Annotated in this window: 47 protein-coding genes and 1 pseudogene (2 of these 48 cut by a window edge); 27 read left to right on the top strand and 21 right to left on the bottom strand. The window is 42.8% G+C overall.

The genetic code is table 11. The annotated features are described in order from the left end of the window. The 5 genes from AOC03_RS04780 to AOC03_RS04760 form a co-directional block, all read left to right on the top strand. A protein-coding gene (locus tag AOC03_RS04780) for a hypothetical protein (protein WP_062533838.1) crosses the window boundary here: on the top strand, window positions 1–125 show its 3' end. Its footprint begins 1,483 nt before the window's first position; 125 of the gene's 1,608 nt are visible here — the last part of the coding sequence; its start codon lies beyond the left edge, outside the window; the stop codon is at window positions 123–125. A gap of 37 nt (window positions 126–162) precedes the next feature. Next, window positions 163–567, top strand: coding sequence for a hypothetical protein (locus AOC03_RS04775; protein ID WP_062533837.1), 405 nt, complete (start codon window positions 163–165; stop codon window positions 565–567). A 390-nt stretch (window positions 568–957) separates the two neighbouring features. Continuing rightward, complete coding sequence (locus AOC03_RS04770; protein ID WP_157049289.1) at window positions 958–1,347, top strand: hypothetical protein; 390 nt, start codon at window positions 958–960, stop codon at window positions 1,345–1,347. 355 nt (window positions 1,348–1,702) lie between these two features. Further along, complete coding sequence (locus AOC03_RS04765) at window positions 1,703–2,125, top strand: YbaN family protein (RefSeq protein WP_062533835.1); 423 nt, start codon at window positions 1,703–1,705, stop codon at window positions 2,123–2,125. Window positions 2,126–2,434: 309 nt separating this feature from the next. Next, entirely contained in the window at window positions 2,435–2,644 is a 210-nt protein-coding gene (locus tag AOC03_RS04760; protein WP_062533834.1) for a cold-shock protein, read from the top strand. A 252-nt stretch (window positions 2,645–2,896) separates the two neighbouring features. Here the strand turns inward: AOC03_RS04760 and AOC03_RS04755 are convergent, their stop codons facing one another. Continuing rightward, window positions 2,897–3,979 carry a YeiH family protein gene (locus AOC03_RS04755; RefSeq protein WP_062533833.1) on the bottom strand — a complete coding sequence of 361 codons (1,083 nt, stop codon included), beginning with the start codon at window positions 3,977–3,979 and terminating at the stop codon, window positions 2,897–2,899. 234 nt (window positions 3,980–4,213) lie between these two features. Here AOC03_RS04755 and AOC03_RS04750 point away from each other — a divergent pair, with 234 nt between their 5' ends. Then, window positions 4,214–5,149 carry a LysR substrate-binding domain-containing protein gene (locus AOC03_RS04750; RefSeq protein ID WP_062533832.1) on the top strand — a complete coding sequence of 312 codons (936 nt, stop codon included), beginning with the start codon at window positions 4,214–4,216 and terminating at the stop codon, window positions 5,147–5,149. A gap of 101 nt (window positions 5,150–5,250) precedes the next feature. Here the strand turns inward: AOC03_RS04750 and AOC03_RS04745 are convergent, their stop codons facing one another. Beyond that, a complete protein-coding gene (locus AOC03_RS04745) occupies window positions 5,251–5,718 on the bottom strand; it encodes a universal stress protein (RefSeq protein WP_062536490.1) in 468 nt (155 codons plus the stop codon). Window positions 5,719–6,087: 369 nt separating this feature from the next. Between AOC03_RS04745 and AOC03_RS04740 the strand changes: the two genes are divergently transcribed. Then, window positions 6,088–9,153 carry an insulinase family protein gene (locus AOC03_RS04740; protein ID WP_062533831.1) on the top strand — a complete coding sequence of 1,022 codons (3,066 nt, stop codon included), beginning with the start codon at window positions 6,088–6,090 and terminating at the stop codon, window positions 9,151–9,153. Window positions 9,154–9,263: 110 nt separating this feature from the next. On the opposite strand, the gene AOC03_RS04735 is transcribed toward AOC03_RS04740, so the two are convergent. After that, entirely contained in the window at window positions 9,264–10,583 is a 1,320-nt protein-coding gene (locus AOC03_RS04735) for a serine hydrolase domain-containing protein (protein WP_062533830.1), read from the bottom strand. A 157-nt stretch (window positions 10,584–10,740) separates the two neighbouring features. Further along, entirely contained in the window at window positions 10,741–11,304 is a 564-nt protein-coding gene (locus AOC03_RS04730; RefSeq protein ID WP_062533829.1) for an NUDIX hydrolase, read from the bottom strand. 409 nt (window positions 11,305–11,713) lie between these two features. Between AOC03_RS04730 and AOC03_RS04725 the strand changes: the two genes are divergently transcribed. After that, complete coding sequence (locus AOC03_RS04725) at window positions 11,714–12,466, top strand: NUDIX hydrolase (protein WP_062533828.1); 753 nt, start codon at window positions 11,714–11,716, stop codon at window positions 12,464–12,466. A 49-nt stretch (window positions 12,467–12,515) separates the two neighbouring features. Here AOC03_RS04725 and AOC03_RS04720 read toward each other — a convergent pair whose 3' ends face one another. The 3 genes from AOC03_RS04720 to nhaA all read right to left on the bottom strand — a co-directional run bounded on the left by AOC03_RS04720 (window position 12,516) and on the right by nhaA (window position 15,882). Next, window positions 12,516–13,928, bottom strand: a complete 1,413-nt coding sequence (locus AOC03_RS04720) for an oxygenase MpaB family protein (protein ID WP_084785770.1) — start codon at window positions 13,926–13,928, stop codon at window positions 12,516–12,518. Window positions 13,929–14,023: 95 nt separating this feature from the next. Next, window positions 14,024–14,608: a DUF2799 domain-containing protein gene (locus AOC03_RS04715; RefSeq protein ID WP_062533827.1), complete on the bottom strand. Its 585-nt coding sequence runs from the start codon at window positions 14,606–14,608 to the stop codon at window positions 14,024–14,026. Window positions 14,609–14,682: 74 nt separating this feature from the next. Beyond that, entirely contained in the window at window positions 14,683–15,882 is a 1,200-nt protein-coding gene (gene nhaA, locus AOC03_RS04710) for a Na+/H+ antiporter NhaA (protein ID WP_062533826.1), read from the bottom strand. Between the two features lie 450 nt (window positions 15,883–16,332). Between nhaA and AOC03_RS04705 the strand changes: the two genes are divergently transcribed. Beyond that, window positions 16,333–17,088 (top strand): TSUP family transporter, encoded by a 756-nt coding sequence (locus AOC03_RS04705; protein ID WP_062533825.1) that lies wholly within the window; start codon window positions 16,333–16,335, stop codon window positions 17,086–17,088. Between the two features lie 185 nt (window positions 17,089–17,273). On the opposite strand, the gene AOC03_RS04700 is transcribed toward AOC03_RS04705, so the two are convergent. After that, complete coding sequence (locus AOC03_RS04700; RefSeq protein WP_062533824.1) at window positions 17,274–20,150, bottom strand: acyl-CoA dehydrogenase; 2,877 nt, start codon at window positions 20,148–20,150, stop codon at window positions 17,274–17,276. Window positions 20,151–20,396: 246 nt separating this feature from the next. Beyond that, entirely contained in the window at window positions 20,397–21,080 is a 684-nt protein-coding gene (gene radC, locus AOC03_RS04695) for a RadC family protein (RefSeq protein WP_062533823.1), read from the bottom strand. Between the two features lie 160 nt (window positions 21,081–21,240). Here radC and coaBC point away from each other — a divergent pair, with 160 nt between their 5' ends. Further along, entirely contained in the window at window positions 21,241–22,590 is a 1,350-nt protein-coding gene (coaBC, locus tag AOC03_RS04690) for a bifunctional phosphopantothenoylcysteine decarboxylase/phosphopantothenate--cysteine ligase CoaBC (protein ID WP_062533822.1), read from the top strand. A gap of 101 nt (window positions 22,591–22,691) precedes the next feature. After that, a complete protein-coding gene (locus AOC03_RS04685; protein ID WP_062533821.1) occupies window positions 22,692–23,468 on the top strand; it encodes a sulfite exporter TauE/SafE family protein in 777 nt (258 codons plus the stop codon). 28 nt (window positions 23,469–23,496) lie between these two features. On the opposite strand, the gene AOC03_RS04680 is transcribed toward AOC03_RS04685, so the two are convergent. From AOC03_RS04680 to AOC03_RS04670, 3 genes are all read right to left on the bottom strand, one after another. Beyond that, window positions 23,497–24,423: a histone deacetylase gene (locus tag AOC03_RS04680; protein WP_062533820.1), complete on the bottom strand. Its 927-nt coding sequence runs from the start codon at window positions 24,421–24,423 to the stop codon at window positions 23,497–23,499. A 72-nt stretch (window positions 24,424–24,495) separates the two neighbouring features. Then, window positions 24,496–25,485 (bottom strand): hypothetical protein, encoded by a 990-nt coding sequence (locus AOC03_RS04675; protein ID WP_062533819.1) that lies wholly within the window; start codon window positions 25,483–25,485, stop codon window positions 24,496–24,498. A gap of 94 nt (window positions 25,486–25,579) precedes the next feature. Further along, complete coding sequence (locus tag AOC03_RS04670) at window positions 25,580–26,725, bottom strand: hypothetical protein (RefSeq protein WP_084785769.1); 1,146 nt, start codon at window positions 26,723–26,725, stop codon at window positions 25,580–25,582. Window positions 26,726–26,901: 176 nt separating this feature from the next. Between AOC03_RS04670 and ccmA the strand changes: the two genes are divergently transcribed. The 5 genes from ccmA (at window position 26,902) to ccmE (ending at window position 30,252) form a co-directional block, all read left to right on the top strand. Continuing rightward, window positions 26,902–27,522, top strand: coding sequence for a heme ABC exporter ATP-binding protein CcmA (ccmA, locus tag AOC03_RS04665; protein ID WP_157049339.1), 621 nt, complete (start codon window positions 26,902–26,904; stop codon window positions 27,520–27,522). Between the two features lie 10 nt (window positions 27,523–27,532). Beyond that, window positions 27,533–28,258: a heme exporter protein CcmB gene (locus AOC03_RS04660; protein ID WP_227514288.1), complete on the top strand. Its 726-nt coding sequence runs from the start codon at window positions 27,533–27,535 to the stop codon at window positions 28,256–28,258. Window positions 28,259–28,500: 242 nt separating this feature from the next. Further along, window positions 28,501–29,289 (top strand): heme ABC transporter permease CcmC, encoded by a 789-nt coding sequence (gene ccmC, locus AOC03_RS04655; RefSeq protein WP_062533816.1) that lies wholly within the window; start codon window positions 28,501–28,503, stop codon window positions 29,287–29,289. 26 nt (window positions 29,290–29,315) lie between these two features. Then, window positions 29,316–29,528 carry a heme exporter protein CcmD gene (ccmD, locus tag AOC03_RS04650; RefSeq protein ID WP_062533815.1) on the top strand — a complete coding sequence of 71 codons (213 nt, stop codon included), beginning with the start codon at window positions 29,316–29,318 and terminating at the stop codon, window positions 29,526–29,528. A gap of 229 nt (window positions 29,529–29,757) precedes the next feature. Continuing rightward, on the top strand, window positions 29,758–30,252 hold the full coding sequence (ccmE, locus tag AOC03_RS04645; protein WP_062533814.1) for a cytochrome c maturation protein CcmE: 495 nt from the start codon (window positions 29,758–29,760) through the stop codon (window positions 30,250–30,252). 125 nt (window positions 30,253–30,377) lie between these two features. On the opposite strand, the gene AOC03_RS04640 is transcribed toward ccmE, so the two are convergent. Next, entirely contained in the window at window positions 30,378–31,226 is an 849-nt protein-coding gene (locus tag AOC03_RS04640) for an aldo/keto reductase (protein ID WP_062533813.1), read from the bottom strand. A gap of 429 nt (window positions 31,227–31,655) precedes the next feature. Here AOC03_RS04640 and AOC03_RS04635 point away from each other — a divergent pair, with 429 nt between their 5' ends. Further along, complete coding sequence (locus AOC03_RS04635) at window positions 31,656–32,888, top strand: MFS transporter (protein WP_237182069.1); 1,233 nt, start codon at window positions 31,656–31,658, stop codon at window positions 32,886–32,888. Between the two features lie 70 nt (window positions 32,889–32,958). Then, complete coding sequence (gene codA / locus AOC03_RS04630) at window positions 32,959–34,215, top strand: cytosine deaminase (protein WP_062533812.1); 1,257 nt, start codon at window positions 32,959–32,961, stop codon at window positions 34,213–34,215. 150 nt (window positions 34,216–34,365) lie between these two features. Here codA and AOC03_RS04625 read toward each other — a convergent pair whose 3' ends face one another. The 6 genes from AOC03_RS04625 to AOC03_RS04600 all read right to left on the bottom strand — a co-directional run bounded on the left by AOC03_RS04625 (window position 34,366) and on the right by AOC03_RS04600 (window position 41,652). Beyond that, complete coding sequence (locus tag AOC03_RS04625; RefSeq protein WP_062533811.1) at window positions 34,366–35,340, bottom strand: MetQ/NlpA family ABC transporter substrate-binding protein; 975 nt, start codon at window positions 35,338–35,340, stop codon at window positions 34,366–34,368. Between the two features lie 171 nt (window positions 35,341–35,511). Next, complete coding sequence (locus AOC03_RS04620) at window positions 35,512–36,198, bottom strand: methionine ABC transporter permease (RefSeq protein ID WP_062533810.1); 687 nt, start codon at window positions 36,196–36,198, stop codon at window positions 35,512–35,514. Between the two features lie 18 nt (window positions 36,199–36,216). Beyond that, window positions 36,217–36,987 (bottom strand): methionine ABC transporter ATP-binding protein, encoded by a 771-nt coding sequence (locus AOC03_RS04615; RefSeq protein ID WP_062533809.1) that lies wholly within the window; start codon window positions 36,985–36,987, stop codon window positions 36,217–36,219. Window positions 36,988–37,294: 307 nt separating this feature from the next. Continuing rightward, window positions 37,295–39,403 carry a sensor histidine kinase gene (locus tag AOC03_RS04610; RefSeq protein WP_062533808.1) on the bottom strand — a complete coding sequence of 703 codons (2,109 nt, stop codon included), beginning with the start codon at window positions 39,401–39,403 and terminating at the stop codon, window positions 37,295–37,297. 154 nt (window positions 39,404–39,557) lie between these two features. Continuing rightward, complete coding sequence (locus AOC03_RS04605; RefSeq protein WP_062533807.1) at window positions 39,558–40,280, bottom strand: response regulator transcription factor; 723 nt, start codon at window positions 40,278–40,280, stop codon at window positions 39,558–39,560. A 283-nt stretch (window positions 40,281–40,563) separates the two neighbouring features. Next, window positions 40,564–41,652 (bottom strand): HlyD family efflux transporter periplasmic adaptor subunit, encoded by a 1,089-nt coding sequence (locus tag AOC03_RS04600; protein WP_062536483.1) that lies wholly within the window; start codon window positions 41,650–41,652, stop codon window positions 40,564–40,566. Between the two features lie 617 nt (window positions 41,653–42,269). Between AOC03_RS04600 and pilG the strand changes: the two genes are divergently transcribed. From pilG to AOC03_RS04555, 9 genes and pseudogenes are all read left to right on the top strand, one after another. Then, the gene (pilG, locus tag AOC03_RS04595) at window positions 42,270–42,650 is read left to right on the top strand and encodes a twitching motility response regulator PilG (protein ID WP_062533806.1); all 381 of its coding nucleotides are present in this window, start codon (window positions 42,270–42,272) and stop codon (window positions 42,648–42,650) included. A 205-nt stretch (window positions 42,651–42,855) separates the two neighbouring features. Further along, window positions 42,856–43,218 carry a response regulator gene (locus tag AOC03_RS04590; protein ID WP_062533805.1) on the top strand — a complete coding sequence of 121 codons (363 nt, stop codon included), beginning with the start codon at window positions 42,856–42,858 and terminating at the stop codon, window positions 43,216–43,218. A 3-nt stretch (window positions 43,219–43,221) separates the two neighbouring features. Further along, window positions 43,222–43,752, top strand: coding sequence for a chemotaxis protein CheW (locus tag AOC03_RS04585; RefSeq protein WP_062533804.1), 531 nt, complete (start codon window positions 43,222–43,224; stop codon window positions 43,750–43,752). A gap of 368 nt (window positions 43,753–44,120) precedes the next feature. After that, window positions 44,121–45,392 (top strand): annotated as a pseudogene (locus AOC03_RS04580) (methyl-accepting chemotaxis protein); the annotation flags it as partial. 285 nt (window positions 45,393–45,677) lie between these two features. Continuing rightward, window positions 45,678–46,592, top strand: a complete 915-nt coding sequence (locus AOC03_RS04575; protein ID WP_157049286.1) for a CheR family methyltransferase — start codon at window positions 45,678–45,680, stop codon at window positions 46,590–46,592. A 242-nt stretch (window positions 46,593–46,834) separates the two neighbouring features. Further along, the gene (locus tag AOC03_RS04570; protein WP_062533801.1) at window positions 46,835–54,169 is read left to right on the top strand and encodes an Hpt domain-containing protein; all 7,335 of its coding nucleotides are present in this window, start codon (window positions 46,835–46,837) and stop codon (window positions 54,167–54,169) included. Then, a complete protein-coding gene (locus tag AOC03_RS04565; RefSeq protein ID WP_227514287.1) occupies window positions 54,159–55,142 on the top strand; it encodes a chemotaxis protein CheB in 984 nt (327 codons plus the stop codon). The genes AOC03_RS04570 and AOC03_RS04565 overlap by 11 nt, the downstream gene beginning before the upstream one ends. Before the next feature lie 32 nt (window positions 55,143–55,174). Beyond that, window positions 55,175–55,768, top strand: a complete 594-nt coding sequence (locus AOC03_RS04560; RefSeq protein WP_062533800.1) for a hypothetical protein — start codon at window positions 55,175–55,177, stop codon at window positions 55,766–55,768. A gap of 152 nt (window positions 55,769–55,920) precedes the next feature. Beyond that, the gene (locus AOC03_RS04555; protein WP_062533799.1) at window positions 55,921–56,448 is read left to right on the top strand and encodes a cytochrome b; all 528 of its coding nucleotides are present in this window, start codon (window positions 55,921–55,923) and stop codon (window positions 56,446–56,448) included. 154 nt (window positions 56,449–56,602) lie between these two features. Here the strand turns inward: AOC03_RS04555 and minE are convergent, their stop codons facing one another. Together minE and minD are read right to left on the bottom strand one after the other, a co-directional pair. After that, a complete protein-coding gene (gene minE, locus AOC03_RS04550; RefSeq protein WP_062533798.1) occupies window positions 56,603–56,893 on the bottom strand; it encodes a cell division topological specificity factor MinE in 291 nt (96 codons plus the stop codon). Window positions 56,894–56,895: 2 nt separating this feature from the next. Beyond that, window positions 56,896–57,671, bottom strand: partial view of a septum site-determining protein MinD gene (gene minD, locus AOC03_RS04545; protein WP_062533797.1) — the 3' portion only. The gene runs 37 nt beyond the window's last position; 776 of the gene's 813 nt are visible here — the last part of the coding sequence; its start codon lies off the right edge, out of view — the gene reads right to left on this strand; the stop codon is at window positions 56,896–56,898.

The raw sequence follows: 57,671 nt of genomic DNA, 5'->3' as shown, positions 1-57,671 counted from the left end.
TGCCTTTTAGTAGATTTCTGGAATCTAAGAGTGGGTTTGAGTTTATAAGCTTACTTTTTTATATTTGGTTTGCAATATTAATCTGGCAAATAGTTGTAGCCGTTAAGAGACATACTCAACGTTAGATGTAGGTATTAACTACTCCAAACAAGGACGTTCACCATGAAAACATCAACCGCCAAAGCCCTGACTTTAAGTGCATTGTTGTTAAGCCTGAGCGCTTGCGTTCTCGTCTCACCACCGACCAATGAAGACACCATGACAGATGCCGATCTCATTCGAGCTGCTGAGCAAAAAGAATCAGCACCAACCGAAGGCGCGCAGCAATGGGTGATTGGTTATCATCATGGTATCGCAGTGGTCAAATCATTCCAGTGCTCAGACCTTTGCCCGCAAAATACTTTGCGCGTGATTTATTATGACGTACCGACTAATGCGACTTGTGAGAGTATTGGCGGTGTGAGCAAATCTATATTAGTGCCAATCGCCATTACCGTGATGCCAAAAGAATACTGCTTTCCAAAGGCAATCGCAGATTACTGGGAAAGCTATCCTGCCAAATCATAGTGAATAACGACCTACATTTACCACACGGCTAAACAAACTAAGTGCCATTATCAAAACGGACAGCAATCATAGATATGAACATCGCTACAATAAAGCCGCTTATTAGCGCACTTTTTTACAAACAAAAGTCATAGGACTGCTAAGATAAACATCTAAGCATTCATTGTTATAGGTTTAAACACTATATAAATAGAAAAATAAACAGAAAATATGATATCGAATCTTGTAGTACACAAGATATTTTTAAATCAAGATTCTCTAGGTTTAGGAATAAAGACTATGATAAAAATAAATATGTTTGTCATCTTTTGGATCGCCCTATCATTTTTTACCTTTCTTGTGACCATGAGTAATATAAAAAGTCATAGGTTAAGCCGTGCTAGCGCTTCTATGTCAAGAGCGCCAAACACGCTAAGTAACGATAAGCTCGATATTGAGTCTAGTTTTTATAAAGCCGATGCAACGTGGCACGATATTATATTTTTCCATGCGTCTGCGTCAGGTGTGGCTATCGTACTCTTGGTTTTAATTATCAAAGGTGAGGCGTTATTTCCTGGAACGGTTGTCTTTTTTGGCGCGCTGTCTTCCATCGCTATATTTACCATTAGCATGGTACTGCTGTTATTAGCCTTTTACTTCTATACCATCTCCATTTTGAAACTTGGCAACACCTTAGCCAGCATTCAGATTAATGGTAAAGAGATCAAAACCATGTACGCGATTATGAGCGTCTTTGGCTATTTCTTGGTATTTGCGATACTGGCATTGATATTGGTTTAAAGCTTATTTGTCGAGAATACTTTATCCAGTAAGTAAAAACCGCTTACAATTTAGATTGTAAGCGGTTTTTTTATTTCACTTCACTTAAAGCTAAGATTGTAGTTAACCAAAAATACAGCAGATGACACATTTTATTCGTTTCAGAGTTGATAATAATTACCACTCTAAAGAGAATAACCCTATAAAACCTGAATGTATCTATTTACTCAGTTTACTCAATCACTAACCAAACATACCCAGCGGTAGCAAAACCCTGCAAAATCAGTCTTGAATGGTGTTGTTAACTTCTTTATCTTTAATAACTTATATAGGTAGTCTGTACTGCCTAAACCTATTATTTGTTGATAACCTAGTCATGACTCCATCAAAAAAAACTTTTTATCATCGACCTAAGATCAATCAATCCAAAAATCCTACCGTACGTTGGCTGTTTCTCGTATTAGGCTGGCTATTCTTTGCATTAGGAATCATTGGTATCTTGCTGCCCGTGATGCCGACCGCACCTTTTATATTATTAGCGGCAGGATGTTGGGCGCGTAGCTCACGACGGTTTCACTTTTGGCTGATTAATCATAAATATTTTGGGAAGTTCGTTCGTGATTGGGAAGATCGTCATGCTGTGCCGCTATATGCCAAGTGGCTAGCCAGTATTATGCTGACGATATCGACGCTCATGTTATTTTATCGTCTGCCAGCGGATATGCTATGGCTAGCATGGATTGTTGCCGTAGTGGGTAGCGGGGTGATTGTTTATCTGTTTCGCTTACCGAACGCGTAACCACTGCTACCACCCAAATTTATTGTTTATGCTATAAACAGCCGTTAAGACGATAAATAACTACCAAAACGATTAAAAAATGCTCACTTAACGCTATATTTGTAACTAGTTACACGAAATATCAGATAAGACTTGCGATAGTGAGTGACCCCCCTTATACTGTATCCAAGCTTAAGAGCAGTTCTGCACCAAATCATTACCTCGTAGTATTAGTTATAATCCTTCGTTTTAATATTTATCGTTCAGTAGCTATTTGCAAGCGTTACCGGTCACTAGACCATTAATAAATTAGAAAATTAGGATTATGATATGTCAGATACTATGAAAGGTACAGTTAAGTGGTTTAACGAAGCTAAAGGCTTTGGTTTTATCGCTCCAGAAAGCGGCGCAGACGTTTTTGCTCATTACAGCGAAATCACTGGTTCAGGCTTCAAAACTTTAGCTGAAGGCCAAGAAGTTGAGTTCACTGTAACTCAAGGTCAAAAAGGTCCACAAGCTCATAACATCGTTGCTATCTAATTTGTCTTTATAGACAATTAGAGCAAGATGAATAAAAAGCGAACCTTCGGGTTCGTTTTTTTATGTCTGTTATTTAAGATTTCATTATTTAAGCTTTGAAAGTGAGAAACATAACTCATTTGAAAAGTTTAAGCTTTGAATATTCTGAATGACTTATAAATATATATAACTAATCATGACCCAATGCAAAACGCCTACAAGCAGTTGTAGGCGTTTTTTAGTTTAATTAGTGACGATAAAAAGTCGAAGGGTCTATATCAAGCTAATACCAATATTAATCAGCCCGCCACCGACGATTAACCATGCAAACATGATTGCACCTAAGATTAACGGTTTTACACCCGCTTGTTTAATCGCGCCTAAATGGGTGGTCAGACCTAAGGCAAACATCGCCATCGTCAGTAATATATCATCTACCATTACCATGGCTTGCTCAAAACCTGCGCTCATATTAAGCCAAGTATGCAGTACGACGATAAGAATAAAAATAAAAGCGAACCATGGGACTTTAACTTGTTGAACACGGTTCATAAAGGACGGTTTTTCGCCATTCTCGCTGCTGCCTTTGGTTAATGCAAAAGACAATACCAGTAAGAAGGGTGCAAGCATCATCACCCGAATCATTTTGGTGACGACCGCGGTATCACCAACTTCAGGACTCACGGTATTACCCGCAACCACAACTTGAGCCACTTCATGAATAGTAGAGCCAGTATAAACACCGTAATCTTGCGCGCTCAGCCACGGTTGTAACCAGCCAAGATGATATAAAAAGGGATAAAGTACCATAGCGATAGTACCGAATACGACCACTGTTGCTACAGCAATCGTGACTTTATGCGCTTCAGCTTTAACGATTGGCTCGGCAGCAATAACGGCTGCGGCACCGCAAATACTGGCACCTGAACCAATTAATATGGTCGTTTGCTTATCGACTTTCAGCCATTTTGTACCCAACCAATAAGTAATTAAAAAGGTTGAGGTTAAGACCAAGGCATCACTCATCACCGCAGGTAAGCCAACGCTCGCGACTTGCGTCAGGGTTAATTTAAAACCGTAGAACATAATCGCCAAACGCAGTATTTGACCTTTGGCAAAGCTAACCCCTTCATTTAAAGGCTCAGCAACTTTAGAATAAACGGTATTACCCAGTATCATACCGATTAAAATAGCTAACGTTAATGAGGACAAGCCCTTGATGTGCCCGTTTGACCATGTGTTCAAGCTGCTATTCAACCATAAGCAAAATAAACTACCGATCAGCACGACGATTAATCCGGCTAAATGACGACCGCGCGGAATATAACTGGCGACTGCTTGGGTAAAAGCTTTCATGACGGAATGTCCTATTAACACGTTTATGTAGTATGGATTGCTGATGCTAGATTTAAGCTAGAAAAAATAAGGGTGATGAGCTTTTACGCACAGCATTTCTCAATAATCCAAATAAGCATAAGCTTATGAATAGACATTATAAAGCAGGTTATTCTATAATAAAAACAGATTAATAATATATAACCTATCGATTTTTTAGGTTAAGGATTTGCTTTATAGGATGCAATAGTAATCATGAAAAAGGCAGTTCAGACATTACCGAAGATTACTTTTAGGCAACTGGCAGTATTTGTGAGCATTTACCAAACGGGCAGCACCAGTCGCGCCAGTGAAGAGTTACATTTATCCCAGTCAGCGGTGAGTAGTGCGTTAACAGAATTAGAAGCACGATTGCAGATGCCATTATTTGAGCGAGTCGGGCGTAGGCTCAACCAACATCCGAATGCGTATCCGGTTTATATCCAAGCGCAGGCAATCTTGGGGCAAGCTTTAACCCTTGAGCATTATCATAAACATCATGCAGAGCAAATTCATATTGGCGCGAGTACCACCATCGGCAATTATGTGTTGCCGCCATTACTTGCCAAACTATATGGCGCGCTTCCTGATGCCAACGTCGATATGTATATTGCCAATACGCAAGAGGTAGTGGCTGAGGTTGAGCAATTAAATATTGATATTGCTTTGGTAGAAGGTATGCCGCGCCCAACGGATACAAAAGTCATTGAGCAACGCGCATGGCGTACCGATACCTTGATGGTATTCGCAAAGCGTGATAGTAAGTGGTTAAATGGTTTGGCAGAATATGATGCCGATAAAGACTGCTATCGGCTGACTGTCGCGCAGTTGGCAACGTTGCCGCTATTGGTACGTGAGGCAGGTTCAGGGACACGGCAAATTATCGATGAGCAGCTATTGCAACAGATGCCTGATGCTGAAATCATTATGGCAATTCAACAATCGGAAGCGATTAAGCACATGGTGAGCGTTGATATTGGTTTGGGTTGTCTCTCGCAACATGTTATCCATGCCGAATTAACCACGGGACAGTTGGTTCAAGTCAAAGTAGACGGTATAGATTTGGCACGAACGTGGTGGTTAGTCTGGCATAAAGCGCGTCATCAAAGCCCAATTTGGCAGTCGTTTATTGATATTATTCAAGAAAATTAATGATTAAAAATTGCGTATAAAAAAGCGTATGATTAATTTGGATATCATGCGCTTTTTATAAGTTATATCATTATTTTTATATAGTCATAGTTATACCAGTGTTAACCGCGCTGAGTGACTGGCTTATCCAGTCTCACAACCAAGCTATCACACGGCACGTTTGGCAATATATTATCCGCCGTTGCACCGCTCAGCCATGCCGCAATGCCGTGGCGTTCATGACGACCGATAACGAGTAAATCGACGTTATGTTTGGCACAGTAATTAACAATGCCTTCACTATTAGATATCGCTGTGGTCACCTCAGAATTGACATTATACAGCTGATTGCGCTCTAAGAATTTCGCTAAGCGTCCGCGCGCTTCTTGGCAACGTTCATCATCAATCTCATCATATAGACTAGAGGCGGGCACCAGCTCATAGCCAAAGCCGACCATAGTATCTTTCACGATATGCAGTACCGATAGCCTAGACCCAGGGCGGTTAGCAACGATAAGTTTGGCTTTTTCCGCAACGATATCGGCATCGGACATTAAATCCGTAACCAATAAGATATGTTTGTAAGTCATGAGCATCCTCCTCCTATCAGATAGATTTTACTATAGCATTACTAACGGCTACTGTTAAGTAGCACTAGAGTTAATAGCGCCTTTATCCTTGATTAACTTTCAGGTATTACCTTGACTTCTGATCATAAAAACCCCATCTATCTTCGTTAGGCAAATTGTGAGACAACTTCTTTTTAACGCTTCTGCTGCATTGCTTGAACTTGTCATTACATATAAGACTACCCAAAATATCAAAACCCCAAAACTCCAAAATACAATGATGTGACAAATTCTATAAAAATGGATGTCAAAATCTGACAATCATTACTTTAATGTTCACTTTTTAACGATTATTTACGCTGCTATTAAAGGTAAATACTAAGGAAGACTATGACTGACACGCTATTTACGGCTGATTTAACCTTGCATCCGGCGTTTGCGCTCATTGAGCATCGCCATATTGAAGCACTATCGATGGATGTGTTAATCAGTCAGCATGTCCAAACTGGCGCTATGCATTATCACTTGGCACATGCCAGTGATGAAAATGCTTTTTTGGTGGGCTTTCGCACGCAGCCAATGGATTCAAAAGGTGAGGCGCATGTTTTAGAGCACGTGGCGCTATGTGGTTCTGCGAGATTTCCGGTACGAGATCCGTTTTTTTCGATGATTAAGCGTTCACTAAATACCTTTATGAATGCGATGACGGCGGCGGATTGGACAGCGTATCCGTATGCCACGCAAAATAAAAATGATTACTTTAATTTATTAGCGGTTTATTTGGATGCGTCATTCTTTCCTAATATTCATCCGCTTGATTTTGCGCAAGAAGGTATTCGCGTTGAATTAGACGACAATGATAAGCCACAATTTAAAGGTATTGTCTTTAATGAGATGAAAGGCGCGATGAGTGGCGAGATTGATCAGCTGTATCATGCGGTCGCCCATCATTTATTCCCAACGACGACTTATCATTATAATTCTGGCGGTGATCCTGCTGATATTCCTGACTTGACCCATAATGAATTGGTTGAGTTTCACCATAGCCATTATCATCCGTCTAATAGCGTGATTATGAGCTTTGGTAATATTCCAGTCGCTGAAACTCAAGCCAAAATACATGACGATGCGCTCATTCAGTTTGAAACGGGTAAAAAACATGTGTCACGTCCTGAGCAACGTTTATTAGCACCGATTAGTGTGACGGATACGTATACGGCTGATGAAGAAGGTTCTGACCAAACCCATCACGTGGTGGCATGGTTATTACCAACGATTACCGATCCAAAACAACGCTTGGCATTACGTTTACTAGAAGGGGTATTGGTTGAGCACGCAGGTTCGCCATTGCGTGCTTATTTGGACAGTCATCCGCTAGGCAAAGCGCCAAGTCCACTATTAGGTCTTGATGATAGCCATTATGAAATGGTGTTTTATACCGGTCTGCGCGGCTCCAATCCTGAACATGCCGAAGCGGTTGAGCAAGGGATTATGGACTTGCTAGCTACCGTTGCCAGTACACCGATAGATGAAGAAACGATTGAAACGATTTTGCATCAAATCGAGATTGATCAGCGTCATATCGGTGGCGACAGTATGCCGTATGGTCTTAATTTAATGTTAGAAGGCTTTAGTACAGCGATTCATGACGGCAATCCGATTGATGTTTGGGAAGTGGATGAGCACTTATTATGGCTGCGTGAACAAGTGCAAGATGAACAATGGTTACCCAATTTAATTAAGCAGCATTTGCTTGATAATCAGCACCGTGTCCGCGTAACACTTACGCCAGATAGTAAAAAAACAGCCCGTTTAGCGGCAGCGGAACAAGCACGCCTCGATGCTATTGAGATGGATTTAACCACTGCTGATAAAGATATCTTAAAGCAACAAGCGCTAGATTTGGCTGCGCGTCAAGCTGCTCCTGATGATTTAAGCTTATTACCCAAAGTTGGTCTAGAAGACGTACCGACCGATATTAGCTTTAAACAAGGCACACAAAAACAAATCCAATTAAGCGGTCAAGACAGCACCTTATTTGAATATGAGGCGGGCACGAATGGCTTATATTATTATCAAATCATTGTACCGCTAACCGATGAGATAGGTAATACAGACACTAATGAATTGCCCGCTAATGACGTCATTAATCATCCATTATTGCCGATTTATTTAAGCTTATTATCAGAGCTTGGTACCGATTCGATGGATGCTTATGAGCTGCAAGCCAAGCAAGCGGCGCACTCATCAGGGGTAACGGCACGAGTGAGCCAGCGTACGAATATTGATAGCAGCCAATCTATTAGCAGCTATTTTGTGATGGCAACGCGCGCGCTGAACCGTAAGCCTGAAGCCATTGATTTGGTGAAAGAGGTGATGGAGCACAGTATCTTTACTGAGCATGATCGTATTAAAGAGATTTTGCAGCAGCGCCAATCAGGGTGGCAATCTAACCTTGCAGGCTCAGGACATGCTTATGCCATGCAAACGGCAAGTCGCGGTATGAGTCGTCAGTCACAGTTAGAATATGTGCGGAGTGGTCTGCCAGCACTCAATGCGCTCAAGGATTTCTTAACGCATGCGGCAACCGATGATGCGCTTTGGGATCAATTGGCAACCAGTCTCATGAGCTTGCATCAACGTATTATCAGCTTGCCAAAGCATGCACTGATTATTTGTGAAGCGGAACAAACTGAACGTTTGAGTGGTTTGATTGTCAATAGTTGGAAAGACAGTCGTGCTACAGAGCTTGCGACACAAGAGATTAATACTGCCGTTAATATTCCTAGTGAATTCGCTGATTTAACGATTAATCCTGCCTTGGATGGTGAACACAATACACCGGAAATTGCCAACAATGGCGAGACAGTCGATGTTGCAGACCTAGCATGGTTGGTGGCGACCAACGTTTATCATAATGCCAGTGCTTATACCGTTCCTGCGCCTGAGCATCCTGATACCGCTGCCTTGATGGTGTTAGCACCATATTTGCGTAATGGCTATCTGCATAGTGCCATTCGCGAGCGTGGCGGTGCGTATGGTGGCGGTGCGGGTTACGATGCCAATGCGTGCGCCTTTAAATTCTTTAGCTATCGCGATCCGCATTGTGCTGAAACCTTTGCGCATTTTGATGCCAGTGTTGAATGGTTATTGAATGAGCCACAAACCGCTGAGCAGTTAGAGGAAGCTATCTTAGGTATTATTTCAGGCATGGATAAACCGGGTTCACCAGCAGGTGAAGCGGTTAAAGCGTGCTTTGCCGACTTGCATCATCGCGGTATCGACTGGCAACGTAAAATGCGTGCGGAAATTTTAGCGGTTACGATTACTGACTTGCAGCGTGTCGCTAAGCAATATCTTCAAGGACAAAAACACGTACGAGCCGTACTCGCGCCTTACGATAAAGAAGAGGTGGTTAAAGCGTTAGGCTTTACCGTCTGTAAAGTAAAAAGCTAACTGTAAATATTAGCCCTATTGTTAAAAATAAAAATCACCACTTTAATGAGAGTGGCGGTTTTTATTTTATAGCGACTATGATTAATAATTAATGATGAACGTTTACACGCTTACTTCTTAATTAAATAATTTGCCAAAGCGCTATAAGCAGGTAATGAAGTTGGGTCGATTTTGCCGTTACTGGCTTCAGGATAAGAGGCAAAACGTACGATGACCATGTCAGCAGCTGGGTCAACATAAACCGTCTGACCATGAACACCGCGCGCAGCATAAATAGGCGTGGGGTTATTAAACAGCCACCACATACTCTTATAACTGCCATTTTTTAGTTGATCGTAACCAGATTTTGCGAATACTTTTTTATCGCCACCTGCCTCGATACTGTCGACTACCGCAGCAGGAAATAAGCGATGTCCATTGATTTCGCCCTTGTTTAACATCAAGCTACCAATACGTGCCATATCGTGTAAACCGGCGCTGACACCGCCGCCAGCAAACGGCGTACCTTTGGCATCAACGGTCATATAAGCACTTTGTTCGGCACCAATTTTTTGCCAAATGCGCTCTGATAATAGGTCATCAACAGCTTTGCCTGTGGTACGCGAGATAATCCAGCCGAGCGCATCACTATTAATCGTTCGGTAATTAAACTCCGCGCCATGCGTCCCTTTTTTCTTCACCGTTTGTAGGTATTCAAAGTAACCATTAGGACCGGTATAGTCTTTAGCTTTAGGTAAGGGACTTGCTGCTGCCGAATATTGCCAGATATCTGCATTAGGATCGGCATAATTTTCGCTATAATCCAGTGCGGTGGTCATATCCATGACTTGGCGCACAGTCGCATCACCAAAGCCGCTATTTTTTAGCTCAGGAATAATCGTGCCGACTAAGGCTTTATCGTTCAATTTGCCTTCGATAACTAAGGTTTCTGCCAATAGTCCAGTGAGCGATTTGGTCATCGACATCGCGGCGTGATTGCCTAGCTCATTGAGACAACCGTTTTGGCGCTCATAAACCACTTTACCATGATGCATGACCATAATACCGTCGGTATAGTTGGCATCAAGCGACTGCCGCCAAGTCATTTTTTGCGTGCTACCAGTTGGCGTAAACGTTATCGCATCGATATTTTTATCAAGGGCATAATTTAATGTAGACGGTGCGCCGATACCGCGGCTCACTTCACTGGTTGGCATCAGTTCACGGATATGGCAAACCGTCCAACGTAGTTTTGGAAAGCTGAAAAAATCGGACTCTGGCTGTGATATGAGCTTATCTTTTGGCGGTGGAAAGCCTTGCATCCATCCCATAACCTGTGGATCAGATGCTTGTGCCGTTAAAGGGGTATTCTCAGTATGACCGCTTATACTGGTAAACCCAAGCGCTAAAGTGAGCGGTAATAAGGCAAAAGAGCGTTGCAATGTCAGCATAATATCCTCGGCAATTGAATGAATGAACAGGTAATATTTAGACAATAAAAAACCGTTGATGAGATTTGAGCATAATTCTTATCAACGGCTTTTACTACTTGTTTTTGTAAGATAATCGCCTCAGTGCGACTGCCAATACTGCTTCAATCAGCAGCGTTTAAAAACGCTTAATGCTGTGGTCTTTATCGATATAGTCTTGATGAACAGGGAAGTCTGCATGGTTATCGAATTGTTTACGATCGGCAAAAAAGTTAGTCAAAGTGCGACGTACCGCTTCAAAAGCAATCTTATCCCAAGGAATATCTTCTTCGGCAAATAAAGCGCAGTCTAAACTTTCTGAGCCAATACCATACGCGCCATCTTTTAAATCATTAAGATAAATGATATAAATCTGCCCGATATGCGGCAAATCATAAATACAGTATAAATGCGGATTGGTTACGACGGCATCGGCTTCTTCAAAGCTCTCACGGGCTGCACCCTCAGCAATGGTTTCGCCATTTTCCATAAAGCCTGCAGGCACTGTCCACAAGCCATACTGCGGCTCAATGGCACGGCGGCATAATAGCACTCGACCTTTATGCACCACCAATGAGCCACAAATGATTTTTGGATTCTCATAATGAATATAATGACAGTTTGGGCATACCAAACGCGGTATATTATCAGTGGCGGGAATTTTGCGTTCAGCTTCGTGACCGCATTCGAGACAATAGCGCATATGAGCTGCCTTTTATTAGTGAAAGGAATTAGTGAAAGGATATATAAAATACTTTTGCGTGTTTTTCTTATGTTATAACTACTATAGCTATCGGTAATTTTAGTCAACAGTCGTCATAAGATAACATAAATTTATCCAGAGCTGAGCGGTGTTAACAGGAACGCATGATTTACCAGTGCGAGCATAACGTATGGAAGTCTTGAAAAGCATCAGTCTTAGCATCAATTAAATAGTTAATACCGCCTTGCTAATGCTTAGTGAATTATGCTTAATTACCAATACCAAAGATAATATATGCCTCTAGTAATATTGTTCATTTAATAATTGTTGTTTAAGGCTTAGGCATAGCGTAATCATATTGAGCGCTAATTAAATGTAGCATTCACTAATATAAAGGACAGATATAATAATGGCAGTCTCATGGCGTTCGTCACCTTTTGATGAATTGGCAGTTGCTTTGCCCGCTTATATTCGTCAGCCTATATTAAGGCAGCTGGCAGAACGGATGCAGGGTGAGCTTTTGGGCACGGCAATACCCTCGCTATTGCCGTTTGATGTGACCAATGCCAATGATACGATTGCTCAAAGTACGCTTATTTTAAATAAGCTCTATCAAACCCCGATTGCCGATGCCTCGATTTTGGTCGCTATTACTAATGAATCGCGCCCTAAATTGCTATTGACGCGCCGTGCTATCCACATGAATAGTCATGCCGGCGAGGTATCTTGTGCCGGTGGTAAATATGAAAATGGCGATGGTAATAACGTGGTGACGGCATTGCGTGAGGCGTGCGAAGAAATCGCGTTGCCACCAAATAAGGTACAACTCCTCGGTCAGTTGCCCATTCAAATGTCTAAAAGCGGCATGAGCGTGCGCCCCATTGTGGCATTGATTGCCCCAGATTTGATTTTAGTACCTGAGCTTAGTGAAATATCGCGTATTTTTTGGGCGGATTTTGAAACACTGATTACCCAACCGACCGTAGAATATAGCGTGCGCTATACCATGCAAGCGCAAACATCAACCTTGCTGACGCCTAGTTGGCAGATTGATGGTGAAATAGTTTGGGGGCTAACGGGACGCGTGTTAGCAAGTTTGCTGGAAACGGGTTTTGATCGTCAGCTTGAGTGGTATTACCGTATTCAAAATATGCAGCTATAAAATTAAACACATTGCACATTGCTTGTCGTTGATGATTGTTTATAAATGATTACTTATAATAATCGTCATTTTTCTTGAGCCACCAATTCATATTGTCTTGGCGCTTTGCCCGAAATTGCTCTAATTTCTCAGCAACCATTTGATTGTGCTGGCGAGCGGTATCGAGGGTAAATAATATCGGTACTGAGGACAAAACGCCAAAGCGAATTTTTGACTTGGGCAGCTCTAAGCCATCACCAATGTCATCGCCAACGATCGTGCGCGTCACGCTGGCATTGACCATCTCAACAAAGCGCCCACGGCGATTGTCTTCGCCCATCAACTGCCGCGGTAAGTCATGTAACGCTTTTGCCAATGGTCGTCCCATCTTAAAATCAAGCTGCTGAATGGATAAATAAGTATAGAGCCATTCCCAACAGGCGGTTTCATCTTTTGGTAAGCGCTGTAAATCAACGCCCATCCAATAGCTCGCAAGATTCCACAGATGCAAAATACCTTCGGCTTCCTCACTACTAATACGCGCGCCGAGCAGTCGCAGCCCGCGCATAATCAGTAACGAGAACTGCAAATGGGTAGCAATCATATCAGTTTGATTAATGGGCACGCCCCAATAGTCAGTATTCCAACTACCATCGGCATGATGATGTTGGGCGGCATCCGCTATCACGCCATTGGCGGCAGTTAGTTTACCTTTGAGTAAATTTTGGCGTACCAAGGTATGAATTTGACGCACCTGTATAGATTGCCGCCAACCCTCAGAGCCAATCGCTAATACTCCGCTAATAGGCGTACGCTGCGGGTGAGAGGCGGTGTCCAGTTGTGGATGCTCAGATACCGCGAGAATATAGGCATAAGTACGCATCAATCGCGGCAGCGCATCGTGCATCAACGCGCCCGTTTGAATCAGTGGTAAGGACAGCGCAGGAATACTATAACCTGCCATTAATGCCACGTTACGCAATAACCAAATCAACATGAGCGGATAGCGGCGATAAGCAATCGCGCCAATTTGCGCAAGTTGTGGGTCGAACCAATCGGGATGGCGACTAAATTGTGCCTGCATGGTGACAAATGCTGGATGGCTACTAATTTCAGTACTGATGTCTGTGTTGATATTATTATTGATATTAGTACCAAGAATAGCGCTTTGTAACGGCTTGGCAAAACGAATACCATCAGCTGCCAGTTTATCCGCTAGCGGGTCACCGATATCATAACCTGAGACTATTTCTTCCAATAAAGCAGGAGAAATCACAAAGTCTTTCGGCAATAGATAGCGCTTAATACGCTTTAAAACTTGTAAATCACTATGGTCATTAATAGCTGTAGTGCGCCCGTGTCGCTGATAATTTGCTATTTGGCGTTGAATATTAAACTCATTATTGCGCTTATCATGTTGCTGAGCATCATTTTTATAATCATCTTTATTTAAGCTATTAGCCGTATCGTTTTTGGTATCCATATCTATCACGCACTCTCACAGTTTGACACTATGGTTATTTTAGAACGCCTTTTTTGCAGCATTTTCTACAGAAATCGTAATAAAATCTATTCACTTTAAAAATGAGTTTTCTGGTTCTCTAAGGTTAATTTTGCTTCAGTAGTAGCAATTCGGTATCTGATTCTTTGTAGCTCGGGTGGTAAAGATAAGAGACGCGCGCGTGCTTCTTTTTCAGTGTTAAAATCTAGCATTTCGCCATCACGAAGTTTGATATATTCCGCTTGGTGTTTTTCTAATAGCAGCTTATCTTCAGTCAACTGTTTGTTTAAATTGTAATACCTTTGACCTTGTTGATTTGCCTGTTGCAGCGCATTTGCTAGTGCTGCGGGACAGACGCTATTTAGGTCACGACCGCGCTTGCCAATATTATAGGCGTTACTGGTGGTGCAGTATTGCTGTAGTCCCTGTTGGCGACCACGCTCCCACGTCTGATAATCAGGTGCTGTACCCACTTTTGCACACGCCTTTGCATGGGCTGCCAGTCGGTCGGAATAGTAGCCTGCTACGCCATCGTTATAGCCAATGGTTTGCCAATTACCAACGGTACATTCTTCTTTGGATAAGGTGGCACAGCCTGCTAGTAAAACAATACTGCCAAGGAGGGGCAAGCGCAATGCCAATACCTGCACAAATGACCTCATAGCCGTCTCCTATGACAACCTTTAAAAACGATTAACCGCATGACTGTCACCGTATGCCTGTTATCACATAACTATTAATGATGGATTAAATCTACCGACTTACCACTGACATTGTCTTTTAACGCCACTTTTAGCATGAGATAACCGGCAATACCAGACACGATTGAACCCATAATAATACCTAAACGCTCATCAAATAGCGGCGTATCGCCACCAAATGCCAAGCCACCGATGAATAAACTCATGGTAAAGCCCACACCGCATAATAATGCCGCACCGTAGATTTGCTTAAAATTCATACCTTTTGGCATCGTTGAGATACCGAGTTTAAAGATAACCCAGCACATAATCATCACGCCTAACTGTTTACCGATAAATAGTCCAGCAGCAATACCAAGTGGCACAGAATGGAACAGCTCAGCAACGCCAGCGCCTTTTAGCGAAATACCCGCATTGGCAAAGGCAAATAGCGGCAAAATGCCATAAGAAACCGTATTTTGTAAGTCGTGTTCCAGCTCTTCTAATGGTGAATGTTCAGGGTCAGTGCGGTCGAACATTGGGATAAATAGTGCTAATACGACACCTGCTAAGGTCGCATGAATACCAGACTTCAGCACAAAAATCCACATGATGACACCGATAAGAATATACGGCGTAATGCTGGTTACGTTGCGACGGTTGAGCAAATATAAAAATGGTAAGCATAAACCCGCAAGCGCCAGCGAGCCTAAAGATAAATCACTGGTATAAAATAAGGCAATAATTAAAATAGCGCCAATATCATCAAAAATAGCGATAGATACCAAGAATACTTTTAAGGAATTGGGAACGCGATTGCCCAATAAACTTAGGATACCTAAGGCAAAAGCAATATCGGTTGCGGTGGGAATTGCCCAACCTTTTAAATATTCGGGATTATTGTGGTTAAACGCCACATATACGATGGCGGGTGCAATCATGCCGCCTAATGCTGCACCTGCGGGCAAAATAATCTGCTTTAGATTGGATAGCTCGCCAATGAGCACTTCGCGCTTGAGCTCAAGTCCGACTAAAAAAAAGAAAACCGCCATAAGACCATCATTAATCCAATGATGAGCGTCTTTAGCAATGGCAAAGCCACCAATTTGGATAGCAACGGGGGCATGAATAAAGGATTCATACCACGTATTGAGAGGCGTATTGGCAATAATCATGGCAGCGATGGCAGCGAGCGCCAACACAATGCCGCCTGATGCCTCAAGATCAAAAAAGGCTTTAATTCTTCTTATTGCCATATCATCCTCATTGATTTAATAAATATTATCTAACTGGCGACTGCGCTCAGTTTTATGATGTTAATACTATAAACAATATCATTACTAAAGCACGTTATAGTCGTGTACTGATTGGCAGCAATGGGTCTTTGTTATCCATATATAGTGAACAATAGCGTTGTTTTTAGCTTGATATAACCGCGCAATTGATCGTTATCAGTGGCTATTCGTTGTTATTAGTCGTTAAGCGCACTCTCAAAATGTTTGATTCTGCTTATAAATCTAGCAGACTTTACGACGTTTTTGGCTTTTTTTATATAATTAACCTTATAATACGTCGCTTTTAACCTATTCCAACCATAACTCCAGTCACACTAATAAGCTTAGCCTCTTAGCAAGTACCAGTAATACGTTTAGCCTTATCTATTGATGCTAGACTTTTTATCATAAATTTTTTACAAGGTCAGTGTCATGGATGTATCGCTTTCTTTAGAAGTCATTTTAATGCTTACCGCTGTGGCTGCGCTCGCCGGATTTATCGATGCGATTGCCGGCGGCGGTGGCTTATTGACCATTCCCGCCATGTTGTTGGCTAACATTCCACCCGTATTAACGTTGGGAACGAATAAATTGCAAGCGGCATCGGGTGCATTAGCAGCGTCTATCACCATGATTCGTAATCGCGTGGTTCAGCCGAGACAAATCAAGACGGCTATTATTGCCGCTTTTATTGGGTCAATTATTGGCTCGATAGCGGTACAGTTATCGCCACCTGATTTCTTAGAAAAGTTGATTCCGTTCTTAATTGCAGCGATTGGTATTTATACGTTATTTGCGCCAAAATTGGGAGCATTAGAAACCAAACCGCGCATCAGTGAAGGCAAATGGCAAAAAGTGGTTGCACCAATCATAGGTTTTTATGATGGTTATATGGGACCAGGCACGGGAATGTTTTTTGCCCTTGGTAACGTGGCGTTGCGCGGTCGGCGGATTGTTGAATCCACAGGCGCGGCAAAGGTGCTTAATTTATCCACCAATATTGGCTCGTTGATATTTTTTATTTTGGGCGGCAATGTGCTTTGGAAAGTGGGACTAGCAATGATGGTTGGGCAGACGATAGGCGCTTATTTTGGCTCGCATATGGTCATGAAGGGCGGTAGCAAACTGATTCGTCCGATGATTGTACTGGTCTGTCTAGCGATGGTGACGAAATATGTGTTTGGCTAAATCATTAGCGCTATTTTTTGTATTAAGATTTTATAGTATTAATCAGGCAAGATATTTTTCGAAGAATAACGATAAACTAGCTATAAAAAAGCAAAACTGTTTAACGTGGACAGTTTTGCTTTTTTATACTTATTCACTGCTAACCGTTGAGCGGATAATTAACTTCTTATTATAAGTATACAGACTTATTTTTTATCATCATTATCACGACGCAGACCATCTTGCCATTTAGCCTCGCTATGGTTTTCACTCATACGATTATTAAGAATGGCTTCAGCGTCACGGGTACGATAATACAGCGCTTCTTCTTTGGTAGGTGCTTTATTAAAATCAGCCTGCGCCCTGCGTTCTTGAGTGGTGTTTTGCTCAGCTACCATTTTGACATCGCCATCTGACTCATAGCCGTGGTTAGGATTGTTATCACCCGTTTGTGGTTCGGATGGATGGTAATCGTGGTAGTGGTCAGCACTGTCTTTATCATTAGGCGACTGATGGTCTTTTATTGTAGATGTTTTGTCGATATAAGTGCCGTGTCTGATTTGCGCGTCTTTTTTCAATTGTGCATAGTTCGTCAGTTTATCGACCGCATTTTCTAAACTGTGCGGATTGGTGCGCTCGTGTACTTGCTCTAAATGCTCATCAAAGGTATCGGTTAACAACGAATCAAAACGCAGCGCATTATAATGAATCAGCACTTCCGCTTCTTCTTCACTAATATCACCGTTTTGACTGGCTTCCACCACAAAATCTTCAAAGGTTAAGCCCTCAAAGCTGCCTTTATGCTCCGCTTTTTTAAAGCGTTGCCATAATGGTTCAATGGCTAATAAGGTCTGATAGGCATTTTCCATACGACCGGTGGTATCATTTGGTTCAGTATTATAATAAACCATGGTTTTGAGATAATCGCGGAACGGATTGGCTTCAAAATCATCCATAAAGATATCACCAAGTTGGCACTTCAGCTCGTCGCTAGCCGGTTTAAAAATACGACCGCTTGGGAAAGTGACAAAGCTGACCACGCCTGCTGCCATGCGATTGGGGAAATTCTCAAAGAAAGAGATAAAGGCTTCTTGAATGGTAAATAAGCTGTGTTTTAATGCGACTTCTGCGTGCAACTGCTCAGCTTTTGATTTACCGCCATATTGATAAAATTGCAAAATAGCAGTGGCGATAAAGAGATGTCCATGAATATCGGCAAGACGACCCGATAGCATTTCTTTACGTTTCAAATCGCCAGCCAATAAGCCCAGAGCCATATCAGCCGTCAGCGCAAAGCTGGTACTCAGGCGGTTGATATGCTTGTAATACGGTCGGGTAAAGCTGTCGGCAAATAGGGGTGCATCATTACTACCGCCCATGTATCCGGAGACAAACGCCTTAGCACCGCGATTAAAGGTGTAGCCTAAATGTTTAAAGAATAAAACATCAAACGGCTTAATAGCGGCTTTTTTATCATCACTTTGCAGCAGTTGTAATTCATCAAATAAATACGGATGGCAGCGCATTGCCCCTTGACCGAAAATCATCAACGAACGCGTTAAAATGTTAGCGCCCTCAACCGTGATAGAAACTGGAATGGCATGATAAGGAATGGCTAAAAAGTTGCGTGGTCCCATTTGAATGGCACGACCACCGACCACATCCATACCGTCGTTAATGACGCCGCGCATAGTTTCTGTGGCGTAATATTTTGCCATTGCCGTCATGACCGAAGGTGTGCCACCTTGGTTTAGACCGCAGGTAACCAAATGACGAAAGGCTTCTAACATATACGTTTGGCTAGCGATACGGCTAGTAACGTCTTGGATGCCTTCAAATTTACCGACCGAGATTTTGAACTGTTCACGTACTTTGGCAAATGCGCCAACTGTTAGGTAGCTCATCTCGCTGGCTGACGTTGATAATGCCGGTAAGGAAATACCGCGACCAACGCCCAGACATTCCATCAGCATCCGCCAACCACGTCCGGCATTTTCTACGCCACCAATAATATAATCGAGCGGAATAAACACATCCTTACCATCGACCGTGCCATTCATAAAGGGGGAGCCGCTTGGATAGTGACGCGGACCCGTAATGACACCTTCATGGCTTGCCGGCACAAGGGCACAAGTAATACCATAATCGGTTTTATCAATATCACCCAATAGCCCTTCAGGGTCATACAATTTAAACGCCAATCCAACAACAGTCGCAATCGGTGCTAAAGTAATCCAGCGCTTGGAAAAATTCATGCGCAGACCCAAGGTATATTTGCCGTCATGCATACCGTAGCAAACTACGCCGGTATCAGGAATAGCACCCGCATCAGAACCTGCTTCCGGACCTGTTAGCCCAAAGCAAGGAATCTCTTCACCTTTTGCTAAGCCTGGTAGCCAACGTTGTTTTTGCGCGTCTGTGCCATAGTGCATCAGCAGCTCACCGGGTCCCAGTGAGTTTGGCACCATACAAGTAACCGCAGCGGTTGGCGAGCGTGAGGCAATTTTACTCATGATTCGGCTTTGCGCATAGGAGCTAAACTCTAAGCCGCCATATTCTTTGGGAATAATCAGACCCAAAAAACCATTATCTTTAATAAATTGCCACGCTTCTGGCGACAGCTCTTTATCTTCATGTTGGATTTGCCACTCATTCAGCATCTCACACAGATACTCAACTTCATTATCAATAAAGTGTTGCTCTTCATCTGACAGTTCAGGATACGGATAATTGGCAAAGGTTTTCCAGTTTGGATTACCCATGAACAGCTCTTTTTCCCACCAGCTAGTACCGGCATCGAGCGCCTCGCGTTCAGTGTCACTCATACTTGGCATTGCCTTACCGAGTGCTTTATAAACTGGCTTGGTAATCAGCATACGACGGATGGGTGCAATCATTAATATCAAGCACAGTAGAGCAGTAGGCGCACCCAAAACCAGTGACCATGGACTGATATAGGCGGTGACTATTACCGTGATAATCGCCACAATACTGCCTGTTAAGCGCGATAACGACTGCAAAAAGATAGCCAAAACGACAGCTAACTGCACGATTACTGCCAAAATAAATAAGCCAATCGCCATGACTGTCTCCTTAGCAAAGAGTGAATGAGTGAATAGGAACAGCGCTACAAACCATAACCTGCCATGATAACGCGTAATAATGTAGAAAAAATAGGGTTTGTCTAGAAAAGAGTAAGCATTAGTAAATACATCTTAACCCATGATACAGATTACGGACACAAATCTAGTGACCAATATGCGAGATATGTGGACAGTTATCAATAACGAAACTGCTACGCTGTGTCGATTATCTGTATCTAACGCCAACTAAGCAAACGGATATAAGTTATTTTCAGCATACGATAAGGTATCGTTGCGCCCAACAATAATATGGTCGATAAGAGATAAGTCGATTAAATCGCAGGCTTTTTTGAGCTCGTCGGTTAAGCGATTGTCTGCTGTGGAAGGCTGAGCATTGGTATGCGGATGATTATGGGCGACGATTAATTGACTGGCAGAATGTGTTAATGCATGACGCAGTACGTGCTTGATACACACCGAGCATGATGAGATACCGCCAGTAAACAGTATCTCATAATTGAGTAAATTCAGCGCATTGTCCAAACACAATACCGCAAAAACCTCACGGTGCTCGCCGCGCAGTTGGGTGCTGATATAATCCTTCACCACTTGCGAGCGTCCGAGTGCTTGCCCCGTTTTTAGCTGACTGTCGAGATAGCGCGTGCCCATCTCTAACGATGCCAATATTTGCGCGTATTTAGCCGGACCAATACCGTGGCAGGCGAGAACCTCGTCTTTGGGGGCGGATAATAATTCAGCGAGACTACCAAAATGGGTAATGAGATGCCGCGCCAGTTCAATGGCGGATTGCGATTGCGTCCCTGTGCGTAAAAATATGGCTAATATTTCGGCATCCGATAAATGCGCCGCCCCAAATTTGAGTAACTTTTCTCGCGGTCGATCGTCTTCGTGCCAGTCTTTAATCGCCATTACTATTCCTTTAAAATGGGACAATGATAAAGTCGTTACGCTGAACTGTAGATAAGTGCGGAAAATCTTACCCAATTTATCGCATAATTGTTACTATAAGCGCCATTTTATCCTTTAACTTCCTGCTCTTTAACTTCTTACTGTTGATATTGCCACGCTTATGAAAAATATTGTGCTCGCTATCACTGGCGGTATTGCCGCTTATAAATCTGCTCTATTTGCCCGTTTATTGATTAAGTCAGGCTATGAAGTGCGCGTCATTATGACCGCTGGGGCGCAAGCCTTTATTACGCCGTTGACCTTGCAAGCGTTGACGGGTAATGAGGTGCATACTTCGTTACTTGATGAACACGCTGAAGCGGGTATGGGTCATATTGAACTTGCTAGATGGGCGGATTTGGTCATTATCGCGCCTGCCTCAGCCAATACGTTAGCAAGGCTAGCGATGGGTATGGCAGATGATTTGCTCACCACCGTTTGCCTTGCAACTACCGCGCCAGTTATCATTGCACCGGCTATGAATCAGCAAATGTGGGCGCATCCTGCCGTTAATCTTAACGTTATGACGCTGCGTGATATGAACTATCATATCATTATGCCTGCCAGTGGCGAGCAAGCGTGCGGTGATGTAGGAGCAGGGCGTCTACCAGAGCCAGAGCAATTATTGGCTGAGCTACGTTTATTCAGCGCGCAGCAAGTTATTCCGCAACGCTTATTCGGAAAAACAGTGGTTATCACTGCAGGTCCAACGGTAGAAGCGATTGACCCTGTGCGTTATTTATCCAATCATTCTTCAGGGAAAATGGGTTTTGCCTTAGCACGTGCTTGTGTTGAGGCTGGCGCACAAGTTATCTTAATTGTTGGTGGCAAAGTAGCATTACCAACACCGCTTGGTGTCACCCGTATTGATGTGTTATCCGCACAAGAAATGCTGATTGCTGCCGAACAATGCGTCGCCGGTACACATGCTGCGCTTCAATTAGAAGATGAAGAGCACGACCATGACCATCATCATGACCACGACCATGGCGACTGTGATTGTGGCGATGAGCACCTTGAATCCTTACCGACTGCTGATAATCTAGTGGCAGATATCTTTATTGCAACCGCTGCCGTTGCCGATTATCGTACCGAAGAAGCCGCGCCGCAAAAAATTAAAAAAACCCAAGATGCTATGAGCCTTAGTTTGGTGAAAAATCCTGATATTTTAGCAACCATTTCTCATGCGCATCCGGAATTGTTCGTCGTTGGCTTTGCAGCAGAAACCCAAGATATCGAGCATTATGCCCAAGGTAAATTGATCGCCAAAGACTTAGATATGATTGCCTGTAATGATGTGTCACGCGCAGATATTGGTTTTGCCAGTGACGACAATGCGATGCAGGTATTTTTCGCTGAACGTTATAATCAAGATTCAGCAATCTTGGATAAAGCCAGTAAAGACAATATTGCAGAACAATTAGCAGCGATGATTGGTGATACTTTATTACAGCGTCAACATGGTGAATAGCAGATACGACTCTTTCGGTAAGCTAACACGGTGAACAAGGATTATTCCGTTAAGCTCGTGCTATACAGTGTTAAGCAGCAAATACCCTCTATGGCAAGTACATGATGGATAGCACCATTATCCAAATGGGATTGCTGCTGACGGTCTTTATAGGAGCGTCACTACTGCATGGCATTAGTGGTATTGGCTTCACCTTGATAGCGACTACCGCGCTGGCTAGTATTTATCCACTGCCTTATGCCATTGTGTTGGTTATTTTCCCTTCGTTACTACTTAATGCCCTCACATGGCTTATCGGTGGCAAGCGTAGTATTTGGCAAAATTTTAGCCATTACAGTCGGCGCTACTGGTTATTGGCAGTAACCAGTTTATTGGGTAGTCTGCTTGGCGCTCAACTCTTGCTGTGGGTGAACAGCGCTTATATTTTGCTAGTGCTGGCGGCAGTAATTGCTTGTTATGTTTTAAGTACGCTGTGGGGTAAGGCGATTGCGCTGCCCAATACCCAGCCTGTACTGATTGCTGTGGGACTGATCGCAGGCATTATTGGCGGCGCGACCAATGCTATGTCCGCCATGCTCATGATGTATTTGCTCTCCGCAACTGACGATAAAAACACCATCGCCAAAGTTGGTAATATGTGTTATTTCTTAGGAAAGTTGGCACAAGTTATCATATTGCGCGAGCCGATTATGGCGATGAGTAGCAGCGAATGGCAGATGATTGCTTTAATCAGTGGGCTATCTATAGTCGCATCGTTAGTCGGTATGCGCGTGCATCACTATTTACCTCAAGCGCGCTTTCGTCAGCTTATTTTATTCATTGTCGCTATACTTGGGGTGCGGATTGGCTGGCAAGGTATCACGGCATTGTTGTTGTGATAGCAGCTCACAAACCAATGTTAACAACCTAATAGTAGTTAGCATTTACTTCTGCAAAAAATATTTGTTGCGCCAAGCGAAAAGTATTACAGTGCGCCTCAACCACATCATTAATATCTTCTGAATAGCCACCGCCCATGACGATAGCAACGGGTATATTTGCCGTTTTTGCTTGGCGTAGCACGTATTCATCACGCGTTTTACAACCGTCCTGTGACAATGCCAATTTACCTAGTTTATCCGTTGCCAATACATCGACTGCGGACTGATAAAAAATCATATCGGGTGCAAATTCTGTAATTAAGCGTGGTAACGTATCTGCCAAAATTTGCAGATATTCGTCGTCACCCATATCTGTCGCCAACTCAATATCAAGGTCAGATAGTTGCTTACGAAATGGATAGTTTTTAGCGCCATGCATACTAAAAACAAAAACACGTGGCTCATTTGCCATAATACTGGCATTACCATTACCTTGGTGTACATCTAAATCAACGACCAAAATCCGCTGTGCTTGACCACGCGCCAGTAATAAATTGCTGGCAATACAAACATCATTAAACACACAAAATCCTTCGCCATGGTCAGCAAAGGCATGATGCGTGCCGCCTGCGACATTCATCGCCACACCATACTGCTGCGCATACAAGGCACATTCATACGTCGCATGGGCAATGTAACGACCGCGCTCGACTAAGGTTGGCGTCATCTCAAACCCAATCGGGCGCGCCTCTTTCGCGGTTAAGGTTTGGGTCTTGAGCTTATACCAATATTCGGCGGTATGGGTGCTTAACACTTCTTCTTCGCTTAATTTTTTTGGCGCAAAAAAGTTAGCGTCCGAGATAGTGCCTTCAGCCAAGAGTCGCTCAGGAATCATGGTGTATTTTTGCATCGGAAAGCGATGTTTTTCAGGGACGGAATAACGAAAAATCTCAGAATAGGCAATTTTTAGCATAGTTTTTGACTGTCTTAAAAAGGCGGTTTAGGAATCTGTTAAATATGATGGACTGATATCTTAATATGACAGTTATTGAACAAACTGAGTCGGCAAAAAGAAGGTGCGCGCCTCTGCTTGCTGACGTAATTCATCGAGTAAAGTGGGCATGTCTTCAGCAGGCTCTTCAGTATTGATCAAGTCGCTGAATATCTCGTAAGTGACGGTAGTCATAGCAATCACACTTTGTAGTAAATGCTCAGTGATATGGTCATCAATGCCAACCGAATCGACATCGATGGCATTTTTGTAGCGTATCTCGCCATCATTGATGTCCATTTCTAGATTGCCAATTAGCATGTCATAATTGATTTGGGTAATCAGGAGCATCGCCGCGCTTTGATGACTTTCAGGAATTAAAAACGGCAAAATGCCATAGACTGCTAGTAAGCTATTGTTTTCTTGCACTCGAAACAGATAGCCACAGTCTATCTGCTTGTTGCGCATCCGTAGGGACAAATGGTGTGACTGCTGGCTGTCCGATGATTTTGGACGATAATAGGTATAGTGCCACTCTTTATTATCAAAATACTGTTTGAGATAATCGACGATGGGTGTGTTGTCATTGGTTTCAGATTCATTGTTTTTAAAACCAGTATTTTCAACACCAGTGCTGGCAGAATCTACACTATTAGAATCGATGCTTTTAGCGTCACTATTTTTAGCATCACCGTTTTCAATCGTAGTTTCTTCAAAACTACTATCTGTATCTGCAATATTGTTATTCTCAGCATCACTACCGCCAGCGTCACTACTCTCAATAGCGTTACGCTTACCGGCATCGTTTTGAGTGTCGTCAGAAAAAAGTAAGTCGGGAGCGTCCGTATTTATGCTTTGCTCTTTTATACTTTGGTCTTGATTATCGATATCAGTATGGCGTTCACAATTCGAGTTATCAGTACGCATCGCTGTTTGCGGCAAATCAGAGTTTATCTTTATGCTATCGACAATAGACTGCGGTGCTGCGGCAATCAATAGCTGTTTTATTTTTTGCCATAAGCTGAATTTATTGGATTGACTCATAAATAGTGCTTTTATTAATAAATGAAGACAGTGAAATAAATGCCGTTATCTATTGAGCTAATGAAATGCTATTTACTCAATAGTTAGCAGCTGGTTAAGAAATTCCGCTTGTTAACGATTGCTTAATATCAGGCTGCGCATAAAATGCGTGTAGCATCTCACGAATATGGTCAGTGAAGAAGTCACTACTTATGGCATCATGGGCAAGCGGCAATAGCGCAGTGCTTAACGCTGTCATCGCTTGGGTATCAATATTTAGCCCTAATGCTAAGGTAGCAAAAGAGTCGGATTGATGCTGGTGATACCAAGTTTTGACGCTTGCGGTGACCAAGCTCTGTAAATAGGGTGACAGGCGTAAACGATTATAACTGTGCTGCACACTGGCTTCGATAAGGTCAATGCTATTATTATCCGGTTCGTCACTGAGATAGGCTTGTAGTTGACTGATTGGCTCATCTTTAATACGCGCCCAACCGGTAATCAGCAAGCGTGCCACTTCTTCATTGGACAAATGCGCTTGCGCGTTGGTTTCCGCACGTCGGGTCAAGTCTTTAATATTGCGATGCAAATATGCTTGTAACTTATCATCGAGATTGCGATTGGTGGCTTTTTCAAACGAGCTGCGCCCAAGTTTCATTAATTTACCGACGCCACCGGCTTTATCAAGGGTGGTTTCCATAAAGTCGTTAATGGCGTGATGCAGGGTTTGGGTCAATAAATCGGCAAACGTATCATTACCAATCAGGCTATGAATCAAGATATTGCGCTGTTGTTCGTGACTGCCAATATAATTGGCTAAGGTGTCAATTTGGCTGTCGTCGATGAGCTCAGATAAAGGCACGTCATCATTGACTGGATGATAAATAATGGTGTGTAAAATATCGCGGATATCAGCGCGCATCATCTCACTCATCGGCTGGCTCAATAGCCAGTCGTTCATCAGGTGCTGTAAGTCTTCATGACTGACGTATTGACTGAATGACTGTGCGCCAAACCATTGCCATGCCTGCATCGCTAGGGGTTCAGCTTGTGAGCTTAACCATTGCTGCATAAAGGCAACTTGCGCTTCAATTAAGCCATTGATAGTAAAATCCGCTAAAGGAGTGCCGTCTAAGCCAGTCGCTACCGACGGGTCAGAAGCTGACTTTACATCAGACGTTAAATGAGACTCTGAATGTTGGATAGCATTTTGGATAGCATTTTGGATATCTTTTGGGTGTGGCGTATGTTTTGAGGTCATAGTAATTGACAATTTGTTATACTGATAAGGTGTAGTGAGCATAACGTATTTTACGATGAACTCAATAGTGCTTTATGGTGAATATTTATCGCTCATTGAATCTATAATAAGAGGTGCCCGTGACCGACCTGTCAATATCCACAACTCCATCTATAGCACCATCAATGCCAGTATCTATGCCAGTGCCTGTGCTTTCCTGTCACGAGCTGACCGTGCAGCGCGGTGAAATTCCGTTATGTGAGGGGGTGGCGCTCGAATTATCTGCGGGTGATATTTGCCATTTAATTGGGGCTAACGGTACGGGAAAAACAACTTTGCTGATGCAGCTTGCCGGATTATTACCTGTGCTTACGGGCGAAGTGCATTATCAAGGGTCAAAAACGCTGCCAATTCAGCCGCTCTATGTGTCGCACCAGTTGGGTATTCATCCTAGCTTAACAGTGGCACAAAATTTGACCTTTTTGCTCAATTTATATGGTATTACGCCAAGTCGAGATGAGATTGATGCGGCGTTGAATTGGGTTGGCTTACAGGGCTTTGAAACCATCAGCTCAAGTCATTTATCGGCAGGACAAACCCGCCGTATTACGCTGGCTCGGCTGTATTTATTGACTCCAAAAGTGACGCCTCTATGGTTACTTGATGAGCCGTTTACCGCACTTGATGTGGATATGGTTGCGCGTATGGAAGTGCGCTTGCGTGAGTTTGCTGATATGGGCGGTGCAATATTAATGACCAGTCATCAGCCGGTTGCTGTGGCGAATCAAGTGCTCGATTTATCAGGTTATATGGTATAAAGGACGGATGATGACAGATAACCGAGAGCAAGTAATCCATAATGATCTGATCCGTACAGCGCCGCACGTTATCAGCTTTGGGCAATTATGGCGACGTGAATGGCAGGTCAAGCAACAAGGCGCGGTGCAATGGCTCTATCCTTTAGTATTGTTCTTAGTTATCATTACTTTATTTCCATTAGCGGTGGGTAGCGAGCCGCAGCTCTTACAACGTTTAGGCGTTGCCGCGGTTTGGATTGCCGCTTTATTGTCGTTGGTGATGGGTGTCGAAGGTTTATTTAAACCGGCGCTAGATAATGGTACTTTGGCGCAATTGGTAGTGGCAAAAGCCTCGCTACCGTTGTGGGTGCTTATTCGCTTGGTGATTCATTGGATTTTTAGTAGTGGCATTGTGGCAGTTTTAAGCTTACTTGCTGTGCCTTTGTTTCAGTTAAGTTGGTTTGAAACGGGCATATTGATGGCATCCATTATTGTCGGTAGTCCTATGTTACTCATGTTATCAGCTGTCGCAAGTAGTCTGACGTTATCACTTAAAAACGGTGCGGTATTGGTGCCACTGATTGCGCTACCGATGCAGTTGCCAGTACTTATTTTTGCGACGGGCGCGGTCGATTTATTTGCCACTGGTTTAAATGGCTTACCTATTTTAGCGCTACTATTAGCAGGGAGTATTATCTCTGTGTTGGTCATGCCATGGGTCATTGCCCAAACTCTAAAAATGGCTTGGCTGAATTAAATCGTGCCAATTAAAATATAAAATGAAAATCTTAAATAAAATCCATTTTTGCTTTTTATTTGCCGCTTTATTGTAGGGTGTACACTCTTCGTATTAACAGCGTGGTGAAAACCTGCAATCTTGCTATAATGATAAATTAGATATTCAGTCCCGTGTTTAACGCCAACAGGTTCGCGGATAGTGGGAGTAGTAACATACCCTATCAGCCATAACCGCTATGCTATTGCAATAGGTTTATCCCCATGCCCAACCTAAATAACGTCTCATCTCCTAGCCTGTGGCAGCGCATTTGGCAAGTTTTCTTGACCACTGTCGGCACTAAAGAGTTCTTTCGGATTTTTTCGCCGTGGGTCAAGTGGTTGGCTATCTTAGCCGGAATTTGCCTAACGATTGGTAGTATTTGGGGCTTGGTATTTGCGCCGCCTGATTACTTGCAGGGTAACAGCTACCGTATTATTTTTATCCATGTACCAGCCGCAAGCCTTGCCATTTCGATTTATTTTGCCCTTGCTGTGTTAGGGGTCATATATTTAGTCTGGAAAATTAAAACGGCAAACTTGGTGGCGCAGGCGCTCGCGCCATTGGGGTTTTTATTGTGCGTGGTCAGTTTGCTGACGGGTTCTATTTGGGCAAAGCCAACGTGGGGCACGTACTGGGTTTGGGATGCGCGATTAACTTCAATGCTCATCTTGGCATTTTTATATGCGGGCGTGATGGCACTATTTGCCGCTTTTGAACACACCGCAAATCGCGGCAAAGCAGCGGCTATTTTATCCATTGTTGGTGCGGTGAACTTACCCATTATTAAGTATTCAGTGCAGTGGTGGAATACTTTACATCAAGGCTCAACTTTTACCTTGACTGAAGCGCCAAAAATGTCAGCCGATATGTGGATGCCGTTATTATTAATGATAATTGGTGGTTATTTATTAGTGGCAACGTTAGCAATTTATCGTACCAACACGCTTATTCTCTACCGTGACCAAGGTAAGGCATGGGTAAAAGAATACATCCGTGGTCAAAGTAAATAACGCCTTAGCACATTTGGGAGAATACCTTGCAGCCCTACTTTTATAGTGTCTCTGAATTTATTGCCATGGGTACGCATGGCGTTTTTGTATGGTCATGCTGGGCAATTACCGTTGGCATGATGCTGATATTTATCTGGTATAGTCGTAAGCAAAGACAGAATTTGATTAAGCAGCTGACTATTCAACAAGCGCGGCAGGCGCAGCGCAGTGCCACAGTTAATCAACCTCCTATCTTATAAAACCCGCTTAAAATTAGCTTAATATCATAGTCTTAGCCTATTAAAAATATTTTCTGCTGTATTTAAATTTTGTACAATCTGTCTGCTTAATGTGCAAAGGACTTATTGATTTGTGCAAAAAATGCTACTATATAGGTATCTTAAAGGCAGCCTGTCGCATACAGTATAAAAAGAGCATCCTGAGCCTCTTCTGTTGTGTACAGTGGTTAGTCATCTATGAGGTAGTGGTATGAATGCAGTTCGACGCAAGAAGCTGATGTGGGTATTGTTTACGCTGGCTGGTGCAGCAGTGGCTGTAGTGTTGGTTATCTACGCTATCGGGCAGCAGACCGATTACTATTTTGACCCCACAGCGATTGCCAAAGGTGAAGCGCCACAAGACAAACGTATTCGCGCAGGCGGTATGGTGGTAGCAGGTAGTGTGCAACGTGCGCCCAATGATCCGCTAAGTGTTGAGTTTGCCATTACGGATTTTAAATCGACCGTTCCCGTGACTTATCAAGGCATCTTGCCAGACTTATTTGCTGAAAATTCTGGCATCGTTGCGACTGGTAAAATGCAAGGCACTACCTTTGTCGCGGGTGAAGTATTGGCAAAACATGATGAAAATTATATGCCGCCAGAAGTGGCGAAATCGTTAAAAGAGAATAATCGTTCGGGTACGGGCGCAGCATCTGGACAATATAAACCTGCTGAACCGATTCGTGACAATCAAGCGTTATAGCAAGCAGCATTATAAATTATAAGTTGATAGCCAATAAAAAAGCTACTGAGTTTATCAGTGGCTTTTTTTATGCTTATTTTATGCTTAATGGTTACTACATAACCGTAAAATTCTAATACGTGATGTTAGTCATCCCATTTAGGCGTGTAGTCAGGATGCTCAATTTTGCGTCCATCAGAACGCGCCAAACGACCAATTTGTTCTAATTCATCGGCACTTAATTGAATATTAATAGCCTCTAAATTACTTTGTAAGTGTTTAGGGTTAGACGTTTTGGGAATTGCTACGCGGTTTTTATCCGACAATATCCAAGCCAATGAAACTTGCGCTGGCGTGATACCATGCTTATCCGCAATGTGTTTCATAATTTCATTATCGAACACATCACCACGCGCGAGAGGCGAGTAGGCTTCAAGTAAAATATGATGAGTGTTTAAAAAGGCTTGCAAGGTATTCTGTTTAATAAAGGGATGAAATTCAACCTGATTCACTACAATCGGTACATCGGCGTATTTCTCTGCTTCTATTAAATGCGCAATATTAAAGTTCGAAACCCCAATATGGCGGGTTAACCCTTGTTTTTGTAACTCACATAACGCGGGAATAGTTTCCGATAATGGCACGCGATCATCTGGCCAATGCAGTAATAATAAATCGACATAATCGGTATCTAAATTTTCTAACGAGCGTTTGGCAGCGGCAACTAACTTTTCTGGTTGAAACTTTAAATCATCAGGAAATATTTTAGTGGTCAAAAAGAACTTATCCCGAGCAACACCAGATTGCTTAATGCCTTGTCCGACCTCGCATTCATTACTATAAGCTTGAGCCGTATCAATGTGCTCATAACCCATCTGTAGCCCTTGACTGACGACGTCGATACAATCCTGACCGGTAGATTGCCATGTACCTAGACCAAGTACTGGAATATTGGCTTGTCCAGCGGTGCGAATATTATAAGTTTTAGCACGCATATGGTTATCCTTGTTATTCGTGTGTTTATTGACAGAAAATTAAATAAGAAATATGATTATCTAAATCCCTATTAAGCTTACCCACTATAAAAAAAAGGAGCGGCAAGTGAAAGGGCGGGTGACGCTTTCCTACAAACAACAAACAGGCTGTAACGTCATTTTATAGTTATTAAAGCAGCTAATATGTCATTCGAGGGTGTTGCCAAAAATAGGAATTACTGAAATTACAAAACCTTACTGTTATAGTGGGTATCTATAAAACAGATGCGATGCTACAGTAGACCTAAATAAATGATAAACCTATATATCAGCCCAATATTCGCTCATAGCAAGCTATGTTTTTATGGATATATGGTTTTCTATGGATGGGTTTATCAATAAAGCAAGGTTATGAATCTTCTAGAAACTTCATCGAATTAGGAGAGGGGTGTGTCTAGTCTTTCAAAGCCAAGTCCTGCAGAAGGCAGCCGTTCAGAAAACACGGCAAATGGTCAACATCAAAACCCTATTTCGTGGTTTATCTTTGGTTTGATGGCAAGTGTCACCTTTATTGGTATTCTCTCAGAGCTGATGCCTTCTGGCATCTTGCCGCAAATGACTGAGGGTTTAGGAATTGAGCAGACTCAAGTAGGATTTTTAGTCGGCATATACGCACTGGCATCGGCGATTTTTGCCATTCCCCTCATTAGCATGACGTTGTGGGTCAATCGCAAGGTGCTTTTATTGGTGCTATTGACAGGTTTTGCCGTCTCTAATCTGGTCGTCGGTCTTACCTCGTCTTATCCGCTCATCGTCACCATGCGTATTATTGGCGGTATATGTGCAGGGATTATGTGGCCGATGATTGCCGCTTATGGCACTGCATTGGTACCAGAAAACCTGCATGGCAAGGCGATTACCATCATCATGGCGGGTAATACTTTTGGGGTGAGCCTTGGTCTACCGATTATGACCTATATTGGTACCCAAGTGGGCTGGCGTACCTCGTTTATGGTGCTTGGTGCATTGGGTGCAGTGATTGCGCTGCTGGCGGCTAAATACTTGCCTTCCGTACAAGGCGAAAAACTTACTCAAAGTAACTCACCAATCGCGGTGTTAAAAATCCCTGGGGTCTGGATAGTCTTAGCCCTAACTTTCTTAGCAGTTGTGGCGCATTACAGCACCTATACCTATATCACGCTATTGGTCGAAACCATCAAGTTTGTGGGCGGTATCAGTCTAGCTTTGTTTATCTTTGGGATAGGTTCGGTCATTTCAGTTATCTTATCGGCCAAGATTATCGATACTCATCTGCGTGGTTTAATCGTTGGTATGTTGGCTTGCGGCGTGATTGCTATGCTGCTGTTTGTCTTCTTCAGGGGAACGAATGGTTTTGCGCATTTGGCCTTTTTACTGTGGGGCTTAGCGTTTGGACCTTTGGTAACCATGTTTCAAACAGCTGTTAGTCATCAGGTGACCGAAGCAAAAGCAGTCGCGACCTCTGTACAATCAAGTGTGTTTAATTTCTCAATTATGATTGCGACATGGCTTGCAGGTTTGATTTTGGTTCATATGCCAGAAACAGGCGTCTTAGGTATTGTGTATCTCTCTATTCTCTGTTTCATTCCTGCCATTATAATTACAGTTGTCTCTAAGAAAACGTTGGATGCACCTACTGTCTAATAGCGTTCAATAAACCACTTTCAATAAAACGTTTCAAATAAATGATTTTTAATAAAAACAGGAGTTTGTAATGATTAAGTTTACCAATGCAAATATTTATCGTAATAGCGCTGCTAACGAGATTTTGGTCAAAGACGGTGTTATTCAGCAGATTGGTAAGGATTTACCTGCTGCTGAAGAGGAGATTGATCTTAAGGGTCGGTTGGTCGTGCCACCTTATGTAGATGCTCATTTGCACCTAGACTATGTTTATACAGCTGGTAATGCAGGCGCAACCAACGACACTGGCACTTTATTTGAAGGGATTGCCCGTTGGCACGATGTCAAAAAAACACAATCCTTTGAAGATGCCAAGGAACGGGCATTAAAGGGTATTCAAGAAGAAGTGTCAAAAGGGGTGCAATTTATTCGTACTCATATTGACGTCTGTGATCCCAACCTTACTGGCTTAAAGGCCATGCTCGAGCTTCGTGAAGAATTAAAAAACAACGTCACCATTCAGATTGTGGCGTTCCCGCAAGAAGGCATGTATGCCTACAAAGGCGGGGCTGAAATGGTAGAAGAAGCCTTAAAAATGGGTGCTGACTGTGTGGGCAGTATCCCTCATTTTGAATGGGCACGTGAAATCGGTGAAAAATCCATTCATAAAACGGTTGAGCTGGCCATGAAATACGACAAGCTTATCGACGTCCATTGTGATGAAACTGATGATGTCATGAGCCGTTTTGTCGAGCTACTAAACGCCTTAGTGATGATTGAGGGGATTGGCAGTCGCACAGCTGCCAGTCATACTTGCTCGTTTGGTTCGGCGGATAACGCCTATGCTTTTCGTATGATGGGATTGTTTGAAAAGTCCGGCATGAATTTTATTGCCTTGCCAACTGAAAATGCCTATCTACAAGGTCGTCAAGATACTTATCCTAAGCGTCGTGGTTTAACGCGGGTAAAAGAGTTTTGGGAAAATAATATCAACGTTTGTTTTGGTCAGGATTCTATCAATGACCCTTGGTATCCGGCTGGTAACGGTAACCTGATGAATATCTTGGATAATGGTATTCATTTAGCACAAACGATGTCGATGCCGCAGCTTGATAGCTGCCTGGATTTGATTACCTTTAATGGCGCTAAAACATTAAACATCGAAGACCAGTACGGCTTAGATGTGGGTAAACCCGCTAACTTCTTGGTATTGGATGCCGATAGTCCGTTTGAAGCCGTCCGTCAACGCGCCGATGTACTTGCCTCTATTCGCAACGGTAAATATCTGTTTAAAAAGCCTGAACCAAGCTACGATATCGAACTGGATATTTTTAGAAAAACCAAATAGCCGGATTTAACGAAAGAAAGGTAAGAAGTAAATAGCAACAATATAAAATATCGACGAAAAAAAGCCCATTATTTGATAATAATGGGCTTTTTATTTTACTTAGTAAACTCTCAAAATACTTTATTTAGATAAGGTGTTTTAAGTCAGCAATTACTGAGCAGCAGCTTCTGCGACTGGAGCGCTATCTGTTGTAGTAGTAGTGGTCGCAGGGGCAGCAACAGTGTCAGTACCCCAGATTTTTGGATATTTATAACCAGGGAAGCTATCATGAGCATACTTTTTAAAGGCGTCAGAGTTGTAGGCGTTGGTCACGTCTTTGACCCATTTTTTATCTTTATCGGCAGTTTTGATCGCTGACCAGTTGACATAAGCAAAGCTTGGCTCTTGGAATAAAGCTTCAGTCAGCTTGATGCCAGAGTCGGTGGCATAGTTACCATTAATGATAGCAAAGTCCACTTCATCGCGTGCGCGTGGTAGCTGGGCGGCTTCTAACTCAACGATTTTGATATCGTATTTGCTGTTATCAGCAATGTCAGATTTTGATGCGGTTAGCGGGTCAATATTAGCTTTTAGCTTAATCCAACCAAGATCATTCATCATCACCAAGGCGCGCGCAAAGTTACTTGGGTCATTGGGTGCAGATACACTCATACCTTTAAACGCTTCTTCAAGCTTGGTTTTTTTACCTGAATAGACGCCTAGTGGTGCGGTTGGTACTTGGAAAGCCTCTACCAAATCAAGTTTGTTTTCTTTTTTAAAGGTATCTAGATATGGCTTATGCTGAAAGATATTAATGTCTAAATCGCCATCAGCCAAGGCAATGTTCGGGCGTACATAGTCGGTAAAGGTTACCAGTTCAACTTCATAGCCTTGCGCTTCAAGTGAGCTTTTAACTTGGTTGCGTACCATATCTGCAAAGTCACCTTCAGTCGTACCGATGACGATTTTGCTATGTTCAGGATCGCTATCCTTGGTTGCTGTCTTATCAGCCGCTGCGCCTTCAGTTACAGGCTCTGCGGTCGCTTCTGGCGCTGATGAATTATTACAGCCAACCAATACTAAACTTGATACGCCAACTGCTGCAAATGCGGTCGCCAATTGACGACTGATATCGGTTAATTTCATGGAATATCCTTAATAATAAATGTGTTAAATGCCAATAGAATTCGTGTAGCCATTAAAAAAGCAACATTATGACTGACAAGGTAAGTCGTAATGCTGCTAAATTAAGTGTTGCTAGAATGATAACAAAGTTAAAGGGTTTCAGTAATAAAATCAAGCGTTGTTTAACGCCATTTAGCGCTTATCCAAACGCGTCGCAACCCAATTACCGAAAGCTTGAATGGAGATAACCATTATCGATAGCATAATAACGATGAAGACCATGACCTCGGTTTGATAACGATAATAACCATAACGAATCGCCAAATCACCAAGACCGCCACCGCCAATCATACCTGCTGCTGCTGAAAATGACAGCAAACTGATACATAGAATAGTGACTGATAAGACCAACCCTGAACGCGCTTCATTGAGCAGCACTTTAATAATAGTATACGGACGCGCACCCATCGATTCAGTCGCTTCAATGATACCGCGTGGTACTTCACGTAAGTTCTGTTCGACCAAACGGGCAAAATAAAACGAACCCGCAATCGCAAGTACTAAAGAGGCGGCGATAGGACCAATGCCCGTACCAACGATGGCTTTAGTAAAGGGACTCATCGCAATCATCAAAATCACGAACGGGAAGGCGCGCATAAAGTTGGTAATACCACCAAGCACGCCATACAAAGTTTTATTTTGCAAAAACTGCCGATCGCTGGATAAAAATAAGAATACGCCAAACAGCCCGCCGATGAGAATGGCGACCGTGGTAGAAATACCAAGCATCACAAAGGTATCGACGAACGCTTGCCAAATCTCTTTACGCAATATAAGCAGTTTATCGATCGAGGCAGATAATTCAGCACCAGTTAACATCTATTTTCTCCTGCCTCATTAGTCTTCTTGTACTAAGCCTTGCCCAATCGGGGTCGTAGCATGTATCAATCCATCGCGAATATCTGCAACCTCTAGTAGCTGCCCTTGATGCAATAATGCAGCGCGGTGACACAGCCTACGAATCACGCTCATCTCATGAGTAACGATGACAATGGTCACCCCAAGCTGCTCATTAATATCACGTAGGCAGGTTAGCAAGCTGCGAGTAGTGGCAGGATCAAGCGCGGAAGTCGGCTCATCCGCCAATAAAACTTTTGGACTCGGTGCAATAGCACGAGCAATACCGACGCGTTGCTTTTGTCCACCGGATAACTGTGCCGGATAATGACTGGCGCGATCCGTCAAATCTACAATCTCTAAACAGTCCATCACACGCTTGTGAATATCAGATTTAGGATAGCCTGAAACTGTCAGATTAAATGCCACATTATCAAATACCGTACGATTGGACATCAGGTTAAATTGCTGAAAAATCATACCAATATTATGGCGTGCGATACGCAAATCACTGGCTGATAACTGGGTCAAATCAACGCCATCAATACTCACGTGACCACTATCAGGGCGCTCAAGTAAATTAATCAGTCGTAATAAAGTAGACTTTCCTGCGCCTGAATAACCCATTAAGCCAAAGATTTCACCTTGCTTTACCGACAGCGACGTTGGTTCAACGGCAGTAAACCAATGCGGTTTGCCATCTGTACCTTTGACTGATCTATCACTTAAAAAGCGTTTGGTCACGTCATTTAGAACGATCATGTCACTCATGGAATGCTCAAATTTAATAAATAGTATAACAGTTATAAAAGTGCGTTAAGATCAGTGCCTTATTCACAGCCAATGACCGCTAACACGTTAATAAGGGGCGGTAATATAGCATATTTTGCAGCGTTTTGGGTATGTGCATCCGTGACTGGAGTATTTTATAACCCATAATAAAATCTATATGGCAGCGTAAAATATAAGGCAATATGCTCAATACAGTTATAAAAAATAAAATTAATATAAAGGATTAAGCATAAAGAAAGGGAACGATTGATAGAAATGACAGCACTTATTAATAGTGTTTGCTGGCTTATCCACGTCTATTATGGTCGCGATAATTATAATGAGGGTCATGTTTCACTGGTAGCACGATTAAAAACCGAGTATGACCATTGATGGTGTCGGTCGTAATATGACCTTGGTGCGCGGTAACAATTTGAGTGACTAAAGATAAACCCAGCCCTGAGCCTTTTTTCTTTTGTTGCAGGCGTACAAAAGGACTGAAGATTTCTTCGCGCTTGTCTTCAGGAATACCACCGCCTTCATCAATCACCGCTAGGACGGCATATTTAGGGAGTGGGCGCACAGGTTCGGGTTTAGATTTTTTTAGATGTTTTTTAAATAAGCTTTCTTTACGCTGAGTTATTGGTAGGTTGTTATTAGGGTCATTTTCGCTGAGATTCTTATTATTGTCGTCAGTGCCTACATGGTTCATATGCTCTTGGATAGTAGGTACCGCACGCCAGCTGACTTTTTTAATTTTTTCCAGTATATCAATGGTAAATATATTCTCATTAGAAGCCAATGAATGAGTATCGACAAACGGCGTTGCAGTGGTTAATGTTTCGTCAGTCTCCATACTTAACGTGGTCTGTTGGGCATTTAATAACTCTTGAGCTGTCTCATCCGCCTTTAATTCTCCTGCTGAATTATCTATAATCAGGCGCTTATTGTCTGCATTACTGAGAGTCAGGTCATTGCTGTTATTACTGTCATCAACAATAAAGGTCTCGCCATTTCTATAAAGATTAGGCGCAGCTAAAGCGGCTAACGGTTCTGCTTCTGTTTTGGATTTTTGAGTGCTGTCAGAGTGATCTTTAGACGATGGAGCTATACGTTCGACGCGCTTACCGTGCTTATCATGTTCAACATCCTCGCTATCCGTGAGCAGTTCATCATAATGGTCATTATCGGCGCTCTGATAATTGGCAAAACTACGACACACTACTGTCTGTAATAGGTAATCCGGTACAGTAACCGCATCTTCTTTATTTTGCACACCATAAAGTAGAATGGTTATCGGTGGCTCACCATGTAACATCGCATTATTTAATAAGTTACGAATTAAATGCGTCAACATCAACGGCTGACCCTCAATGACAAGATGCTCGCCAATTAAAGTCGCTTCGGGATAATGTTGACGTTCTTGATTGATCAAGTCGTATAGATCCATGCGCTCAATTTGTTGCAGCACATGACCTGCATCCAAACGGCTGACCAGTAAAATGCTCTCAACCAAATCATTGAGCCCTGATAAATCACGATTAATGGCTTGCGCGCGTTTATCAAATTTAGCCTTGGTCTCTATCGGCATCGAACTTGCCAACATATCCATCATCTCAATTTGTAGGCGAATGCGCGTAATGGGCGTACGCAGCTCGTGTGAGGCGTGGGCTAATAATAAGTTATTGGCATTGATAAGGTGTTCAATTTTCTGTGCGGCTTGATTAAATCCACGCGCTAGTAATGCAATTTCATCATTGCCGCGCGCGTTCACTCGTACCGTAAAATCTCCATCACCAAGCTGCGTCATTTGCCGACTCAGTTGATTGATGCGCCATGTCATTGAGCGTGCAATCCACCACAATACGCCTGCCATAATGAGCAGTAACAGTAATGTACCAGTGAATAAATTAAGCGCCGCAGAAAGAACCGGCTTTTTAGGAGGCAAGCGAGACTCATAGAGCAGCGTATAGCCAGTACTACTATAAACCTGAGCTTGCTTGGTTAAAGGGGTATCAGAAAAAGAGGGAAAAATACGCAATAATAAAGAAGGCATCGCCGGCAGTTCAGACGGAAAATCACTGTTATCCGTCTGCATGAGTAGATGACCTTCATTATCATACAAAGCCATTTTGGCTTGCAAGGATTCATCAAAAATATCAAAGCTTTTTTTGACTACTGCCAACATAAAGCGTGACTGTAGACGATTTTTCTTACTAACAGAAACATTAAGCTCTTGCAAAAAGGGATCAATTTGTCCCAAAATTTGTGTCGCAACGACCTCGGAGCGAATGCCTGCATCTTTGTCATGAACCAGTTGCGTTAACAGTACCATAGCGACCGCAAACAAGATTAATGCCAGCATTACGCTGGCAAATAGTCTAGCAAAGACGGAGTGAAAACCGAAATGCTGCATTACAAGATCTCTGTGGTCATAGGCGACTGTCAGTATTTTGATAGCATGATTTTTATAGCCGCTATAGTAGCCGTTTAAGCTACTGATAAATAATAGTTAGCGACTGGCACTAGCGCGTATTATTTATCAGCTCTATGTTTATTAAACATATTGCTTAAACTTGATCAGTGGCAAATTGATAACCCACGCCGCGAACGGTGATGATACGTTTTGGCTGACGTGGATTGTCTTCAATCAAAGCGCGCAAACGTGAAATGTGCACATCGATGGCACGATCAATATTGTCTGAGCTGTCATCATTTGGCATGGCTTGCCACAGTTGCTCACGATTCAGAACCTTGCCAGAATGCGTGGCGAAGTAATGCAGTAACTGGAACTGATGGGTGGTCAGGCGTACAGATTGATCGTCAATAGTGACTTCATGACTGTCTGGGAAAACGCTTAAACGCCCAAAGGTTAAGCTGTCTGACTGACTGTCTGCTTGATTGGGTTGCTCATGGCGACGAATCACTGAACGAATACGTGCTAATAATTCACGTGGCTCAAATGGCTTTGACATATAGTCATCCGCACCCATTTCTAAGCCTAAAACACGGTCTGTGGTATCACCCTTAGCGGTGAGCATAATAATAGGGACTTTATTGGTGATATTATTTTTGTTGCCACGAATTTTTTGGCAAACTTGCATCCCATCCATATCGGGTAGCATTAAATCAAGAACGACCAAATCAATATCGCGTTCTTTAGTATCTAAAATCTCTAGCCCTTCTTGACCAAGAGCAGCATGATGCACATCATAATAGTTCATGGTTAGATAATCGCTAATCAATTCAGCCAAATCAGGATCATCTTCAATCAATAGAATTTGCTTACTCATGGTGGTGTCCTTTAGTTAAGAGGGATGTTTAATTAGAGTTTTAATTGTCATTATTATTTATTTAGATTTCGTATTAAATGTCGTCAATCTATGATTCATTATAACTGACTTATTATAGATTTTTAAAAATGTATAAGCGCTTAATCTTACATTAAGTTTAAAGATTTAATACTGCTCCTATTGTGCCTAACTACTGTGATAGCAAACAAGATACCCTTTGTTAATATTTCTACGCAATGTAACGCATACGGTTATAAACGATAGTAACGCATACGATTAGAAATTATAAAATCACCACTTTTTTACCTGCAGACTCAAGTGGTAAGTCAGCCAAGCAAATTAAACTGTCATTACTGATACCGGCGATTAGATATTGTTTGGTGCTAGGGTCATACTCAATGACTTCAACCGACTGACGGGTGAGACGTTGGTCTTGTTTGATCGTCCAAACATTAGCGGTGAGTGGCGATGACGGTTTATAGGGTGGCTTTTGCAATTCAGTCAAGTCAACATCATGAATGCCGTGTGCCGGTACAATCGTGCCCACTTCTATTTGTCCATAATCAACTCGCCCCGAGACGGCAGTATTAAGGGGTAGTTTACCGCGACTAACGTCATTTTTAACGACATGAACATCGACCAATAATTGATTGGATGGACGGTTTACGGTCAATTTACTGACTTGTCCTGTAAATGTATCTATCTGACCGGCAGCAGTAAAATTAACTGTCTGCCCGACCGATAGTTGCGATTTAGCCTGAATGGGTAGGGTGGCAATAAAGCGTAAAGCAGTATCGTCACTTAAACGCATAAGTGGCTCGTGTGCCTTCACGTTTTGCGTAGTGCCGACATAGAGGTTATCTACGCGCCCTGCAAAGCTGGCACGGATAGTGATTAGCTGCTCGGTATCTATTAGGGTAACTGGGGTAAGGTCGTCTTGGACAATCTGGTCATTTATTTGTTTGCTATCGTCAATGCGCTTATTTGATGCTGGGTTGGTGACTGGTTCAGATAATGAGTTTTCTGTTTTCTGAGGTGATTGGTCATTATCATTATCATTTTCTACGATGACACTATCGCCCACAGTTGGACGCTGAACGATCAGTAATGGCGCTCCTTTTTCTACCCACTGACCGTTTGTGACCAGTACTTCTTCGATATGTAAATCTTGCGCTGCGCTTAGCCGCGCTTGCTTAATAGGTTCAATAATCCCTTGTAAACCAAGGCTTGGCTGATAGCGTAAGGTTTTAATACTCAGAATATATTCTGGTGCCATCGTGACGCTATCTTCACTAATAATAATGGATGAGTTCACTTTCTCGCTATTTTCAGTAGCCGTTGGCGGTTGGCAAGCGCTTAGTAATCCTGTCATAACAATGACGTTGATGAACCAAAACCATGACCAAAATTGTGACCAAGAGCGTGATAAGCTGCTGAATATAACACTCTGCAAAACACGGTTTTTCCCACTTTCTAAAAATCTTAAGCCCATCATTAGCCATCACCGTTATCAACCTATTTTTAATGATATAAATTATATAGCGAAAGTAACCACTGCGCGATAACAATAGACGCGATGTGATGCCGCTATATATAAATTTATCAAATAATTATCTGGTAATGATGTCATGTTATGTCATCATTTTTTATTAGTAATAGGGTCGTCAGGATTAAATGACTGGATTATCTGCGCAGATTGTGATAAAACGAGCACACTGTTTGTCAATGATACATAATTGTTACAAAATAGCAGCTATAGACGTGTTATGACAAAAATAGTATACGTAAGTTACCATTCTCAACTGGTTGATATGTCTTTTAGATAAAGATTATAGTAATTTGTACCAACTTTTGTATCTCATGCTTTAAAATAGCTGCTCATAGATAATGTCAGAAGTCAGCAAAGCGCGTATAGTAGCCGATAGGTTATGACTCAAATATAAAAATAAATCGTATTAATAATAAACAGTCGTTTATAGGATAATGATAATGGAAAATAATTTTGATGGCTTAAAGGTCATGGTTATTGATGACTCAAAGACCATTCGCCGCACCGCAGAGACGTTGTTACAAAAGGCGGGTTGTGACGTGGTAACGGCTATCGATGGTTTTGATGCCCTCGCTAAGATTGTTGATAACAATCCAGATATCATTTTCGTTGATATCATGATGCCACGTTTAGATGGCTATCAGACCTGCGCTTTGATTAAAAATAATCCGGATTATGCCAATAAACCGGTGATTATGCTGTCCTCAAAAGACGGTCTATTTGATAAGGCTCGTGGACGTATTGTCGGTTCTGATGAATATCTAACCAAACCATTCAGTAAAGATGAATTATTCGACGCGATTAATCAATATCGCTCGTAATGGCTATCTTGTAATGGCTATGAGTGTCATCAATGCTGACCTCGAAAATAGTACTGACTGTTTTGTGCGCAGCTCGTTATTCATTGCATGCTTAAATCTATCATTGTCACTGCTAAATCAGACAGCCTAGCACGTCATTTTAGGAGATATTCGTCCTACATAGTGACCGATATAACCGATATAATAAAAAACAAAGGAAATACCCATGACAACTGTATTGGTTATCGATGATTCGCCGTCTGAAATGGCGAAATTTCGTGACATGCTTGCAAAAAATAATTTTCAAGTGTTAGAAGCCAGCAATGGTGAGGAAGGATGTGCGATGGCACTGGCACACTTACCAGATGTGATTTTGATGGACGTGGTGATGCCTGAAATGAACGGTTTTCAAGCTACCCGAAAAATCACACGTGGTAAAACCACGGCTCATATCCCAGTAGTTATTATCAGCACCAAAAATCAAGAAACGGATCGGGTGTGGGGCAAGCGTCAAGGTGCAAAAGAGTACTTGACCAAGCCTATAAATGAAGCCGAGTTGATGCATATTATTCGTACCGTATTGGAGTAACTTGTGGCTTCTAGAGGATTCATAGAGTTATTGCGCCTAGCGGATTTAGCGAAAGCCCGCAAAAGTGGTCGTCAAGGTGGTCAAGGGGCTGATTGGCGCGGTGTGGTGTTCGAAATTGGTGGTCAGCGTCTGGTTGCGCCGCTGGGTGAGATATCTGAAGTGCTCATGATGCCTGAATACACGAGTATGCCGCTGGTACAGCCTTGGCTAGTGGGCATTGCCAACGTTCGTGGTCGCCTGCTGCCGTTGACTGATTTGGCAAAATTCTTACATATTCCCAGCCGTTCGCGGCAGATGAGCCAACGGAAAGTGCTGGTCATTGATCATCAGTCTACATTTGTAGGTTTGTTGGTGGATAAAGTGCTGGGCATTGAGCAGTTTACGCGCCGTGAATACCGCGCTGAGTCTATCCATATTGATTCGCCTTTTGCGCCTTATAACCATGGTAAGTTTTTAAAAAATGAGCAAGATTGGTTTATTTTTATGCCCAGTTTATTGGCTCAAGACCCACGTTATGTTGATGCGGCGATATAATATTTTACGCTTAGCAGTTGACGATAAAGACTTTTTTTATGTATTGATTACAAAGCATAGATTAATAACGAGATAAAGATAATAACGAGATATAGATAAAAACGACTGGCATGCAACATTGATATGTCGGCAATCATAAAGACTTTAATCAGGATTATTGCTAGCAAGCGCTGGTGGTTTGCCATAATTGAAGTCAGTCACGATACGACTTAGACGACTGTCTGGAAGGAATAAGCACGATGAGTGATGTTACCAAAAGCCTTGTCACTGGCTCTTATGGAAAAATGCTAGCCAATAATGATTCCAATAATAAAGAAAAAATACTATTAGGGTTTTTTGCCTTGATTGGGGTGTTCAGTTTAGTTTGGCTGATTAATTCCTTATCAAAATTCAGTGTTCATTTAAGTGATTTTAACGAAGTGATAGTGCTGCCTGCCGCTATATTTTTATTAGGTATGGTGGGTGTTTTATATGCGCTATCGCAACTATTGCAGCAGCGTGGTAGTTCTGAACGTATCATGATCGAAAAAGAAACCCTGCGTCGCCGTCAAGAAGCAGAAACAGAATCAGAACGCGCACGCCAAATCCAAGAAGAGAATGAGCGTAATCAGATTGCTATTTTGCGCCTACTTGATGAGCTTGGTGATTTGGCTGAAGGCGATCTAACGGTCAACGCAACCGTATCAGAAGATTTTACGGGCGCGATTGCTGACTCAGTGAACTTTGCTATTGACCAATTGCGTCAGCTCGTACTGGTCATTAACAGCACGGCTGATCGAGTTTCCCAGTCCTCTGAGCAAACGCAGATGAATGCCGTTGAGCTTGCGGAAGCCTCTGAGCATCAAGCGCAGGAAATCGCTGGTGTATCAGCAGCAATTAACGAGATGGCTGTATCTATTGACCAAGTATCAACCAATGCTACTGAGTCGGCTACGGTTGCTCAGCGTTCTGTTGCCATCGCTTATAATGGTGCCGACGTGGTACAGCGCTCTATTGAAGGTATGAACGTGATTCGTGATCAGATTCAAGAAACCTCAAAGCGTATCAAGCGTTTGGGCGAGTCTTCACAAGAGATTGGTGATATCGTGAGCTTGATTAATGACATTGCTGACCAAACCAACGTCTTGGCATTGAACGCTGCTATTCAGGCGTCGATGGCGGGCGAAGCGGGTCGTGGTTTTGCGGTGGTTGCCGACGAAGTTCAGCGTTTGGCTGAGCGTTCAGCCAATGCCACGAAGCAGATTGAAACCTTGGTAAAAACCATTCAGGCGGATACCAGTGAAGCGGTTATGTCGATGGAATCAACCACTTCAGAAGTGGTTCGCGGTGCACGTTTAGCGAAAGATGCGGGTGAAGCACTAGAAGAAGTACAGAGCGTTTCTAATACGCTCGCAGAGTTGATTCAAAACATCTCTAATGCCGCACAGCAACAGGCTGATTCTGCCGGTCATATCTCTAATACCATGAATATTATTCAAGACATTACCTCACAAACGTCCTCTGGTACGATGGCGACTGCGCGTTCTGTTGGTGAATTGAGTGAAATGGCAGTGGCATTACAAGAATCGGTGACTGGCTTTAAGTTATCTAATGATGATGAATTCTCGCATGACGAACATAATAACTTTCAAATTATATAATATTAATAATGGGTACATATTTTCAGCGGCTGTTGCCAGCATATAGCGTTGATGTGCTGATATTGCTTAGGTCTAGCAAAATTATGCCTTTTTACTTATAAATTTCTACTTGTGAGATTTTATTTATAAATTTCTAACTGTGCTATTTATGAAGTTGGGCAGGCAAGCAATTTGGCTAGCAAATAGTGTCCATCAATAATAACAATAGTAGGCTGTGTGAATAATTATAATAAAGCAAACGGTTTGCAGCGACGTAGCGCTATAAATAACAAGGTGCACCACTCCTTGAGAGCGCTCAACTCCTCCGTACCACTTACTGTTGCTAATGCCAGTCACTGGCGACAATTTATTGAAAAAGAAGTTGGTTTTGTACTGCCTGATGAACAGCTGCAATGGCTGTTGAATGCTGTGAATAATACTGCCAATAACCAAGGGCTGTCTGTAAAAAAATTATGGGCAGCGGTGCAGACAGATAGAGAGATACGTCAGAACTTACTGGATATGGTATTGATTCCTGAAAGTCGTTTTTTTCGGCATCTGCCATCGATACAGTTTGTCACTGAGCTGGCAATGCTCGCGAATCAGCAACACGTGCAACTGTTGTCACACAATGACCATAATAATGATAAAGACAATGATAAAGAAATAGACGCTACCTTTCGCATTTGGAGTGTAGGCTGTTCAGCAGGACAAGAAGTATGGTCATTGGCAATGAATTTAGCGGCACAGCAGTTAGATAAATATCTCATTTTAGGAACAGATGTGAGACAGCAAGCCTTAGTGCGGGCACGCGTCGGTCAGTATGAATACCGTCAATGCCAGCTTATGCCAGCATCTTGTCAGCAGTTTCTACAGCCAGTGGTCATGTCTGATGACATAGTAACGTCATCTTCGCAGATGGTTACAGAGTCGCTTTGGCAGGTTAATGATGAGTTGCGCAAACACGTCAATTTTACATGGCATAATATTTTTACGAAAGCCATGCCGACTGCCCATTTGCAACAGGTCATTATGTGCCAAAATGTATTGATATATTTTCGTCAGTTTGACCAGCGTGATATTTTAACCAGATTAGCAACCCAATGTGCGCTAGGCGGTCATATTATCTTAGCACCTGGTGAAGGGTTAGGGTGGCGTCCGCATAATATGCGCCGTATTAAGCATCCACAGGTTAATGCATGGCAAAAGATAAGTATATGAGTGTATAAATTGATAAGTATAACAAATAGTCGCAATTTTTTTTAAAATGTGAAATTTTTCTAGAAAAATTAAAGTTAGCACCAGCCGGAAAGACGATGTCAGCGCTGATTATCGATACTATCTTACTATGCATACCTTATTACCATGCATACCGTAGTGATAAGCAGCTTTGATAACCCCTAATCACGATAGCAATTTGATATGGCCGCGTGGATTAACGATAAACGAGTTAGGATAATCCTATGAAGAACCAGCCCAATGAAATGGTGACGCTTGAGTGGTTGTTGCCACTATTCAATGAGCAATTATCGCAGTTGTCTGATGGCTGGCAAAAAGATGCCGACCCTGTTGATTCTGAGGCTATTGATTTCGAAGTTATTGGTTTTGCAGCGATGATGCGGGAGTACCATCAGCTTAGTAGCACGTTAGTGATGGTTAACTTACCGCGCTTGGCTGATTTAGCGGCGAAACTAAGTTTATTAGCAGAAGTTGGCAACCATAACGCGCTGAGTGCTGAACAGTGCAGAAAAGCTCGGTTTGCGCATCAACTGTTGCAGTATGAGCTCACACAATATGTGCAAACGGGCAGCTATCGTGGTTCTTTACTTGTTAAAACCAGTGAAATACTGACGCAGATAGTCGCAAACACCACGCCATCTGAACAAGTAAACCATGAACAAAGTGCAGAAACGGGCTTTACGGACGCAAGCAAACATACACCTCACGATGCTGCTACCTTTCATCATGATGTGAGCATCGTTGTTCCTAAAGTAACAGCAGTTATTACTTTGCAAGCGCCGCAATATCGACAATTACTGACCGTTTGGCGTCGAAAAGTACAAAAACTACTGGCTGAAAACAGCAATCAGTTGCCAATATTGACGCTACTTGAAAAAGTTAGTCATTATTTATGGAACTCTACCAGTAATACTCTACAGCAGCGCTTATGGTATGTGACTGAGCTGTGGCTAAACAGTCTAGCGCAGAATGATGAGCCGTTGCCTTTAGAGTATGCTGCATTACTAGCAAAATTAGAGCAAGTCATTGATGCTTACTGCTTGCAAACTGAGCAAGAGAGCCACTTGCGTGTTGCCCAAGCGTTAAGCCAGCCAGATTTAGACAAAAATGCACAAGATTCTATAAGCGTATCCCATCACAGTTTATCGTCTCATCTGATCGAAAATTTGATTGCCGATATCTATATTCAGCTGAGTAGCTTGCCGCATATCAATGCTCATGCCCAAACCATATTAAATCATTTACCACAGTCTACTGACGCGATATTACAATTTTTACCACGTATTTTAAGTGAGATTGAAGCCGTTATTTTTGGCTTAGCGCAACCACGCACGTTATTACAACCGTTACAACAAATAAAGCGACAGCTGGGCATGCGCGGCTGGACGCTCTACGAATCGCAAGTCAGTCAAATTATAGCTGATTTGACCGAAAGCGCCGATTCAGAGGCTTTTTTTACTCAAATGCAGTGGCAGATTGAACGCGAACTACAAGAGCTGTACAGCGCTATATACGACACTGAGCAATCTATTCGTCATAGAATCGGTGACGCGACTTCCTTTGTATCAAGCCATTCAGCGACAACTTCTAAACAGCACCTAACGCCGCCTGTTACCCTCACTCAAGATGATGATGCTTTACGTCAGCTGCGTATTGCGGTTGAAGAGGTTAAACATAGCTTTAATGATTATGTGCAGCGCCAACAATCGTATTTATTGCCCACGCCCGAAGCCTTCGCTGAGATTAGTGGTGCTTTTGATGATATGGGGCTGCTGGAAGTACGGCAAGTTACTGATAAACTTGGAGTATTATTTGCTCAGCTGGCAGCTAACGATATCAAAGTGCTAAGCTGGAATTTGATCCAAGCCTTAGCTGATGGCTTGTCCTCGATTGAGCTGCTATTAGACTATTTAGCGCAGCAAGTATTTGATCAGCCACTATTGGCACAAGCCAGTTTTCATACTGACAATGCGGAACAGCTAGTAGCCGCGCTTATTCTGAATCCTTTTGATAGCATGGCTTCTGAACATCTTGTCACTCATAGGTCTGCTCAAGCACAAGTTAAGGATGTGGTACGCTATGATGATTCTGGGGAAATTATTCCGAATATCGTAATCGATGTAGTTGATTCTGCCGATACGTCTATCGTTCTTTCTGTTGAAGATAGTAATGCTGAAAAGAGTACTGTTAAAGATAGCAATATTAAAGATAGTGCTGTTTGTCACGATAATGTAGATAATACGACTGATTTGTATGGCGGTCAGGAATTACAGGGTGATACTGTAGTAGAAAGTGCCGTGCTCCAAGCAGCGAGAAGCCAACTACAAGCTGATAGTTTTGAGTTGGATAAGGAAATACGCAATAACTTCATCGAAGAGGCGTATGAAATTATTAGTGACGTGGAAGAATTTTTGTCAATATGGGCACAAGATTCGCAAGATCTAACACCTTTAATGGAAGTACGCCGTGGTTTTCACACGCTTAAAGATTCAGGGCGGCTGGTTGGGGCGTTCAGTATCAGTGAGATGGCATGGGCAATTGAAAACCTGCTGAATCGCATGCTAGACCAGACCTTGTCTATTACAGATCAGGTCGTCGAATTGGTATTACAAACCTCACAGTATCTACCAATTTTAGTGGCTGATTTTAATGCAGCGCATCCACCAAGCATTGATCCCGCTATCACAATATTACAAAGTAATAATCTATTATCAGGTCAGCCAATCGATGATGGTATGAATGTACCCGGGTTGCCCAGTGTTGATGGTGTTGACGGTGTTGATAAGGGACAAAACCAGACAGCTCTCATGGATAACAATGCTAAATTTGAACACGACTATGCTACTGAAGAAAATAGTCTGGTAGAAGATAATGCCGAAAATATTGATATTAAAAATATAAAAAATCAAGAAGACAGTAGTCAAGAAGATGAGGTCGCGTCTGCACACTCGACTGCTGCGCCATGTGTGAATTTAGAAATGCCATTGGTTTTAGTGCCATTTCTAAAAGCTACTGAACAATTACCAGCGGATACATTAGATGCCGATCCAGATATCAAAGAGATATTTATTGAAGAAGCAGAAGAAGTATTGGCAGAAATTATACCGCTGCACTCAAATTGGCAGCAAGCACCAGAAATATTAAAAGCCCTGCCAGATATTCGTCGTGGTTTTCATACGCTTAAAGGTTCCGGTCGGATGGTTGGCGCTAACTATACCGGCGAATTGGCATGGGCAATAGAAGATATGCTGAATCGTATCTTGGACCATACCATTCAGGTAAGTGCTGATATCGTTGAGTTGATTGGCGATGTATTAGCAGCCTATCCAGAATTGATAAAAATATTTGCAGAAGATGATAGCACCGCTACTAATAAAAGCTATCCGGCCATTGTGCCATTGTGGGTAGCCTGCGCACAGGCGTATAGCAAACAGCTTGGGGCGGAGTTCAATTATCCTGACGTCCGTGCACAGTGGTTAGACCGCTCATTTGCTGAGCTATCAGACAGTCATGCGACAACGGCTATCGCTGATGAGACGAATATAGCCGACGTTCCTATAGATAATGCGCTAGAAACATTTCATGCTGTGAATGAAAAAATGGCAGAAGCCCCTGCCGTGATGAGCGATCAAAGCAAAGAAGAGCAAGAGTTTTGTAAGATTTTTGTGGATGAGGCGCAGACCTTATTACAAGATATTAATGATTTTGCCAGCGCTCATAAAGGTCAGTTACAAGTTGAAGTTAGCGATAAAATTGTCCGTGCCTTTCATACGTTACGTGCCGCTTCTGGATCTAGTGCCTTAGTTGCTATTAGTGAGGTCAGCGCAGCAATAGAACAAAGCTTAGTACAGTTACAGCAACAAGACATCATGATGAACGCTCAGCATTTGCAAGCGCTTACGCAATCGACGGCGCTAATAGAAAGTTATTTGATGGCTTACGAACAAAGCGTTGTGCAGCAAAGTGTAGCGGTAGATACGGATGCCACAAGTCAGGAAGCGTTTTCATCATTACAAATGATGCTTAGTAAGTTAGAAAGCATGCCTAAGGGTATCAATAGCAAGCTGAGTGTGGCGCAGCTCCTTAAGTCTGATGTTGATGGATTACTGGATGCTGATTATAAATTGCGACCCGCATTGAGCAATCCTGATGCTGAGGACATACTCACTTATATACAGCAGCAACGTGCACAGATTGCTAGATTGAGCACGCAAACCACTAAATCACCTAAATTTACCTTGATATTGAGTGCTTTAGATAATGCTTATGAGCATATCTCTGAGCATCCTGAAAGTGTCCATAGTGAATCTATGCAACAGCTTCTGCTTGCGGGTCACGCGCAGCTGGTCAGCTTGTTTGATTCTCTAGCGGGTAGTATGTCGTTAAAAATCGATGCGCAAGTGATCGTCGATTTACAGACATTGTCTACTTCTGATGCTGATATCCATGACACCTTATTTGATGAATCAATAAATGCTGAGGTGAACGAAGCACCTGACTGCGTTAATGAAATAATTGATACGACAATCGATGCAACAACAATAGATGAATTATCTACAGATAATGACGACATACAATCCGCTATAGTGATAAACGCTGTTGAAAGTGTACAAGCTGACGAGCTACAGCTTGAAGCGATTGATACCGATATTGAGCTGTTAGAGGTGTTCTTAGAAGAAGCACAAGAGCTTGATAGCGCCATTGCGCAAACGTTTAGTAAGTGGCGCACTGACATCGATAATATAGCGATATTGAAGACATTGCAGCGGCATTTGCACACCATCAAAGGTGGTGCTCGCATGGCAGGTATTCACAGTATCGGTGATTTGACTAATGAAGCCGAAAGTGTCTATGACGCTTTTGTTGAAGCACGATTACAGCCAACCGCGCAGTGGCTGACTGTTATGCAACTGGTTCAAGGCACCTTATCTTTGCAGATAGATTATGTGGTGCGTTACCAAGAGTCCTTTTTTGCGCAAGAGCTCATTGCCCAGTTGCAGCAGTTTGAACGGGCTGACGAGTTGCCAACAACAGTGACATTGGTATTACCCGCGCTACAAAATCATATGGGTACGAATGAGGATACCGAGCTAGGAAATGACGCTGATATAGAAGCGGCTTATGAAATTGTCAGTCTTGACAGTCTCATTGTTCAGTCGTGGACAGACGGCTTGCCCGATCCTGATATTCTTGAGGTATTCTTAGAAGAAGCTGACGAGCTGATAGCCAGTAGTAATAAGTACTTGCAATTATTCTTGAATAACATCAGTGATATTGTTGCTCTGCAAGCACTTCAGCGCGACCTACATACCATTAAAGGTGGCGCCCGTATGGTGGCGGCTAATGGTATCGCTGACTTAGCGCATGAGATGGAAACGGTCTACGAAGAGCTGGCGATTCGTCGCCGTCCGGCCACTAAAATGATATCGCAATTATTGGTCACGTGTCACGATTGGTTGGCAGATGCAGTTTTTGTGCTAAAAAGCCAGCTTAACCCACCGATGCCATCTTCATTAGTAACCGCACTACAGCAGTTTAGCAAAAACCCTGACAGTCTAAAAAGTATACCGATTGAATCACTGCAAACGCAGCTTAATGCTATTTTTGCTGCTAAAACCAAGCGTGAATCGGTACTTGGAGTTGATAGTATTGCGCTGATGCCACCAATGGCGGGTAGCTTTACGGAGCAAGAACAAAGCAATAGCACGAATGAGATGATGCGTATCTCAGGTAGTTTGATTGAGCGCATGATTAACTTATCCGGTGAATCGGCGATTAACCGTGCGCGTATTGATATGGGTATGAGTAGTCTGACCCTCAGTATTGAGGAGATGGGCACAACAGTACAGCGTCTAGCCGACCAGTTACGACGCATGGAAATTGAGCTTGAGCAGCAGATTTTATCGCAAATTGATGACGAAGAATTGATTGCGAATGAAGATTTCGATCCGCTGGAAATGGATCAATACTCCTCCTTAAATCAGCTATCAAAATCATTGACAGAATCAGCGTCTGATTTAATTGATATTAATAGTACCTTATTAGAAAAAACCCGTGATAGCGAAAATCTATTGCTAGAACTGTCGCGGACACAGACCGAATTACAAGATGGGTTAATGAATTCGCGGATGGTGCCGTTTGCGCGTTTGACCCCGCGTTTGGAGCGTATTGTACGGCAGACTGCCAATGAGCTGAATAAATCTGTGGAGCTGTCGATTGTCAATGCTGATGATGAGATGGACAGAACCATCCTTGAGCGTATCACCTCACCGCTTGAGCATATGCTACGAAATGCGGTAGATCATGGTATTGAAAGTCCGCAAACCCGTATGAATGCTGGCAAAAATCGTAGTGGTCAGATCACCTTAGAAATCTTGCGTGAAGGTAGTGAAATCGTCATTCATTTAACTGATGATGGTCGCGGTATTAATGTTGACGCGGTACGTCGTAAAGCAATATCGCAAGGTTTGATTGATGCGAACGATAATAGCTTGTCTGAGCTTGACGTCATGCAATATATCTTTAACGCTGGTTTAACCACTACCAAGCAAGTCACGCAAATCTCAGGGCGTGGGGTTGGCATGGACGTGGTGATTAGTGAGGTTCGTCAGTTAGGCGGTGTGGTATCCGTGACTTCTGAGTCTGGACAAGGCTCATGCTTTACGCTACGTGTGCCGCTTACGGTTGCGGTATCAGATGCCTTAGTCGTTCGTGCAGCCGATCGCTATTATGCCATTCCTTTAGTACAGATTGAGCGCGTCGTGCGTATTAATCCAGAAAAACTCTACGATTACTATCAGTCGGGTGAGCCGACGATGCGTATCGAAGAGGCGGACTACCGTGTTCGTTATTTGAATGATATTTTAACGGGTAATAAGCTGAATGAGCTCGTGGTCAGCACCAATACCAGCTTACCGGTCATTATTGTTAAAAACCGTGCGGGTCAAAAACTGGCACTACAGGTTGATCAAATTGCGGGTTCACGTATTGAGGTGGTGGTCAAACCGCTTGGTAAACAGCTGTCGCATTTAGCAGGTATCTCTGCTGCTACCATCATGGGTGATGGCTCGGTGATGCTGATATTAGACTTGATAGCGCTATTGCGTAATGCACCCGCGCTAAAAGAAAGTACAAAAGCGCTAGGCGCTAACGCACGTAATACGATGTCGCAAACCACCGTACTGGTAGTAGATGACTCCGTGACGGTTAGAAAAGTCACCTCGCGCTTCTTAGAGCGTCAAGGTATCACTGCCGTGGTCGCAAAAGACGGTATAGATGCGATGGAGATTTTGCAAGAGTTAACGCCTGATCTAATTTTATTAGACATTGAAATGCCGCGCATGGATGGTTTTGAAGTCGCCACGCAAGTTCGATTTAATAAGCGTCTACGGCAGATTCCTATTATTATGATTACCTCAAGGACAGGTGAGAAGCATCGTGAACACGCCTTTGAAATTGGGGTGAATGATTATATGGGTAAACCCTTCCAAGAGAAGGAGCTGTTAGGTAAGATTCAAAATCTACTCGGCACCAAAATAAGTCTTACTCATGATGGATGATGCGCGCTTAGACTTATTACGAGATAAGGATAGTAGCGACATTACGGTGTTGGTAATAGCTGAAAGTCAGCATCAGCGCTTGGCGTTTAGTGAAACCGTGCGCAGTTGTGGTTTTACCTTGATAGACTGCGTATCGCGTGCGCAGCTGCGGCATTATTCACAAGTGGATATCTGGTTGGTTGATAGTGTTTATGACGACCACGTGGAGAATGCCATTGCGGGCTCGGGCTCAAGCGCCGTGTTAGTGGGTTTTAGCCAAGCGCCGTATCTTAATGAAGCACAGCACTATGCCAAATGGCAGCGTAAGCTCAAGCGTAAATTGGCGCAAATTCTAGCGATGCCTTCATTAATAGAGTCGCCCGTTTATAACAGCAGTATTAAACCTTGGCGCTATGTGGTGTTTTTGGGTGCGTCTATGGGCGGTCCTAGCGCGGTTAAGGCATTCTTGGATCACCTATCACCGACCCTGCCCATTTGTCTGCTATTGGCGCATCATTTTAATTCTAATATGATGGAGACATTACCGCGCATTCTCACGCGGCATAACGATTGGCAGTGTCAGGTTATTAGCATTACCCAGCAGCTAAAATCCGGATACTGCTTAATTGCGCCCATTGAACAGCAAATTGTCTGCGACTCTGAAGGGCGGGTGATTCTGTCGGAACAGCCTTGGAGTGGGGAGTATAAACCCGCTATCGGTCAACTCCTTAAAAATGCCAGTGACGTTTATGGTAGTGAGCTGGTGAGTATTGTTTTTTCTGGAATGGGTTGCGATGGTTCGCAATATTTGGATACGATTCAAGACAATGATAGTCAGTTATGGGCACAAGACCCAAGCTTAAGCACGTGCTCAAGCCAACCGCAAGCCATTATTGACTCAGGCTACTGTCAGTTTATTGGTAGCCCTGAAGCCTTAGCGCAAAAGCTTACCGACTATGTTAATGGCACAACTTCAGTATTGTCTGAAACTTAATATTTTTTGTTTTACTCTATGATGAGCGACCTATGAACCAAATTCGTAAACATACGTTTGAAGCAGTCAGTCTGCTAACTGCTGAAAATGGCATGCTTGATGTGACCATCGTCCCAGCCATGAATCAGCCTGATTGGGTCATTCCTAGCAGCTTGATTCTTAGCGTGGAACCTTATGATGAGCGTATTTGGACTTATTTATGGCAGCAGCAGGAAGTTGCCGTCTTTCATCTGTTACCCCGTGCTCAAACTCCGGACAAACTGATTGTGCTCGAAGGCAATACGATAGTGCATCGACTGGCGTTACAGACAGTAGGTGAGCTACGAGAGCTTAAGGTGCGTATCTCTGATGTTAAAGACGCAGAGTTGCCTGAGCGTTATGTCAACGTGGCTATCAGTAATAGTGATGATAATAAAGTTAAAGATGACGGCGTTAATCTATATCAGCCGAGCAGTCACGGCGTAGAGCCTGATAGTGATAGTGATAATGTTACTATTGTTGAAGAACACTTTAGAGAAAATGTCGTGTTATCCTATTTATTCCAAACGATTGTTATTGATGACATCATTTATATCGTGCCTGATTTGGATAAAATTGCTCATCAACTGGTTGATTTAGACAGTTAATATAAAAATTTTTATCGTTGATAAGTAATAATGAAAAAATAGTAGCGGAAACAATTTGTTTATAAAAATTTTATTAAAGCGTATGGCATCAGATACAATAGAACGTTCATAGAAGCAGAATGTTCAGATAAGCGTGATGGATAAGGTTGTTTATGAATAACGGTAACGTAAGCGTGCAGAAGTGGTCAGCCAGTAGCCGGATATTTCACTGGATTAGTGTGTTGTTATTACTCGTGACGTGGCTACTCATGCTGGTATATGGCTATACGGACAGTAAGATATATATTGGTCTGCATAAAGCCTTTGGTATGAGTGTCTTATTTTGGATGCTGGCACGGGTGATTAATCGGGTATTTACCAAAGCACCACCAGCATTACCTATGCCGAAATTTCAAATTATCGTCTCGCAGTTGACCCATTTTATTTTATACGCGCTATTGATTGCGATGCCAGTCACGGGTTTATTAATGTCGGTCTATGGTGGTCGACCTGTTGATATGTTCGGCTTGTTCGAAATCCCTGTCTTTGTGACACCCGTTCGTAGCATGGCACGTTTTTATAATGATGTGCATGCTGATATACTTTGGCCCATGATTATCGTCTTTACCGGACTGCATATTGGTGCTGCGCTCTATCATCAGTTTATCAAAAAAGACAATTTAATTGGTCGTATAAAATAGTGAGTCATGCCAAATATGAGTTAAGTCGTATAAAAGATTGATAACGACAATGGTTGATAGTGACAATCATAAACCATAAAACATAAGTCATAAAAAAGCCCTAAGTATGAGACTTAGGGCTTTTTTTATGACATTAAAATGATGCTTACTGAACTTATTTCTTATGTTCAGGCAAGCTGATATTCATTTCAAGTACATCAAGAGTATCTTCGTGACGATGGTTAATATTCACATCATCAATCTGTACACCGTTCACGTATTTATTAACCACTTCAAGTATTTCACGTTTCATTTTTTCGATACGATCAGCGGTCAGACGATTGTTTAAACGATTTTCAGTGGCAACGATAACCTTTAGGCGTTCAGTTGCCATATTGGCACTACCCGCAGCGTTAGCATCATCTGCGCCAAATAAGTTACTCCAAAACCCTTTTTTCTTGCTCATCCTTAACCCCCAAACCAGCGCTGTAAGAAACTCTTCTTCTTCACTTCAATATGACGTAATGGTCGTTCTTCCCCTAAGAAGCGGGCGACGATATCGTCATAACATTGACCAGCAACAGAGTCGGTATAATGAATGACTGGCTCACCATGGTTCGAGGCTTCAAGTACAGAATGACTCTCAGGAATGACGCCCAATAATGGCACTTTTAAGATGTCATTAGAGATGGTTTCAATGCTCATCATCTCATTGGCTGCGGCACGTTCTGCATTGTAACGAGTAATGATTAAATGCTCACGTACCGAACCTTTATTTTCAGCAACCTTTTTGGTCTGGCTTTGCAAGATGCCGATGATGCGATCAGAGTCACGGACAGAAGAAATTTCAGGGTTAGTGACAATAATGGCTTCGTCAGCATGGTACATGGCAAGCTGTGCACCACGCTCAATACCCGCAGGAGAGTCACAAATGATATAGTCGAACTCTTTAGACAGCTCTTCCATCACTTCCGCCACGCCTTTATCAGTGAGTGCATCTTTATCACGGGTTTGGCTCGCAGGTAGAATAAATAAATTCTCCAGCTGCTTGTCTTTCACCAAAGCTTGAGACAAGCGGGCATTACCACTGATGACATCGACGAAGTCATAAACGATACGATTTTCACAGCCCATAATCAAATCTAGATTACGCAAGCCCACATCAAAATCGATAACCACTGTCTTATAGCCACGCAATGCCAAACCGGCAGCAAAAGAGGCGCTGGTTGTGGTTTTGCCCACAC

The sequence above is a fragment of the Psychrobacter urativorans genome (assembly GCF_001298525.1).
Classification (GTDB): domain Bacteria; phylum Pseudomonadota; class Gammaproteobacteria; order Pseudomonadales; family Moraxellaceae; genus Psychrobacter; species Psychrobacter urativorans_A.
The sequence above is the reverse complement of the archived record's forward strand: the minus strand, read 5'-3'. Positions and strand labels throughout refer to the sequence as shown.

Coding starts and splice junctions, on each gene's coding strand:
- AOC03_RS04775 (WP_062533837.1), top strand. CDS start 163: ATGAAAACATCAACCGCCAAAGCCCTGACTTTAAGTGCATTGTTGTTA.
- AOC03_RS04770 (WP_157049289.1), top strand. CDS start 958: ATGTCAAGAGCGCCAAACACGCTAAGTAACGATAAGCTCGATATTGAG.
- AOC03_RS04765 (WP_062533835.1), top strand. CDS start 1,703: ATGACTCCATCAAAAAAAACTTTTTATCATCGACCTAAGATCAATCAA.
- AOC03_RS04760 (WP_062533834.1), top strand. CDS start 2,435: ATGTCAGATACTATGAAAGGTACAGTTAAGTGGTTTAACGAAGCTAAA.
- AOC03_RS04755 (WP_062533833.1), bottom strand. CDS start 3,979: ATGAAAGCTTTTACCCAAGCAGTCGCCAGTTATATTCCGCGCGGTCGT.
- AOC03_RS04750 (WP_062533832.1), top strand. CDS start 4,214: ATGAAAAAGGCAGTTCAGACATTACCGAAGATTACTTTTAGGCAACTG.
- AOC03_RS04745 (WP_062536490.1), bottom strand. CDS start 5,718: ATGACTTACAAACATATCTTATTGGTTACGGATTTAATGTCCGATGCC.
- AOC03_RS04740 (WP_062533831.1), top strand. CDS start 6,088: ATGACTGACACGCTATTTACGGCTGATTTAACCTTGCATCCGGCGTTT.
- AOC03_RS04735 (WP_062533830.1), bottom strand. CDS start 10,583: ATGCTGACATTGCAACGCTCTTTTGCCTTATTACCGCTCACTTTAGCG.
- AOC03_RS04730 (WP_062533829.1), bottom strand. CDS start 11,304: ATGCGCTATTGTCTCGAATGCGGTCACGAAGCTGAACGCAAAATTCCC.
- AOC03_RS04725 (WP_062533828.1), top strand. CDS start 11,714: ATGGCAGTCTCATGGCGTTCGTCACCTTTTGATGAATTGGCAGTTGCT.
- AOC03_RS04720 (WP_084785770.1), bottom strand. CDS start 13,928: ATGGATACCAAAAACGATACGGCTAATAGCTTAAATAAAGATGATTAT.
- AOC03_RS04715 (WP_062533827.1), bottom strand. CDS start 14,608: ATGAGGTCATTTGTGCAGGTATTGGCATTGCGCTTGCCCCTCCTTGGC.
- nhaA (WP_062533826.1), bottom strand. CDS start 15,882: ATGGCAATAAGAAGAATTAAAGCCTTTTTTGATCTTGAGGCATCAGGC.
- AOC03_RS04705 (WP_062533825.1), top strand. CDS start 16,333: ATGGATGTATCGCTTTCTTTAGAAGTCATTTTAATGCTTACCGCTGTG.
- AOC03_RS04700 (WP_062533824.1), bottom strand. CDS start 20,150: ATGGCGATTGGCTTATTTATTTTGGCAGTAATCGTGCAGTTAGCTGTC.
- radC (WP_062533823.1), bottom strand. CDS start 21,080: ATGGCGATTAAAGACTGGCACGAAGACGATCGACCGCGAGAAAAGTTA.
- coaBC (WP_062533822.1), top strand. CDS start 21,241: ATGAAAAATATTGTGCTCGCTATCACTGGCGGTATTGCCGCTTATAAA.
- AOC03_RS04685 (WP_062533821.1), top strand. CDS start 22,692: ATGATGGATAGCACCATTATCCAAATGGGATTGCTGCTGACGGTCTTT.
- AOC03_RS04680 (WP_062533820.1), bottom strand. CDS start 24,423: ATGCTAAAAATTGCCTATTCTGAGATTTTTCGTTATTCCGTCCCTGAA.
- AOC03_RS04675 (WP_062533819.1), bottom strand. CDS start 25,485: ATGAGTCAATCCAATAAATTCAGCTTATGGCAAAAAATAAAACAGCTA.
- AOC03_RS04670 (WP_084785769.1), bottom strand. CDS start 26,725: ATGACCTCAAAACATACGCCACACCCAAAAGATATCCAAAATGCTATC.
- ccmA (WP_157049339.1), top strand. CDS start 26,902: ATGCCAGTGCCTGTGCTTTCCTGTCACGAGCTGACCGTGCAGCGCGGT.
- AOC03_RS04660 (WP_227514288.1), top strand. CDS start 27,533: ATGACAGATAACCGAGAGCAAGTAATCCATAATGATCTGATCCGTACA.
- ccmC (WP_062533816.1), top strand. CDS start 28,501: ATGCCCAACCTAAATAACGTCTCATCTCCTAGCCTGTGGCAGCGCATT.
- ccmE (WP_062533814.1), top strand. CDS start 29,758: ATGAATGCAGTTCGACGCAAGAAGCTGATGTGGGTATTGTTTACGCTG.
- AOC03_RS04640 (WP_062533813.1), bottom strand. CDS start 31,226: ATGCGTGCTAAAACTTATAATATTCGCACCGCTGGACAAGCCAATATT.
- codA (WP_062533812.1), top strand. CDS start 32,959: ATGATTAAGTTTACCAATGCAAATATTTATCGTAATAGCGCTGCTAAC.
- AOC03_RS04625 (WP_062533811.1), bottom strand. CDS start 35,340: ATGAAATTAACCGATATCAGTCGTCAATTGGCGACCGCATTTGCAGCA.
- AOC03_RS04620 (WP_062533810.1), bottom strand. CDS start 36,198: ATGTTAACTGGTGCTGAATTATCTGCCTCGATCGATAAACTGCTTATA.
- AOC03_RS04615 (WP_062533809.1), bottom strand. CDS start 36,987: ATGAGTGACATGATCGTTCTAAATGACGTGACCAAACGCTTTTTAAGT.
- AOC03_RS04610 (WP_062533808.1), bottom strand. CDS start 39,403: ATGCAGCATTTCGGTTTTCACTCCGTCTTTGCTAGACTATTTGCCAGC.
- AOC03_RS04605 (WP_062533807.1), bottom strand. CDS start 40,280: ATGAGTAAGCAAATTCTATTGATTGAAGATGATCCTGATTTGGCTGAA.
- AOC03_RS04600 (WP_062536483.1), bottom strand. CDS start 41,652: ATGACAGGATTACTAAGCGCTTGCCAACCGCCAACGGCTACTGAAAAT.
- pilG (WP_062533806.1), top strand. CDS start 42,270: ATGGAAAATAATTTTGATGGCTTAAAGGTCATGGTTATTGATGACTCA.
- AOC03_RS04590 (WP_062533805.1), top strand. CDS start 42,856: ATGACAACTGTATTGGTTATCGATGATTCGCCGTCTGAAATGGCGAAA.
- AOC03_RS04570 (WP_062533801.1), top strand. CDS start 46,835: ATGAAGAACCAGCCCAATGAAATGGTGACGCTTGAGTGGTTGTTGCCA.
- AOC03_RS04565 (WP_227514287.1), top strand. CDS start 54,159: ATGATGGATGATGCGCGCTTAGACTTATTACGAGATAAGGATAGTAGC.
- AOC03_RS04560 (WP_062533800.1), top strand. CDS start 55,175: ATGAACCAAATTCGTAAACATACGTTTGAAGCAGTCAGTCTGCTAACT.
- AOC03_RS04555 (WP_062533799.1), top strand. CDS start 55,921: ATGAATAACGGTAACGTAAGCGTGCAGAAGTGGTCAGCCAGTAGCCGG.
- minE (WP_062533798.1), bottom strand. CDS start 56,893: ATGAGCAAGAAAAAAGGGTTTTGGAGTAACTTATTTGGCGCAGATGAT.